Source organism: Streptomyces acidicola (assembly GCF_009377235.1).
GTDB lineage: Bacteria > Actinomycetota > Actinomycetes > Streptomycetales > Streptomycetaceae > Streptomyces > Streptomyces acidicola.
Map to the genome: position 1 here is coordinate 1 of NZ_VMNX01000008.1, position 57,147 is coordinate 57,147.

General features: G+C 71.4%; 48 protein-coding genes and 1 pseudogene (1 of these 49 only partly in view). 19 read left to right on the plus strand and 30 right to left on the minus strand.

The window, feature by feature from the left end:
* Nucleotides 1–65: 65 nt before the first annotated feature.
* The 6 genes and pseudogenes from FPZ41_RS04850 to FPZ41_RS04875 form a co-directional block, all read right to left on the minus strand.
* Nucleotides 66–1,076, minus strand: a complete 1,011-nt coding sequence (locus tag FPZ41_RS04850) for an alpha-ketoacid dehydrogenase subunit beta (RefSeq protein WP_152859468.1) — start codon at nt 1,074–1,076, stop codon at nt 66–68.
* Nucleotides 1,064–1,519, minus strand: a complete 456-nt coding sequence (locus tag FPZ41_RS04855) for a thiamine pyrophosphate-dependent enzyme (protein ID WP_228022466.1) — start codon at nt 1,517–1,519, stop codon at nt 1,064–1,066. The genes FPZ41_RS04850 and FPZ41_RS04855 overlap by 13 nt, the downstream gene beginning before the upstream one ends.
* Nucleotides 1,520–1,594: 75 nt before the next feature.
* Nucleotides 1,595–1,960: a thiamine pyrophosphate-dependent enzyme gene (locus FPZ41_RS04860; RefSeq protein WP_228022467.1), complete on the minus strand. Its 366-nt coding sequence runs from the start codon at nt 1,958–1,960 to the stop codon at nt 1,595–1,597.
* Nucleotides 1,960–2,922: pseudogene (locus FPZ41_RS04865) on the minus strand (M24 family metallopeptidase); the annotation flags it as partial. The pseudogene FPZ41_RS04865 and the gene FPZ41_RS04860, both read right to left, overlap by 1 nt.
* A 93-nt stretch (nt 2,923–3,015) precedes the next feature.
* Entirely contained in the window at nt 3,016–3,678 is a 663-nt protein-coding gene (locus tag FPZ41_RS04870; protein WP_322619831.1) for a response regulator transcription factor, read from the minus strand.
* The gene (locus FPZ41_RS04875) at nt 3,675–4,790 is read right to left on the minus strand and encodes a sensor histidine kinase (RefSeq protein WP_152859470.1); all 1,116 of its coding nucleotides are present in this window, start codon (nt 4,788–4,790) and stop codon (nt 3,675–3,677) included. The genes FPZ41_RS04870 and FPZ41_RS04875 overlap by 4 nt, the downstream gene beginning before the upstream one ends.
* A gap of 282 nt (nt 4,791–5,072) precedes the next feature.
* On the opposite strand from FPZ41_RS04875, the gene FPZ41_RS04880 reads away from it, so the two are divergent.
* The 3 genes from FPZ41_RS04880 (at nt 5,073) to FPZ41_RS04890 (ending at nt 7,109) form a co-directional block, all read left to right on the plus strand.
* Nucleotides 5,073–5,456: a DUF6223 family protein gene (locus tag FPZ41_RS04880; protein WP_152859472.1), complete on the plus strand. Its 384-nt coding sequence runs from the start codon at nt 5,073–5,075 to the stop codon at nt 5,454–5,456.
* A 147-nt stretch (nt 5,457–5,603) separates the two neighbouring features.
* On the plus strand, nt 5,604–6,131 hold the full coding sequence (locus FPZ41_RS04885) for an NUDIX hydrolase family protein (protein ID WP_131558844.1): 528 nt from the start codon (nt 5,604–5,606) through the stop codon (nt 6,129–6,131).
* Nucleotides 6,132–6,344: 213 nt separating this feature from the next.
* Entirely contained in the window at nt 6,345–7,109 is a 765-nt protein-coding gene (locus tag FPZ41_RS04890; RefSeq protein WP_152859474.1) for an SDR family NAD(P)-dependent oxidoreductase, read from the plus strand.
* Nucleotides 7,110–7,178: 69 nt separating this feature from the next.
* On the opposite strand, the gene FPZ41_RS04895 is transcribed toward FPZ41_RS04890, so the two are convergent.
* The gene (locus FPZ41_RS04895; protein WP_152859476.1) at nt 7,179–8,282 is read right to left on the minus strand and encodes an Lrp/AsnC family transcriptional regulator; all 1,104 of its coding nucleotides are present in this window, start codon (nt 8,280–8,282) and stop codon (nt 7,179–7,181) included.
* Between the two features lie 139 nt (nt 8,283–8,421).
* Here FPZ41_RS04895 and FPZ41_RS04900 point away from each other — a divergent pair, with 139 nt between their 5' ends.
* Nucleotides 8,422–9,732 carry a metal-dependent hydrolase family protein gene (locus FPZ41_RS04900; protein ID WP_228022468.1) on the plus strand — a complete coding sequence of 437 codons (1,311 nt, stop codon included), beginning with the start codon at nt 8,422–8,424 and terminating at the stop codon, nt 9,730–9,732.
* Nucleotides 9,732–11,312 carry an AbgT family transporter gene (locus tag FPZ41_RS04905; protein WP_152859478.1) on the plus strand — a complete coding sequence of 527 codons (1,581 nt, stop codon included), beginning with the start codon at nt 9,732–9,734 and terminating at the stop codon, nt 11,310–11,312. Before FPZ41_RS04900 ends, FPZ41_RS04905 begins: the two co-directional genes overlap by 1 nt.
* 38 nt (nt 11,313–11,350) lie before the next feature.
* Here FPZ41_RS04905 and FPZ41_RS04910 read toward each other — a convergent pair whose 3' ends face one another.
* Genes FPZ41_RS04910 through FPZ41_RS04940 form a run of 7 tightly spaced genes read right to left on the minus strand, consistent with a single transcriptional unit; the run spans nt 11,351 to nt 17,361 of the window.
* Nucleotides 11,351–12,151 carry an alpha/beta fold hydrolase gene (locus tag FPZ41_RS04910; RefSeq protein ID WP_152859480.1) on the minus strand — a complete coding sequence of 267 codons (801 nt, stop codon included), beginning with the start codon at nt 12,149–12,151 and terminating at the stop codon, nt 11,351–11,353.
* Nucleotides 12,148–13,224: an LLM class flavin-dependent oxidoreductase gene (locus FPZ41_RS04915; RefSeq protein ID WP_152859483.1), complete on the minus strand. Its 1,077-nt coding sequence runs from the start codon at nt 13,222–13,224 to the stop codon at nt 12,148–12,150. Before FPZ41_RS04915 ends, FPZ41_RS04910 begins: the two co-directional genes overlap by 4 nt.
* Nucleotides 13,221–14,234: a 4-hydroxy-2-oxovalerate aldolase gene (gene dmpG / locus FPZ41_RS04920; protein WP_322619832.1), complete on the minus strand. Its 1,014-nt coding sequence runs from the start codon at nt 14,232–14,234 to the stop codon at nt 13,221–13,223. The genes FPZ41_RS04915 and dmpG overlap by 4 nt, the downstream gene beginning before the upstream one ends.
* Complete coding sequence (locus tag FPZ41_RS04925; protein WP_322619833.1) at nt 14,231–15,181, minus strand: acetaldehyde dehydrogenase (acetylating); 951 nt, start codon at nt 15,179–15,181, stop codon at nt 14,231–14,233. The genes dmpG and FPZ41_RS04925 overlap by 4 nt, the downstream gene beginning before the upstream one ends.
* On the minus strand, nt 15,178–16,011 hold the full coding sequence (gene mhpD / locus FPZ41_RS04930) for a 2-keto-4-pentenoate hydratase (protein WP_152859485.1): 834 nt from the start codon (nt 16,009–16,011) through the stop codon (nt 15,178–15,180). The genes FPZ41_RS04925 and mhpD overlap by 4 nt, the downstream gene beginning before the upstream one ends.
* Nucleotides 16,008–16,334 (minus strand): ferredoxin, encoded by a 327-nt coding sequence (gene fdxA, locus FPZ41_RS04935; RefSeq protein WP_152859486.1) that lies wholly within the window; start codon nt 16,332–16,334, stop codon nt 16,008–16,010. Before fdxA ends, mhpD begins: the two co-directional genes overlap by 4 nt.
* Nucleotide 16,335: 1 nt before the next feature.
* Nucleotides 16,336–17,361, minus strand: a complete 1,026-nt coding sequence (locus FPZ41_RS04940; RefSeq protein ID WP_152859488.1) for an NAD(P)/FAD-dependent oxidoreductase — start codon at nt 17,359–17,361, stop codon at nt 16,336–16,338.
* A 141-nt stretch (nt 17,362–17,502) separates the two neighbouring features.
* On the opposite strand from FPZ41_RS04940, the gene FPZ41_RS04945 reads away from it, so the two are divergent.
* A complete protein-coding gene (locus FPZ41_RS04945; protein ID WP_228022469.1) occupies nt 17,503–18,501 on the plus strand; it encodes an ABC transporter substrate-binding protein in 999 nt (332 codons plus the stop codon).
* Here FPZ41_RS04945 and FPZ41_RS04950 read toward each other — a convergent pair.
* The 7 genes from FPZ41_RS04950 to FPZ41_RS04980 form a co-directional block, all read right to left on the minus strand.
* A complete protein-coding gene (locus tag FPZ41_RS04950) occupies nt 18,437–18,898 on the minus strand; it encodes a hotdog family protein (protein WP_152859492.1) in 462 nt (153 codons plus the stop codon). The two genes, FPZ41_RS04945 and FPZ41_RS04950, sit on opposite strands and share 65 nt — an antisense overlap.
* A complete protein-coding gene (locus FPZ41_RS04955; RefSeq protein WP_322619834.1) occupies nt 18,895–19,443 on the minus strand; it encodes a hypothetical protein in 549 nt (182 codons plus the stop codon). Before FPZ41_RS04955 ends, FPZ41_RS04950 begins: the two co-directional genes overlap by 4 nt.
* Nucleotides 19,440–20,165, minus strand: a complete 726-nt coding sequence (locus FPZ41_RS04960) for an IclR family transcriptional regulator (protein ID WP_152859494.1) — start codon at nt 20,163–20,165, stop codon at nt 19,440–19,442. Before FPZ41_RS04960 ends, FPZ41_RS04955 begins: the two co-directional genes overlap by 4 nt.
* A gap of 406 nt (nt 20,166–20,571) precedes the next feature.
* Nucleotides 20,572–21,429 (minus strand): alpha/beta fold hydrolase, encoded by an 858-nt coding sequence (locus FPZ41_RS04965; protein WP_152859496.1) that lies wholly within the window; start codon nt 21,427–21,429, stop codon nt 20,572–20,574.
* A gap of 38 nt (nt 21,430–21,467) precedes the next feature.
* Entirely contained in the window at nt 21,468–22,412 is a 945-nt protein-coding gene (locus FPZ41_RS04970; RefSeq protein ID WP_152859498.1) for a DODA-type extradiol aromatic ring-opening family dioxygenase, read from the minus strand.
* A complete protein-coding gene (locus FPZ41_RS04975; protein WP_322619835.1) occupies nt 22,409–23,761 on the minus strand; it encodes a M20 family metallopeptidase in 1,353 nt (450 codons plus the stop codon). Before FPZ41_RS04975 ends, FPZ41_RS04970 begins: the two co-directional genes overlap by 4 nt.
* A gap of 115 nt (nt 23,762–23,876) precedes the next feature.
* The gene (locus tag FPZ41_RS04980) at nt 23,877–25,133 is read right to left on the minus strand and encodes an aromatic ring-hydroxylating oxygenase subunit alpha (protein ID WP_152859500.1); all 1,257 of its coding nucleotides are present in this window, start codon (nt 25,131–25,133) and stop codon (nt 23,877–23,879) included.
* Between the two features lie 334 nt (nt 25,134–25,467).
* Between FPZ41_RS04980 and FPZ41_RS04985 the strand changes: the two genes are divergently transcribed.
* Genes FPZ41_RS04985 through FPZ41_RS05000 form a run of 4 tightly spaced genes read left to right on the plus strand, consistent with a single transcriptional unit; the run spans nt 25,468 to nt 29,106 of the window.
* Complete coding sequence (locus FPZ41_RS04985) at nt 25,468–26,475, plus strand: ABC transporter substrate-binding protein (protein WP_152859502.1); 1,008 nt, start codon at nt 25,468–25,470, stop codon at nt 26,473–26,475.
* Nucleotides 26,475–27,326 (plus strand): ABC transporter ATP-binding protein, encoded by an 852-nt coding sequence (locus FPZ41_RS04990; protein ID WP_152859504.1) that lies wholly within the window; start codon nt 26,475–26,477, stop codon nt 27,324–27,326. Before FPZ41_RS04985 ends, FPZ41_RS04990 begins: the two co-directional genes overlap by 1 nt.
* On the plus strand, nt 27,323–28,144 hold the full coding sequence (locus FPZ41_RS04995) for an ABC transporter permease (protein ID WP_152859506.1): 822 nt from the start codon (nt 27,323–27,325) through the stop codon (nt 28,142–28,144). The genes FPZ41_RS04990 and FPZ41_RS04995 overlap by 4 nt, the downstream gene beginning before the upstream one ends.
* Nucleotides 28,141–29,106, plus strand: coding sequence for a quinone oxidoreductase family protein (locus tag FPZ41_RS05000; RefSeq protein ID WP_322619836.1), 966 nt, complete (start codon nt 28,141–28,143; stop codon nt 29,104–29,106). The genes FPZ41_RS04995 and FPZ41_RS05000 overlap by 4 nt, the downstream gene beginning before the upstream one ends.
* A gap of 60 nt (nt 29,107–29,166) precedes the next feature.
* Here FPZ41_RS05000 and FPZ41_RS05005 read toward each other — a convergent pair whose 3' ends face one another.
* Both FPZ41_RS05005 and FPZ41_RS05010 read right to left on the minus strand, forming a co-directional pair.
* A complete protein-coding gene (locus FPZ41_RS05005) occupies nt 29,167–29,583 on the minus strand; it encodes a hotdog family protein (protein WP_152859508.1) in 417 nt (138 codons plus the stop codon).
* A 62-nt stretch (nt 29,584–29,645) separates the two neighbouring features.
* Nucleotides 29,646–30,125 carry an FAS1-like dehydratase domain-containing protein gene (locus tag FPZ41_RS05010; protein WP_152859510.1) on the minus strand — a complete coding sequence of 160 codons (480 nt, stop codon included), beginning with the start codon at nt 30,123–30,125 and terminating at the stop codon, nt 29,646–29,648.
* Nucleotides 30,126–30,250: 125 nt separating this feature from the next.
* On the opposite strand from FPZ41_RS05010, the gene FPZ41_RS05015 reads away from it, so the two are divergent.
* The 4 genes from FPZ41_RS05015 to FPZ41_RS05030 all read left to right on the plus strand — a co-directional run bounded on the left by FPZ41_RS05015 (nt 30,251) and on the right by FPZ41_RS05030 (nt 36,589).
* On the plus strand, nt 30,251–31,117 hold the full coding sequence (locus tag FPZ41_RS05015) for an alpha/beta fold hydrolase (protein ID WP_152859512.1): 867 nt from the start codon (nt 30,251–30,253) through the stop codon (nt 31,115–31,117).
* A 17-nt stretch (nt 31,118–31,134) separates the two neighbouring features.
* The gene (locus FPZ41_RS05020) at nt 31,135–33,465 is read left to right on the plus strand and encodes a CaiB/BaiF CoA-transferase family protein (RefSeq protein ID WP_322619837.1); all 2,331 of its coding nucleotides are present in this window, start codon (nt 31,135–31,137) and stop codon (nt 33,463–33,465) included.
* A complete protein-coding gene (locus FPZ41_RS05025) occupies nt 33,462–35,069 on the plus strand; it encodes an AMP-binding protein (RefSeq protein ID WP_228022470.1) in 1,608 nt (535 codons plus the stop codon). The genes FPZ41_RS05020 and FPZ41_RS05025 overlap by 4 nt, the downstream gene beginning before the upstream one ends.
* Before the next feature lie 311 nt (nt 35,070–35,380).
* A complete protein-coding gene (locus tag FPZ41_RS05030) occupies nt 35,381–36,589 on the plus strand; it encodes an FAD-dependent oxidoreductase (protein WP_322619838.1) in 1,209 nt (402 codons plus the stop codon).
* 47 nt (nt 36,590–36,636) lie between these two features.
* Here the strand turns inward: FPZ41_RS05030 and FPZ41_RS05035 are convergent, their stop codons facing one another.
* From FPZ41_RS05035 to FPZ41_RS05045, 3 genes are all read right to left on the minus strand, one after another.
* Complete coding sequence (locus FPZ41_RS05035) at nt 36,637–39,213, minus strand: SpoIIE family protein phosphatase (protein WP_228022472.1); 2,577 nt, start codon at nt 39,211–39,213, stop codon at nt 36,637–36,639.
* Between the two features lie 123 nt (nt 39,214–39,336).
* The gene (locus tag FPZ41_RS05040) at nt 39,337–42,213 is read right to left on the minus strand and encodes a glycosyl hydrolase family 95 catalytic domain-containing protein (protein ID WP_152859514.1); all 2,877 of its coding nucleotides are present in this window, start codon (nt 42,211–42,213) and stop codon (nt 39,337–39,339) included.
* Between the two features lie 201 nt (nt 42,214–42,414).
* Nucleotides 42,415–43,467, minus strand: a complete 1,053-nt coding sequence (locus FPZ41_RS05045; protein ID WP_194235989.1) for a LacI family DNA-binding transcriptional regulator — start codon at nt 43,465–43,467, stop codon at nt 42,415–42,417.
* 56 nt (nt 43,468–43,523) lie between these two features.
* Between FPZ41_RS05045 and FPZ41_RS05050 the strand changes: the two genes are divergently transcribed.
* Both FPZ41_RS05050 and FPZ41_RS05055 read left to right on the plus strand, forming a co-directional pair.
* A complete protein-coding gene (locus FPZ41_RS05050; protein WP_152859516.1) occupies nt 43,524–43,880 on the plus strand; it encodes a DUF2264 C-terminal domain-containing protein in 357 nt (118 codons plus the stop codon).
* Complete coding sequence (locus tag FPZ41_RS05055) at nt 43,877–46,543, plus strand: discoidin domain-containing protein (protein WP_152859518.1); 2,667 nt, start codon at nt 43,877–43,879, stop codon at nt 46,541–46,543. The genes FPZ41_RS05050 and FPZ41_RS05055 overlap by 4 nt, the downstream gene beginning before the upstream one ends.
* 61 nt (nt 46,544–46,604) lie before the next feature.
* On the opposite strand, the gene FPZ41_RS05060 is transcribed toward FPZ41_RS05055, so the two are convergent.
* Entirely contained in the window at nt 46,605–48,494 is a 1,890-nt protein-coding gene (locus FPZ41_RS05060; RefSeq protein WP_152859520.1) for an ABC transporter ATP-binding protein, read from the minus strand.
* A gap of 340 nt (nt 48,495–48,834) precedes the next feature.
* Between FPZ41_RS05060 and FPZ41_RS05065 the strand changes: the two genes are divergently transcribed.
* Nucleotides 48,835–49,035 carry a hypothetical protein gene (locus FPZ41_RS05065; RefSeq protein ID WP_152859522.1) on the plus strand — a complete coding sequence of 67 codons (201 nt, stop codon included), beginning with the start codon at nt 48,835–48,837 and terminating at the stop codon, nt 49,033–49,035.
* Between the two features lie 100 nt (nt 49,036–49,135).
* On the opposite strand, the gene FPZ41_RS05070 is transcribed toward FPZ41_RS05065, so the two are convergent.
* Nucleotides 49,136–49,630 carry a DUF6069 family protein gene (locus FPZ41_RS05070; protein WP_228022473.1) on the minus strand — a complete coding sequence of 165 codons (495 nt, stop codon included), beginning with the start codon at nt 49,628–49,630 and terminating at the stop codon, nt 49,136–49,138.
* A 179-nt stretch (nt 49,631–49,809) separates the two neighbouring features.
* Complete coding sequence (locus FPZ41_RS05075) at nt 49,810–50,730, minus strand: hypothetical protein (RefSeq protein WP_322619839.1); 921 nt, start codon at nt 50,728–50,730, stop codon at nt 49,810–49,812.
* A 506-nt stretch (nt 50,731–51,236) separates the two neighbouring features.
* On the opposite strand from FPZ41_RS05075, the gene FPZ41_RS05080 reads away from it, so the two are divergent.
* Complete coding sequence (locus FPZ41_RS05080; protein WP_322619840.1) at nt 51,237–52,688, plus strand: LVIVD repeat-containing protein; 1,452 nt, start codon at nt 51,237–51,239, stop codon at nt 52,686–52,688.
* A gap of 77 nt (nt 52,689–52,765) precedes the next feature.
* Here FPZ41_RS05080 and FPZ41_RS05085 read toward each other — a convergent pair whose 3' ends face one another.
* On the minus strand, nt 52,766–54,343 hold the full coding sequence (locus FPZ41_RS05085; protein WP_152859524.1) for a PH domain-containing protein: 1,578 nt from the start codon (nt 54,341–54,343) through the stop codon (nt 52,766–52,768).
* Nucleotides 54,344–54,683: 340 nt separating this feature from the next.
* Here FPZ41_RS05085 and FPZ41_RS05090 point away from each other — a divergent pair, with 340 nt between their 5' ends.
* Nucleotides 54,684–57,147, plus strand: the 5' portion of a protein-coding gene (locus FPZ41_RS05090; protein WP_322619841.1) for an amidohydrolase family protein. It continues 569 nt past the right edge of the window; only the first 2,464 of its 3,033 coding nucleotides appear in the window; its start codon is at nt 54,684–54,686; its stop codon lies off the right edge, out of view.

Genomic DNA, 57,147 nt, shown 5'->3' on the forward strand with positions numbered 1-57,147 from the left:
GGGGGGTACGGCTTGGGGACACGGGTCCTTGGGGACACGGGTGATTGGGGACACGGGGCCGGGGGTCAGTACGCGGCCAGAGCGCGGACGGTCGCCACGACCTTGTCGACGGTGGGGATCACCTGCTGCTCCAGCGCGTCGGCGAACGGCAGCGGGACGCACTCCCCCGCCACCCGCCGCACCGGCGCGTCCAGCAGGCCGAACCCCTCGTCGGCGACGACCGAGACGAGCGTGCCGCCCCAGCCGCCCTGGTACGGGTTCTCCTCGACGGTGACGAGCCGCGAGGTCCGGGCGAGTGAGGCGAGTACGGTGCTCACATCCAGGGGCACCAGACAGCGCAGGTCCACGACCTCCGCCTCGATGCCCTCCCCGGACAGGATTCCGGCGGCCCGCAACGCGACCGGCACCATCGAGGCGAGGGCGACGAGCGTGACGTCGCCGCCTTCACGGACCACGGCGGCGCGGCCCAGCTCGACGACGTGGTCCGGCGGCGGGGGCGCACCCTTGGACGCCAGGAGCCCCTTGTGCTCGAAGAAGACCACGGGGTCGTCGCTGCGCACGGCGGCCGCCATCATGCCGACCACGTCGGCGGGCGTGGACGGTGCGGCGATCTTCAGGCCGGGTATCGTGAACGCCCAGTTCTCCGTGGCCTGCGAGTGCTGGGCGCCGAAGCCGAGTCCGCCGCCGTTCGCGGTGCGCACCACGAGGGGCACGGTGACCTGACCACCCGTCATGTAGCGCACTTTGGGGATCTCGTTGGCGAGATAGTCCCAGCAGCAGGCGAGGAAGTCGGAGAACATGATCTCGGCCACGGGGCGCATCCCGGTCATCGCGGCCCCCATCGCGGCGCCCACGATGGCCTGTTCGGAGATGGGCGTGTCCCACACCCGCTCGGGCCCGAACTCGTCTCGCAGTCCGACCGTCGTCTTGAACACCCCGCCCGCGGCTCCGATGTCCTCGCCGAGGCACACGACCGCCGGATCGCGCCGCATCTCGCGCGCGATGCCCTCGGCGACCGCCTCCCGGTAGGTGATGTGCCGCCGGGCGACCGGCCGAGCGTCGATCACGTCCGCCATGCCGCGCCTCCGTCCGCCCATACATCGGTCAGTGCCTCGCGCGGATCGGGACCGGGCGCTGCCTTCGCGGCGTCGACGGCCCGCTGTACGACGTCACGTGCGCGCTCGTCCGCGTCGGCGAGCGTCTCCGCGGGCACCCTCAGGTCGGTGAGCCGCCCGCGTGCGATGTCCAGCGGGTCGTGCCCCAGCCACTTTTCGACCTCCTCGGGCGGCCGGTACGTCGCGGGGTCGGCCCGGCTGTGCCCGAAGTGGCGGTAGGTCTCGGCTTCCAGCAGAGCGGGTCCGTCTCCTGTCCGGGCCCGCTCCGCCAGCCGGGAGCGTGCCGTTCTGGTAGCTTTTTTCCTGCCTCGTAAGGGGTCGGTTCGGGCTGGACCGCAGCCCTCGGGTTGGAAGCACCCCTCCTTCCGGTGGGGAGCGGAGTCACGTACAGGTTGTTCTCGCATGTGAGAACCCGCAGCTGACGCGCTGCGGCCGGATTGAGTGCCTGTAGATGTGCCGAGATTTCGTCGTGTCGGCGCTCAAGAAGCCACCGTGACGTGGTGGGTGTGGGTAAGCCCACCAACCACGTCACGGTGGCTTCCTCCGTTGATGGGCTGGTGACCGGTGGCCCTGCTCATGAGTTCGGCCAGGCACTCCTCCGGCGTCGCGCCGCGGGCGAGGGCGTGGTGGTGGCCCCGGTAGGTGGCGAACACGTAGTCGTCGGCGCGCAGGGCCGCGCTCGCCCCGACCGCGATCGCCTCGTGCCCGGCGGCCAGGTGCGTGGTGCCCTTCACCAGTCCGGACAGGAACAGGTCGTGGGCAGCCTTCTCCGTACGCCGCACGAGGACCATCTGCTCGTACAGCGCGAGGAGTTCCGCTGTCTGTTCCCGTTCCTGCACTCGCATCAGTTACTCCCGTTCGCACGGGTGTTGAGGTGGGACTGGGCCTCTCGGCGAGTGTTGAGCTCGCCGCCGACCGTCCAGTACTTGCGGCCCGCGACCAGGAGTTCCTCCGCCGGGAACCTGGTGATGACCTCGCAGCCGTCGGCGGTGACGACGACTTCCTCCTCGATGCGCGCGGCCGACCAGCCGTCGGCGGCGGGCCAGTACGTCTCCAGCGCGAACACCATGCCCTCTTCGAGGACTTCGGGGTGGTCCAGGGAGACGAGACGGCTGAAGACGGGCTTCTCCCAGATCGACAGGCCCACCCCGTGGCCGTACTGGAGGGCGAAGGCGGCCGTCTCGTCGGGGAACCCGAACTCCTCGGCGCGCGGCCACACCTGGACGATGTCGGCGGTGGTGGCGCCCGGCCGCACCAGGGCGATGGCCTGGTCCATGTACTCACGGCAGCGGACGTACGCGTCCCGCTGTGCGGTGGAGGCGCTGCCGACGGCGAACGTGCGGTAGTAGCAGGTGCGGTAGCCGAGGTGGCTGTGCAGGATGTCGAAGAAGGCGGGGTCGCCGGGGCGGATCAGGCGGTCGCTGTAGACGTGCGGGTGCGGTGAACAGCGTTCCCCGGAGATCGCGTTGACGCCCTCGACGTACTCGCTGCCCAGGTCGTACAGGACCTTGCTGACGAGCCCGACGCACTCGTTCTCGCGGACGCCGGGCCGCAGGAAGCCGTACAACTCGTCATACGCGGCGTCGACCATCGCGCAGGCCTGGGTGAGCAGGGAGATCTCGTCGCGGGTCTTGGTGCGGCGGGCGGCGAGGAAGACCTGCTGGCCGTCGACGACGTCGATGCCCTCGGCGCGCAGTGCCATGAGGATCGGCATCTCGACGAGGTCGACGCCCAACGGCTCGTCCGCCAGGCCGTGCTCGCGCAGCTCGGCGGCGATCTTGGCGGCGACGTCCTCGGCGATGCCGTACAGCTCCATTGAACAGGAGGGCACAACGGGGGACCCACCATATGGTCTGCGTCGCCGCCCCTGGACTCCCCCCTCCCCCTGGAACCATGGACGTCAGCAGTTGCGCGGGGTCACCAGGCCGGACTCGTAGGCGAAAACCACGAGTTGAGCGCGGTCACGGGCCCGGAGCTTGGTCATGGCCCGGTTGATGTGGGTCTTCGCGGTCATCGGGCTGATGACCATGCGGTCGGCGATCTGGTCGTTGGACAGGCCCTGCCCGACCAGGGCGACGGCCTCGCGTTCGCGGTTGGTGAGTTCGTCCAGTCCTGTGTCGGTGCGGGTGTTGAGCGGCTGGGTGACGTACCTGTCGATCAGCTTGCGGGTGATCGACGGTGCGAGCAGGGCGTCGCCGCGCGCGGCGACACGTACGGCGTGAAGAAGGTCTTCCGGCACGATGTCCTTGACGAGGAATCCGGCGGCTCCGGCCCGCAGCGCGTTGAACACGTACTCGTCGAAGCCGTAGTTGGTCAGGATGACGACGCGCACCCCGGCCAGGGCCGGGTCCGCGGCGATGCACCGGGTGGCCTCGATGCCGTCGACGACCGGCATCTGGATGTCGATGAGCGCGATGTCGGGCAGGTGTTCCCTGGCCAGTGCCAGGCCCTCCCTCCCGTCGGCGGCCTCGGCCACCACCTCGATGTCGTCTTCGAGGTCGAGGAGCGCGCGGAATCCGCTGCGCAGGAGCGGCTGGTCGTCGACCAGCAGGACACGGATCACAGCGTCCGGTCCACGGGGAGTTCGGCCTGGACGGTGAAGCCGCCCTCGCCGCGCGGTTCGGCGCGCAGTCGGCCGCCGAGGGCGGTGACTCGTTCGCGCATGCCGAGCAGTCCGACGCCGGGCGTCGGGGCGGTGTCCGGCGTCGCCCTGCCGTCGTCGTCGACGCGTATCGCGAGGGCGTCCGGGCGGCAGTCGACGCGGACCGACGCCGTGGCGGCGTCCGCGTGACGGGCGATGTTGGTGAGCGACTCCTGAACGATCCGGTAGACCGTGCGGTCCACCGCGGCAGGCACGCGATGTCGTTGTCCCTCGATCGTCAGCGTCGCGTCCAGCCCGATGGCGCGGGCCCGTTCCACCAGTTCCGGAAGGTGGTCGAGCCCGCGCGGCGGGGTCGTGTCGTCGTCGCGCAGCGCCTCCAGGGTCGCGCGCAACTCGCGGGTGGCCTCACGTCCGGCCTCCTGGATCGCCAGCAGGGCCTCCGGCACCGGTTCACCACGCCTGCGGGCGACGTGGACGGCTACTTCGGACTGCACCTTGATGATCGAGATCTGGTGCGTCAGCGAATCGTGCAACTCCCGCGCGATACGCAGCCGCTCCTCGTCGGCGCGGCGCCGCGCGGTCTCCTCCCGGGTGCGCTCGGCTTCGTCCGCCCGCCGCTCGGCCTGCCGCAGCGCCTCGCCCGCGGCACCGGCGGCGATCAGCCAGGCCAGTTCGAGTGCGCCTCGGGCCCGCGCGAACGCCTCGCTCGTGTCGTGCAGGCCCGAGGCCAGGGCCGCGACAGGGAGAACGACCAGCATGGTCACGCTCGCCACCACCGTGGCGGTGCGGTGTCCCGCCCGTACCGCCGCGTACACCGCGAACAGGTAGGCGACGACAGGCACGTCGAAGCCGGCTGCCTGGTAACCCACCGCGCACAGCCCGGTGACGGCCAGGACCGGAACCGGAGCCCGGCGGCGCGCGGCCAGCCCCAGTCCACCGACCGTCAACAGCGCGTAGCCGAGCAGATCGAGGCTCGTGGCGGAGTGCTCCCCGGACAGCCCGGTGACCAGCAGGATCGCCGCCACACCGACGGCGATCGCCCAGTCCACGACATCGATCCGCCCCCTGTCCATGCGCGCACCCTAGCCGGATGCCGGCGTGGGCGGATCCCGCGCGCGGATGAGCGGCCGACTACCGCACGCGCGGTAGCTTCGCGGCTCCTGCGGCGTCCGCAGCAGCCGGATGCGGCAACGGCGGCAGCGCGAATTGACCGCGCCCGCCGGACGACCGGCGGTGGGTCCGGGGGACACCATCAGGCGACGTCCAGTGGGACATCCAGCCGGACATCCAGTTGGACACCCAGTTGGACATCCAGTGGGGCATCCAGTCGTGGGAGAAGGAAGAAGGAGCACCTCATGTCTGTCGCATCCGTGCTTGCCGCACCGGCGGTCGCGTACGTCTCGGCCCAGCCGGCCGCCGCCAGTGTGTACGCCATGAGCTCGGGCCGGGTCGGGGCCGCCGTGGCCGCGCTGGCGGGGTTGGCCGGCCTGGTCGTCGGTGGGCTGGTCCTGGCCCGCTCCGCCGGCCGTATCGGCATCGGCTCCGAGCGGAACGGGGCCATCATGGCCCTGGTGGCGGGGCTGGTCGGCCTGGCCCTCGGTGGGCTGGTCGCGGCCACCGCCGACGGCGGTGTCGGCACCGGCAACGGGCTGGGCGGGGCCATCGTGGCCCTGGTGGTGGGGCTGATCGCCATGGTCCTCGGCGGGCTCGCGCTGGCCCGCTCCCGCCGCACCGGCTGAACGGACCGGACGCGATGCGCACAAAGGGACGACCTCGTCGAACCCGCGTCGAACAGCGGTAGCACAGCCGGTGCGAGTCATGTGTGACGTGGAGCGCTGTGCGCGAAAAGCGGGACCCGGTGAAAGTACGATCATTCAATGTCTGACATGACCGAAACCACGCCGGGTTGGCTCAGCCCCGACGATCTCGAACAGGCACGCGCCCAGATGCCGATCCTGTACGTCGAGGCCGTGCCCGTACGAGTCGACGACAGCGGCGAAGTCACCAGCATCGGACTGCTGCTCCGCATCGGGCCGGACGGGACGGTCAGCCGTACCCTCGTCTCGGGCCGGGTGCTGCACCACGAGCGGGTCCGTGACGCCCTGCTGCGCCATCTGGAGAAGGACCTCGGCCCGGTGGCCCTGCCCCTGGTCCCGGCCTCCCTCCAGCCCTTCACCGTCGCCGAGTACTTCCCGACGCAGGGGATCACCCCTTTCCACGATCCCCGTCAGCACGCCGTGGCCCTCGCCTACATCGTGCCGGTGACCGGCGACTGCCGCCCCCGCCAGGACGCCCTCGACCTGGTCTGGTTCAGCCCTCAGGAGGCCGCGGACCCCTTGGTCCAGAACGAGATGCCGGGCGGCCAGGGAGTCCTCCTCAAGCAGGCCCTCGCCCATGTGGGCTGCCTGTCCTGAACCGGCCCCGACCCCGGCCCCGCACCCGTACTGCGAGGGCGGCGACAGCGGACCCGCACCGCCGCCCTCGACAGTGACCAGGACGCAGCGACGGACACGGTATGGCCGACGCCGCTCTTTACACCCGGAAGCACCGGTTCGCACCCTGAAGCGCAGGCCTTTCGTCCGTCCCCCCGGTACCGGGAGTCGTGTCCCTCGGCAGAAGGAGCGTCCATGAGCAGCGCGGGACTTGAAGGACGCGGTGTCGTCGTCACCGGAGCGGCGTCCGGCATCGGCCGGGCGACTGCCCTGAGGTTCGCCGAGGAGGGGGCGAAGGTCCTCGTCGCGGACCTGAACCGTGAGGGCGCCGAGGCGGCCGTCGAGGACATCGAGAAGTCCGGGGGCGTCGCCCTCGCCGTCGTCGGCGAACTGAGCGACCAGGCGGTGGTGGACACGGTCGTCGGGCGGGCCGTCGGGGCCCTGGGCGGAGTGGACGTCCTGGTGAACAACGCCGGGATCATGGACCGTATGTCCACCCTCGGCGAGACCGACGACGCCGAGTGGGAGCGCGTCCTACGCGTCAACCTGACCGCGCCCTTCCTCCTCACCCGCGCGGTCCTGCCGCACATGCTGGCCGCTGGCGGCGGCTCCATCGTGTTCACCGCCTCGGAGGCCGGTCTGCGCGGCGGTGCCGCCGGAGCCGCGTACACCGCCTCCAAGCACGGCGTCGTCGGCCTGGTGAAGAGTCTCGCCGTCATGTACCGCGAGCAGGGCATACGGGCCAACGCCGTCGCCCCCGGCGGCACCGCGACCAACATCGTCGACGGACTGGACCTGGCGACCCGGGGTGCGGCCACACTCCGCCCCTACCAGGCCCACGCCGGCCGTTTCGCCGATCCCGAGGAGCAGGCCGCCGCCATCGTCTTCCTCGCCTCCCCGGCCGCGAGCAACATCAGCGGCGCAGTCCTGCCCGTCGACAACGGCTGGTCCGCCGTCTGATCTGCCGTCTGGTCTGCTCTCCGACCCGCCTCTGCGGCCCCCACCTCGGCCCGCCCCGGAGGTGACCCCTCAGGTGACGGGCGCGGCAGCGGGCCGCGGTCCCTCCGGATACCGGAGCGGTACGACCCCGACACAGCGGCCGTCGTGGTCGAGCAGGCGCCCCATGTGCTTGACGGTGCGCAGCACCACCGAGCGGTCGGCGACGGTGAGGCGCGGCAGCTTGCGTGACAGATGGGCCTCAAAGGCGTGCACGTCCCGCAGGTCGCGCAGCCAGACGTCGATGACCAGGTTGTGCGGGCCCGCCGTGATCGCGCACGAGCGGACCTCACGGACCCCGGACAGCACCCGGCTCGTCTCCTCCACGTACTGACCCGGTACGGAGGCGAAGTACACGGCGGACAGGGGCCAGCCCGAGAGCGGGCGGGCCAGGTCGCAGCGCAGGACGAGCCGGGACGCGAGCATCGACTGCAGTCGGCGGCGCACCGTGGTCAGGCTCGCTCCGGTCGCCGCCGACAGGTCGCGCAGCGACATGCGCCCGTCCATGCTCAGCAGTGCCAGCAGGTGCGCGTCCAGGGTGTCCCCGCGGGCCTCGGCCGCGGGTGGGGGCTCGTGGGCCGGGGGGACCGCCGCCTCGATCGTCGCGCTCTGGGCGTCGTCCAGGCTGCGCAGCCGCCATCGGCTGCCCTCGGTCGGGACGCCGGTCGACACGTGCGTACGCGTCGCCCGTACCCCCGGGGTCCGCTGGAACAGCAGCGTGGAGAAGCGGGCCAACTCGTCCAGACTGCGGGCCTGCACGGCGGCGACCAGGTCCCGGCCGCCCGCCGTGAGCTTGATGTTCGCCACTGACGGGTTCGCCGCGAGGGCGCCGGCCACGTCCTCGGCGACGCCGGGCTCGGTGTCCACCTCGACCACCCCGGTCACCACGATCCGTGTGTTGGACAGCCGGGGGTAGGCGGTCACCCACGCCAGGCCCGCCTCCTGAAGCCGGTGCCAACGGCGCGCGGCGGTCACCGGGTTGACGCCCAGCACCTCGCCCACGAGCGTCCACGGGGCGCGGGGGTGGATCTGCAGGGCGTGGACGATCCCCCGGTCGAGTTCGTCGAGCTCCATGGCGGCTTCGTCGGCGGCTGAGGCCGTGATCCGGCCGCCGGCGGCACATTCCTGCACTCCCATGGTTGGCGCTTCTCTGCGCACGTGGAGGGAATCCGGCGAGAAAGCTGCACTGTCACACCAGGTTTTCTTCCGCATTCCACACTCCCTTCCTCTGATGCCGACACCGAGTTTTCCGACACGGAGGAGTGACCGCACCCCTATGACCCCCAAAACCCCCATGGCCACGCATGTCACGACGCAGGAGGCCCCCCGGACCGCTCTGCGGGTCCGCAACGCCCGGCTCATCGACGGCACGGGCGCGGGCCCCGTCGACGACGCTGTCGTCACGATCGATGCCCAGGGAACCATCACCTACGCCGGTCCCGCCGCCACGGCGCCCGCGGCGGACGAGGACGCGGCCGGCACCCGCGTCGTCGACGCCGGCGGTCGCACCGTCCTGCCCGGTTTCTTCGACTGCCATGTCCACCTCGCCTACGCGCAGGGTTCGCCGCCGAGCCGCCGTGCGGAGCTCGACCCCGTCCTGGTCACTCTGGACACGGTCGCCCGGCTGCGCCAGACCCTGGACGCGGGCATCACCACCGCCCGTGACCTGGGCGGTCTGTCGGCGGGCTTCCGTACGGCCGTCGAGAGCGGCCGGGTCGTGGGGCCGAGGCTGCACACGGCCGTGCGGATCATCAGTCACACCGGCGGGCACGCGGACGTCCGTCTGCCCGACGGCACCGATCTGAGCGCCGGGATGTCGGAGATCGCCGACAGCACCGACGCGGCCCGGCTGGCCGTGCGCCGGGTGCTGCGCGACGGCGCCGACCTGGTGAAGGTCTGCGCCACCGGTGGCATGGGCAGTCCCTACGACGATCCCGACGACGAGGGCCTGTTGGAGGAGGAGATCCGGGCCGTCGTCGACGAGGCCGGCCGCCACGGCGGCAAGCCGGTCGCCGCCCACGCACAGGGCAACGCCGGCATCCTCACCGCCCTGCGCGCCGGCGTCACCAGCATCGAGCACGGCTACGGGCTCGACGAGCGGGCCCTGGACATGGCGGGTGAGCAGGGCACCTTCGTCGTGCCGACGCTGTCCACCGTGTACGCGGGCATCAACAAGGACACGATGCCGGACTACCACTACCAGAAGAAGACCCGCTGGTCCGGTGTCACGAAGGAGAACATCGGCCGGGCCATCGAGTACGGTGCCCGGATCGCGCTCGGCACCGACGCCGCCGTCGGCCCGCACGGCGTGAACCTGATGGAACTCAGCTATCTCGTCGACCTCGGCATGGACCCCATGGCCGCCATCGTCGCCGGCACCCGCACCTCCGCCGAGCTCCTCGGTGTCGCCGACCGGCTGGGCACCCTCGCCGCCGGCCGCACCGGAGACCTCGTCATCTGCGACGGCGATCCGCTCACGGACATCGGCGTCCTCGGCGATCCCGCCAACATCGTCTGCGTCATCCAGGACGGCGTCGTCCGGAAGGACCTTCTGCTCCCAGCGGCACCGACCGGAAGGCAGCCCTGATGTCCTCAACCACCGACCTCCCAGCACCCGGCAGACAGTCCCCCGGCTCCGAACGGCCGACCGGCATCGACCGCGTGCTCGCTGCGATCGAGCGGTTGGGCAACGCGCTGCCCAACCCGATCATCCTGTTCACCGGCCTGTTCGTGATCCTGGCCGTCATCTCCACCGCGCTCGCGCTGGCCGACGTGACCGTCACCGTCCCCGGCACCGACGAGACGAAGGCCGTCACCGGGCTGTTCACCGGCGAGGGCATGCGCTGGCTGACCGAGAACCTGGTCACCAACTTCGCCACGTTCCCGCCCATCGCCGCCGTACTGCTCATGATCATGGCGGTGGGCGTCGCGGAGAAGGCCGGGCTCCTGGAGACCGTCATGCGGGCCACTCTGGCCCGTGCGCCGCGCGCGGTGCTGCCGTACCTGGTGGCGCTGATCGCCTGCCAGGCGCACATGATCAGCGACGTCGCCGCGATCGTGCTGCCGCCGCTGGCCGCCGTGGTCTTCAAGAGCGCCGGACGGCACCCCGTGGCCGGGCTGATCGGCGGTTTCGCGTGCGTCGGCGCGGGCTATGCGGCAGGGTTCACCATCGGTTCGCTGGACGCCCTGTACATCGGCATCACCCAGCAGGCGGCCGCGGTCCTCCCTGCCGCCCAGGGCCTCGATCTGCACCTGCTCGTCAACTACTACTTCACCGCGGCCAGCAGCCTCGTCCTCGGCCTGCTCGGCGGCTTCCTCATCAGCCGCGTCCTCGAACCGCGCCTCGGCACATACGACCCGTCCACGGCCGCCGAGGACGAGTCCGAGCAGCAGGACCTCACCCTCACCCCGGTCCAGCGCCGCGGGCTGCTGCTCACCGCCCTTGTCGTCGTCCTCTACGCGGGCGCGGTCCTGTCCCTGTGGCTGCCCGAGGGCGCCCCGCTGCGCGGCGAGGGCGGGGCGCTCGTGCCCTCGCCGCTGCTCACCGGCATCGTCCCGGTGCTGTTCGGCGCGTTCCTGCTGGCGGGGCTCACCTACGGCTTCACGGTGAAGGCGCTGTCCGGCTCGGAGGGCGTGGTCACGGCCATGTCCGACTCCGTGCGGAACATGGCCGGCTACATCGTCCTCATGTTCGTCGCCGCCCAGGTCATCGCCCTGTTCAACTGGTCCAACGTCGGCATCCTGCTCGCCGTGAAGGCCGCGGCGGGCCTCGACTCCATCGGTCTGACCGGTTTCTGGGCGCTGGTGGCGTTCGTCCTCCTGGCGGCCTGTCTGAACCTGTTCATCGTGTCCGGGTCCGCGCTGTGGTCGCTGGTCGGGCCCGTGTTCGTCCCGGCGTTCATGCTCCTCGGTATGAGCCCGGCCCTCAGCCAGGCCGCCTTCCGCATCGGCGACTCGGCCACCGGCATCATCACGCCGATGAACCCGTACGTCTTCCTGCTCCTGGCGCTGCTGCGCCGCTACGAGCCGGATGCACGGCTGGGCACGCTCATCGCCCGGCTGTCGATCTTCACGGTGCCGTTCCTGGTGGTGTGGCTGGCGATCCTGGGGATCTTCTACGGGTTCGATCTGCCGCTCGGGCCCGGTGCGCATATCGGCCTGAAGTGACGGAACCTGATGTGACGGGAGGTCCGCCCAGGCCCGGTTCAGGCCTGGGCGGACCATTCCAGCACGACCTCGGCGAACTCCCCGGGCAGCTGCTCGGGGACGGGCACGTGACCGCCGGACAGGACGCGGGTCTCGCAGCCGAGAGCCGCGGCGAACCTCTCCAGGGCGGGCAGGGAGTAGTGGTCGCCGGGGGCGCAGACGGCGAGGGTGCGGGCGGTGATACCGGGCAGCCGCTGGTCCATCGCGTACTGCCGCACTGCCACATGGCCCTCCTCCACCCGGTCCAGGACGGTCAGCGCGTCGACCATGAACCGGGTGAGGGCGGCCTCCTCCCCGCTCGCGTAGAACTCGCGGCGCCGGTTCCACAGCTGAAGCAGGTGCGAGCCGTCCGGCTTGGGGTCGACGTGGTCGATCTGCTTGCGCTCCGCCGCCGTGCGCCGCTTCTCCTCGTCGATGAAGGGTGTGGCGGAGAGCAGGAGGCTCGCCACCCGGTCCCCCAGCCGCGCGGCGAGTTCGACGGCGATCACGCCGCCCGTGTGGTGGCCGACGAGGTGGAAGCGTTCCAGTCCGAGTACGTCGGCCAGGGCCTCGGCGGCGTCGGCGAAGCGCTCGATCGAGTGGGGCCCCTCGGGCTTCGCGGAGGCGCCGAAGCCCAGGGTGTCCATGGCGATGGCGCGGCGTGCGGTGCCGACGCGCGGCAGCACGTGGAGGTACTCGGTCCACGAGCGTGGGGTCTGGTGGAGCATGAGCACGGGCTCCTCGCCCGTACCGCCGCATTCCGCGTAGTGCAACTGCCCGAAGGGGCTGGGGACATAGCCCTTGCGCACGGTGTCCGTCATCGGTAATCCGCTTTCGCTTCAGTGGTCCGGGACAACGCCGGCAGCACGGAGGTGCCGACGGCCTCGATCAGGTCGCTGGGAGGGTCGTAGGAGCCGACGTGCTGGAGGAACACTCCGGTGACACCGGTGGTGTGCAGGGCGCGCAGGCGTTCGGTGATCTGCTCGGCGGTGCCGAACAGGCAGAACTCCTCGGCGAACCGAACGGCCGCCTCGTCGCTGATCCATGCCGAGCAGATGTCGACAGCGGCGTCCCAGTCCTCCGCGTGCACGAGGTCCGGGTAGACCCCGCCGATCGTGGCGGGCACCTGGACGTCGATTCCGGCGAGGGCGAGGAAGGTCGCACCGCCGTTCTGGGCGATCGACGCGCAGATGGGCTTGATCCGGCGGGCCTCGGCCTCGATGTCGTCGGTCACCGCGCAGTACGCGGAGACCGTCAGGGGGATGGTGTCGGCGTTCCGGCCCGCCGCCTCGGCGCCCTCGCGCACCCGCGCGGTCGCTCCTTCCAGGGTCCTCGGTGAGACCCCGCTGAGGAGGATCACACCGTCGGCGACCTCTCCGGCGAGCCGCAGGTTCCTCGGCCCGCTCGCGGCGAGGTGCAGTGGAACCTCGGGGCGTGGGTCACGCAGCCGCGAGCGAACCGTGCTGCTCCCGGAGACCTCGAAGTCCCACTCTCGGCCGTCGAGCAGGGCGCGCAGCATGCCGAGCCCCTCGCGCATCGCCGCCGAGGTGGTCTGGCGCAGGCCGATCGGTCCGACGGAGCTGTTGCCCACGCCGAGGCCGAGAGTGAAACGGCCGGGGGCGAGTTCCGCGACACTGCGGGCGGCCGAGGCGACGACGGCCGGGTGCCGGGTCGCCAGGTTGGTGACCGCGGTGCCGAGACCGATCCGCTCGGTGCCCAGGGCGGCGGCGGTCAGGGTGGTGAACACGTCCCGCCACAGCAGTTGGGAGTCGGGGAACCAGACGTCGTCGAAGCCGAGCCGCTCCGCTCGCCGTACGGTCTCGACCACACGGTCCGCGCGGTCGCAGGGCGGGACCCGGACGCCGACGCGGAGGGGGATGCCCGGCGCCGTCATGCCCGCCCCTCCCCCACCAGGTCGAGGGCGATGTCGGTGATCATGTCCTCCTGGCCGCCGACCATGCCGCGCCGGCCCACCTCGACGAGGATGGTGCGGGTGTCGAGGCCGTAGCGGGCGGCGGCGGTCTCGGCGTGGCGCAGGAAGCTGGAGTACACGCCCGCGTAGCCGAGGGTGAGGGTCTCGCGGTCGACGCGGACGGGGCGGTCCTGGAGGGGGCGTACGAGGTCGTCGGCGGCGTCCATGAGCGGGAACAGGTCGCAGCCGTGCTCCCAGCCCATCAGGTCGGCGACCGCGACGAACGCCTCCAGCGGGCAGTTCCCGGCGCCCGCGCCCTGACCGGCCAGCGAGGCGTCGACACGGGTGACGCCCTCCTCGACGGCGACGACGCTGTTGGCCACGCCGAGGCCGAGGTTGTGGTGGGCGTGGATGCCCAGCTCCGTGTCCGGGGACAGGACGTCGCGGTAGGCGCGGAAGCGGTCGCGTACGCCGTCCATGGTGAGCCGGCCGCCGGAGTCGGTGACGTACACGCAGTGGGCGCCGTAGGACTCCATCAGGTGGGCCTGGCGAGCCAGTTCGGCGGGTTCGGCCAGGTGGGACATCATCAGGAACCCGGCGACGTCCATGCCCAACTCCCGGGCGGCGGCGATGTGCTGGGCGGCGATGTCGGCCTCGGTGCAGTGGGTGGCTATGCGTACCGAGCGGATGCCGAGGGTGTGGGCCTGCTTGAGGTCGTGCAGGGTGCCGATGCCGGGCAGCAGCAGGGTGGTGGGGGTGGCCTGGTGCACGGCGTCGGTGACGGCCTCGATCCACTCCCAGTCGGTGTGGGCGCCGACGCCGTAGGTGATGCTGGAGCCGGACAGGCCGTCGCCATGGGCGATCTCGATGGCACGGACCCCGGCGGTGTCGAGTGCGGCGGCGATGGTGCGGGCCTGCTCGACGGTGTAACGGTGCCGGATGGCGTGCATGCCGTCGCGCAGGGTGACGTCCTGGACGTACAAGCCGGTCACTTGGCGGCCTCCGTGGTGTGGTGGGCGGCCAGGCGTTCCGCGGTGCGCAGCGCGGCCGAGGTCATGATGTCGAGGTTTCCGGCGTAGGCGGGGAGGTAGTGGGCGGCGCCCTCGACCTCCAGGAACACCGACACCCTCAACGCGTCGGTGCCGACGGTGGCGGCGGGGCCCAGTGCGCGCAGCGGGTCGTCGGCGGCGATCCGGTCGAACTGCACCCGCTGCTTGAGCCGGTAGCCGGGCACGTATGCCTGGACCCGGCCGACCATGGTCTCGACGGAGGCGGTCACGGCCTCCTCGTCGCACTCCGAGACCAGGCAGTGCACGGTGTCCCGCATGATCAGCGGGGGCTCGGCCGGGTTGAGGACAATGATCGCCTTGCCCCGGGCGGCACCGCCGACCTGCTCGATGGCGCGGGCGGTGGTCTCGGTGAACTCGTCGATGTTCGCCCGGGTGCCGGGTCCGGCGGAGCGCGAGGCGATGGAGGCGACGATCTCGCCGTAGTGCACCGGGGTCACCGCCGAGACGGCCGCGACGATCGGGATGGTGGCCTGCCCGCCGCAGGTGACCATGTTGACGTTCGGGGCGTCCAGGTGGGCGTCGCCGTTGACCGGGGGGATGACATAGGGGCCGATGGCGGCCGGTGTCAGGTCGACGAGGGTGCGGCCCAGCGGGCGCAGTACCTCCTCGTGGTGACGGTGCGCGCCCGCCGAGGTCGCGTCGAAGACGATGCCGACGTCGGCGAACTCGTCCAGCTCGACGAGCCCTTCGACGCCCTTGTGGGTGGTGGCGACCTTCAGGCGCCGTGCGCGCGCCAGGCCGTCGGAGTGCGGGTCGATCCCGGCCATCGCCGCCATCTCCAGGCTCTCCGACAGCCGCAGCACCTTGATCATGAGGTCGGTGCCGATGTTGCCCGAGCCGATGACGGCCACCTTGGTGCGGGTACTCACAGTCCCTCTCCTTCCGCTGCGAACTCGACCGCGAACTCGACTGCCACCCGGCCGAGTTGACTGATCCGTGCCTCGAACCGGTCGCCGGGGGCGGCAACCGCCATGGGCCCGAGCGCTCCCGTGAGCACCACGTCTCCGGCCCGCAGGGGATCGCCCCTGCCGGCCAGCGTGGAGGCGAGCCAGGCCGCGGCGCCCAGCGGGCTGCCGAGGCAGTCGGCGCCGGTGCCCTCGGACACGACCTCGCCGCCCCGGGTCATCGTCATCCGGACACCGCGCAGGTCCAGGCCCGACAGGGGCACGGGTGTGCCGCCGAGCACGAAGAGTCCGCTGGAGGCGTTGTCGGCGACGGTGTCGACGAGGCGGATGTCCCAGCCCTCGATCCGGCTGTCCACGATCTCCAGCGCGGGCAGCGCGAAGTCGACCGCCCGCAGGATGTCGGCCACTGTGCACTCGGCGTGCGGCAGATCGGCGCCTATGACCAGCGCGACCTCCGCCTCCACCTTGGGCTGGAGCAGCCGTCCGGCGGCCACCACGCCTGACTCCGGGACCGCCATGTCGGCGAAGAGCGCCCCGAAGTCGGGCTGGTCCACGCCGAGTTGCCGCTGCACGGCGGGGGAGGTGAGCCCGATCTTGCGGCCGACGATCCGCCGTCCGGCCGCGAGCCCTCGCTCGACGTTCACCCGCTGCACCGCGTACGCGGTGTCGATGTCGCCCTCGGGGAGCAGGGAGCGTACGGGAGGGCAGGTCCTGCCCGTGCGGGCGGCTTCGGACAGGGTGTCGGCCGCCTTGACCACGTCGGGAGCGGCCTTGAGTACCTCGCGGGCCGTCATGCGCCCACCTTCGCGATCAGCGGGGAGTCGGCGTCGACGCGGCCGACTCCGCTCGCGCCGCCCGGTGTCCCGAGCGGCTCGCTCCGGCCGGGCAGCACCACTTCGAAGAACTGCTTGTTGTCCTCGCGGTGTCCGGGGTCCGCCTTCCGGTCGACCGTGATGGCCTGCTCGGGGCAGGCGATCTCGCAGGCGCCGCAGTCGATGCACTCGGTGGGGTTGATGTAGAGCTTGCGGGCACCTTCGTAGATGCAGTCGACCGGGCACTCCTCGACACAGGACCGGTCCATGATGTCGACGCAGGCCGACCCGATGACGTAGGCCATCTCAGTTCTCCTTCTCGGTGGAGTGCCCGGGGAACAGTTGGGCCTCCGGGTCGATGACGGTGGCGGCGTTGTTGACCGCGGTGGCGACCTCGCCGAAGCCGACGGAGATGAGGCGCACCTTGCCCGGGTAGTCGGTGATGTCGCCCGCGGCGTAGACGCGGGGGATGTTGGTGGCCATCCGGGTGTCGACGGCGATACGGCGTGCCCTCAGCGTCAGGCCCCAGTGCTGGAGCGGGCCGAGGTCGGCCTTGAAGCCGAGGGCCGCGACGACGGTCTGTGCGGCCAGCAGGCGGGTGGTCCGGTCGAGCCGGTGCCGGATCTCCACGTGTTCCACATGCGAGGTGCCGTGCAGGACGCTCACTTCGGAGTCGGTGAGGATCTCGATGCCGAGGTCTCGGGCCTTCTCCACGGTGGCGCGGTGGGCGCGGAAGCGGTCGGTGCGGTGCACGAGCGTGACGGACCGGGCCACGGGGGCGAGGGTCACCGCCCAGTCGAAGGCGCTGTCGCCGCCGCCGACGATCACGACGTCCCGGTCGGTGTGGTCGGCGGGCTGCGCCACGAAGTAGATCTGGCCGCGGCCGAGGAAGGCCTCGCCCGCCGGCAGTGGCCGGGGGGTGAACGTGCCCACTCCCCCGGTGATCACCACGGCCCCGGCGTGGACCTCGGTCCCCTGGTCGCTGCGGACGACGGGCAGGCCGTCGGCGTCGTGGGACAGTTCGGCCGCGCGCTGGCCGAGGAGGTGGACCGGCCCGTACGGTTCGGCCTGCGCGACCAGGTTGTCCACCAGGTCACGGCCGCGCACCGAGGGGAACCCGGCGATGTCGAAGATGGGTTTCTCGGGGTACATCGCGCTGATCTGGCCGCCGCACTGGGGCAGTACGTCCATGACCGCGACCCGAAGCCCGCGGAAGCCCGCGTAGTAGGTGCCGTAGAGGCCCGCGGGCCCGGCGCCGATGATCAGGACGTCGGTCTCGATCCGGTGCGACGACTCGTCCTTGGTCACCGGCATGTCGGAAAGAACGCTCATGCTCCGGAGGCTAGGGAGGGCCTCGGTACCGCCCAATGAGTTCGTTCCGGTGAGCAGGACGCTCTGCTTATGCCCGGCGGGCCGGCACTGGGAGGGTCGGCGGGCCGGCACCCCCCGCTCACCATTCCCCGCCCTGGGAGGATGAAGATGCACACAAACGACAGGTCCCGCCTCGGGACCAGGGGTCTCGCTCTCACCGCCACCTGCACGGCACTGGTCCTCACCACGGCCTGTACGGCCGGCAGCACCGACTCGACGGGGGTGTCGTCCGCCGGGCAGCCGACCGTCCGGCTCGCCCTCGGGGTGGACGCCTCCTACGCGCCCTTCTATCTCGCCGTGGAGCGCGGCATGTTCAAGAAGGCGGGCGTCAACGTCGAACTCGTGAAGACCGAGGGCGGCCCCGCGGCCTCCCAGGCGGTCACCGCGGGCACGGCACAGATAGCGGCCAACGCCGACTCCACCGCGCTGCCGCTGATGGTCGCCAATCCCGGTCTGCGGACCCTGGGCGTCTTCCAGTCCTCCGACCGCTACCTCAAGGTCGTCCTGCGCGACGGCATCGACTCACCGAAGCAGATCAGGACGATGGCGTCGATCGGCGGCCTCGGCCTCTACGCGACGCACCAGTACCTGAAGCACAACGACATCGACCCGAAGTCCGTGAAGATCCTGGAGAGTTCGCCGCCGGAGATCCCGGGCATGCTGGAGCAGGGTTCGATCGACGCCTACGTCCTCTTCGAGCCGTGGGCGGCCCGGGGTGACACGGCGGGCGGCCACATCGCGGGGCGCATCGGTGACTTCGGCGTGAAGTACGTGCAGTGGCTGCTGGCCGACCAGAGCTGGCTGAAGGACAACGAAGACCTCGCCGGCAAGGTCTTCAAGGTGGTCGCCGAGGCGGACAAGCTCGTCACCGACGATCCCGCCGCCGCGGCGAAGGCCTCCGAACAGCAGGTCAAACTGCCCGCGGACCAGACGGCGAAGGTGCTGCCGGAGATCACCTTCGCCGCCCGCGGCATCGACGACACGGATGTCACCGAGTCCGAGAAGATCGCCGGCTTCCTGGTCGAGCAGAAGCTGATCAAGAAGTCGCCGGAGCTGGGGACGACCCTGCTGAAGGGCTGGTACGAGCAGCACGCCAGGTGAGTCCGACGTGCCCGGTGACGCAGGGGGCGCCGTCGTCCTTGTGGACGGCGACGTCCAGCGTCACCCGGGTGCCCTCGTCGCAGGGCTCGACCGTGCGCACCGTCGCGGACCAGGTGAGCCGCTCACCGGCCACGGCGGTGGCCCGGTTGCGCCAGCTCACCGACTCCAGGGCGGCGCCGGGCCCGGCCCACTCCAGCGCGTACCGGCTGAGGGTCTCGCCGTGCAGCGTGGACTGCACCACCGCGTCCGGGAAGCCCTCCAGGGCCGCGTACTCGGCGTCGTAGTGAATGCGGTGGGAGTTCCAGGACACGGCGCTGAACCGGAAGAGCTGCACCCTGCTGTGGGAGTAGGTGCGCGGCGCGCACAGCTGCCCTGCGACGGGGGTGACCGTCGTCATGCGGCGGTCACCCCCGTCGGCTCGTCCGTCGCCGCGTCCGGGACTCCGTCCAGGACGACGATCGTCTCGTCCACCGCCATCAGTTCGGCTCCGTCCTGCGAGGTGAAGCGCGTGGTGACGCCGAGCAGCACGAACTCGCCCGACCGGCCGTGCCGGTGGTCGGCCGAGACGAGCGACCGGGCCGCCGTGACCCGCATCCCCGAGACCGGGGACCGGACCGGCCGGACCGACTGTCCTCCGTGCACCTGCCGCACCGGCAGGCCATCGGTACAGGGCGACTCGCGTGCGGCCAGCCCGTCCGGGCGTAGTTCGTTTTCCGCCGGGCCGTCCTCCCAGCTCAGCGTCCCGGCGAGGAACAGGGCTGGAGCGACGACGGGTTCCCCGGCTGCCTCCTGCGCGCGGGCTGTGCGGATGTAGTCGAGGTCGTTGAGGGCTGCTGCGTAGCGGCAGAATTCCTTCACTGCCAGGACGCCGCAGTCCTCGCTCTCCCACTGCCCGATCAGTTTCCGGGCCCGGGTGAGCACCTCCTGAAGGACCGCGCTCACCGCAGCGACCGGCTGATCCCGAGGGCGGCGGCGCGCAGCGCGCCGGCGTGCCCGGTGGGATCCATGCGGTAGGTGGGTGCCGTGATGGAGAGCGCGCCGACGAGTGTGGACCTGCTGCCGAAGACCGGCACGGCCATGCTCGTGTACCCGAGGCGGATCTCCTCGGCCTCGGTCGCGATTCCCTCCGACCTGATCCGTTCCAGCTGGGCCCGCAGTCGGCCCGGTGAGGTGACCGTGTGCCGGGTGAACGGCCTCAGACCGTTCCTGACCACGTCGACGAAGAGCGTGCTCGGGGAGAAGGCGAGGATCGCCTTGCCGGTGGCCGTGCAGTACAGCGGCAGCCTGCCCGCCACCCGGGACTCCTCGTTCAGCCCGCGGTGGGGGAAGATCTTCTCCAGGTACACCACGTCCAGGCTGTCGTGGATGGCGAAGTGGATGGTCTCCTGGGTGGCGAGCAGGAGGTCCTCCATGTACGGCTGGGCCACCTCGCGCAGGATGCGCTGCCGGTGGACCCGCTGGCCCATCTCGAACAGGCGCAGCCCGAGCCGGTAGTCACAGCCCGACCGCTCCAGCAGCCCCCACACCACCAGTTCCTGCGCAAGCCGGTGCACGGTGGCCTTGGCGACCCCGGTGCGGCGCACCAGCTCGGCGAGGGAGAGAGCGTCGTCCTCGGGAGCGAACGCCTCCAGAATGGGTCTGACCTTGCCGAGAACCGAGTTCATCGGGTCGGGGTACGCGGCGGGAGGGGCCGAGCGCGGAATCGATGCCGGAGCCGGACGCGATACCGGCTCCGGACGCGGTACCGGGGCCGCGGCCGCGCGTGGGCTCTGGGCCGGCGCGGAACCCCGGTCCTGTGCCGGGACGCCGGACACGATGCAGGGGACGGAGTCGTCGGGTGGGTCGGGTACGAGGGGTGGAACGTCGGCGCGGCCAACCGAGGTGACGCTCATGTGCAGAACCTCCCGATCAATCCGTTGCCTTCCTCAGAACGCGGTCTGTGGCTGGATCCGGCCCTCCACGGAACCATGCATGCCCTCGATCAGGCCATGCGTCGTGCTGTTAATTCGGGATGACCGGTGACCGGGCCACTGCCCGGCCCCGGTCCCGGCTGATGTGCCTCGGCCCCGGCTACCGTGCCTCGGCGAGGAACGCCAGGCTCAGCGGGTTGTACAGCTCGGCCTTCTCGTGCTGCGGCCAGTGACCGCACTCGTTGAAGACCTCCAGGCGGGCGCCGGGGATGGCGGCGGCGATGGCCTCGGCCTCCGGGACGTCGCCGAGCGGGTTCTTGTTGCCCCAGACCACCAGCGTCGGCGCCTTGATCCGCGCCATCCGGTCCGGCCGGAGCAGATTGCGCTCACGCGCCTCGGGTTCCTGGAGGGCCAGCAGATTGTGCAGGTTGGCCTGGAAGTCGGGGTGGTGGTAGATGCCGTACCGGACCTGCGTCAGCTCCTCGCCGAGGTCCTCGTCCCACTCGGCCCACAGCAGCTTGAGCCGCTCGCGGGTGAAGGACACGTCGCCCTTCAGCGCGGCGGCCCGCGTCGAGGTCTTCAGCCGTTCCATCACCTTCGGGTTGATCTTGGTGCCGCCCATGCACAGCAGTTGCAGCGAGGCGACCCGGTCCGGGTACTCGCTCGCCGCCCAGGACGAGACCCAGCCGCCCAGCGACTCGCCGACCAGGTGGACGCGTTCGGCGCCGACGGCGTCCAGGTAGGACATCAGGTGCTCGACGTAGGCGGGGATCTCACCGGGGCGGTCCGGCTTGCCGGTGTAGCCGTGGCCCAGCATGTCGACGGCGTGGCAGCGGTAGCGCTCGGCGTGTGCCGGGATGTTCCGTACGAAGGCCTCCAGATGGCCGGTCGTGCCGTGCAGGAACACCACGTGCTCGCCGTCCTCGGGGCCGGCCTGCAGGGCACGGGTCCTGAAGCCGGCGGTCTCGACGTAGGTGTGCCGGTAGTCGACGCCGATCAGTTCGGTCCAGATGCTCATGACTGCCTTTCAGCTTCCGGTGTTCGTCTGTGCGGGGTTCAGGACGGCGGCGCGGGGTCCAGGACGGCGACGGCCATCCCGGTGAGCCACTCGGGCATCGGCTCGTAGGCGAGGCGCCGGCCGGGCACGTGGTCGAGCAGGGCCGCCATGAGCAGCCAGGTGCGTACTTCCTGTGCGCCGTTGCCGGCCGTCTTCTCCAGTTCCTCGGTGGTGAACCGGGTGACGCGGTGGGTCTCGCCCTTCTCGACGAGGGAGAGGAACTCGTCGTCGAAGCCGGGGTTGAGCGCGGCCTCGGCGGCGCGGATGATCTCGCGGCGGCGGGCGTCGTAGTCCTGCCAGTTGTCCCGGCCGTTGAGCCAGGCGCCGACCATGAACTCCTCGTCGTCGCCGTGCGGATCGCGCCAGTCCGGCCAGGGCAGCCGGTGCGAGAGTCCGCCGGAGCCGATCACCGCGACGCGACGGTCTCCGGGGAACGTCAGGACCGCCTCCCGGATCGCGCGGCCCAGTTCCTCGCAGCGTTCGAGGGTGGGCAGCGGTGGGGCGAACACGTTGACGACGAGGGGGACGATCTCCACGTCGAGGCCGTCGAGGAGGTACTGGATGGCGTGCGACTGGCCGTGGTCGATCTGCAGCCGGGCCGAGTACGCGGGGTCGAAACGGCCGCTCTCCACGAGGGCGCCCGCGATGTGCCGGGCGAGCGGTACGTCCACGGGCTGCGGGCCCTTCGGGGTGCCGGACTCCCCGCTGGCGACGCACTCGCCGACGCCGAGGGTGAAGGCGGGGACGAGGTCCAGCCAGAAGCCGCGGAAGTGGTTGGAGCCGACGAGGATCACGGTGTCGGGGCGGGCCGCGGCGAGTTCGTCGCGCGCCTCCTTCAGCGCGTCGCGGAAACGCTCGGCGCGCTCCTTGTGGAGGGTCTCCTCCCAGTGGGTGTTCATCAGCGTGCTGTGCGAGGCACCCACGCCCAGGACGATCTCGGTCATGACGGCTCTCCTTCCACCTCGGCGCGCGTGCGGGTGACGGTGTCGACGGCAGTACGGATCAGATGGCGCGTCAGCTTCTCCATGGCCCGTACGGAGACGGTGTTCATCCCGCGGGCGAAGTCGATCGGGAACGGTGCCTCCGCGTCGGCGACCTTCGGCATCCCGACCCGCACGGTGGGGATGCCACGCCCGCGCAGGATGTTGGCGTCGGTGGCACCGCTGTTGCCGCGGATCACCTCGTGCCCGCGCCCTTCGAAGGCCTCCCAGGCCGCTGTCGCGCTGCGGCAGACCCAGTTGCGCGGGTCGGTGCGCGTACCGGGGATGGCCAGCACCATGCGGGCGGTGACGTCGAGCCCTGCCTCCTTGGCGCGCAGGGCGTCCAGCGCGGCCGAGAACTCCCGCCTGGCCTGCATCGGTGTGGTGTCGGGCGCAATGCGCAGGTCCACCATCAGGGTGCAGACGGCCGGGGTGACGGCCGCCATGCGGGGCCAGCCGCCGCGTACGGAGGAGACGATGCCCTGGGGTGCGACCGTGCCGCCGGTGTGGCGGTCGGCATACTCGACGAACCACTCCTCCAGGTGCCGGGCCACCTCTCCGGCTCGGGCGATGGCGTTGTCGTACGGGAGCCGGTGCCGCGAGCCGACGTAGGTGTGGGTGCCGTGGACGGTGACCTCGAACCAGACGAGGCCGACCTCGTCGTGGGAGACCGTCCAGCCGGGTTTGGCGATCACCGCGTAGTCGGTCCACACGCCCTGCTCCAGCAGGAACGAACAGCCCACGCCCTGGCCGGTGTTGTACCGGGTGCCGCCCGGCCGGGCGTTGGTGGGCATGCCGCCCGCGCCGAACGCTGCGACGAGATCGCCGGTGAGCGGGATGCCCGCGAGGGCGATGGCCTCGGCGGCCATCATCACGCACGCCGCGTGACCCTTGGGGTTGGAGGCGCCGAGCCCGGTGACCAGGTCGTCGTAGACGGTGGCCCGCGGCCTCATGTCGTCCCGCAACTCCGGGCCGATCCACGGGAGGTCCTCGCTCTCCTCGCCCACGGTCAGGGTGTCGATGGGCACGTAGAGCATGAGGTCGGGGCCGGTTCCGTCGCCGTCGAGCCGGGCCCACGCGTTGGCCTGCCGGTCGTCGAGCGGCTGCACCGTGGCGGAGCATCCGGAGTCGGCGAGCGTGCCGGCGATATGGGCCGCGAGGGGGCCCTCGTCGCCGGTCGGGCTCGGGATGTCGACGAGGCCGATGATCAGCTCTCGCAGCCGGTCGCCGGTGACGTGCCGCCAGGCTTCCTCGGCCCAGGCCCTCCGCCGGTCGTCCAGCCCGGCCAGACCGGCCGCCGTGTGGTCGTTCACTGGTTGATCCTGTGGACCTGGGTCATCGTCGTACGCTCGAAGCGCTTCTTGGCCAGGGGGAGCGCCACGGCGATGGCGGCCCCGGCCAGCAGGGTGAGCAGCGTGCGGCCCATGATCAGCCCTTCTTCGCGTTGGCGGAACCGGCGGAACCGGTGGAACCGGTGGAGGGAGCGGGTGGGGCCCCGGCCGCGGCCAGCTTCTTCGCGTACTCCTCCTCGCTGAGGTTCCGCCAGGCGGTCAGCGAGATGTCGGGGCGGTAGAGCTTCTCCGGAGGGGCGTCGGTGACGTCGACCATCCAGGCGTCCTGGCCGGAGAACTGCCCGTGGAACAACCAGCGGATGGCTCCCAGGTACTTTGCGTAGAACCTGAGCGTCTCCCAGCCCTCGGTGAAGTTGACCATCACACCGACGTAGAGGTGGTTGTCGGCGTCGACCGGGACGTAGAACTCGTAGTGGATGAACTTGGGGTAGGCGATGCGCAGCACGCCCGGCATCGCCAGGGAGGCGAAGCCGGGGAACTCCTGGGCCTCGATCGCCGGGTCGACCTTGTCCGCCTTGCCCGTGTTGCCGAGGTTGAAGGTCTCCTTGGGCGGCTGGAGTTTCCACCAGCGCTTGTTGGACCAGCGGCCCACACCGGGGAACTCGGCCTCCCAGTGCACCTCGTCCTGGACCCGGAAGATCCAGCGTCCCCTGGGGACGATCCGGGTGATGTTCCAGGTCGGCATCGGCTTGAACAGCCGCCACAGCGCGGTACGGTGCAGGTACTTGGCGTGCCCCTCGTCGAAGCCGTTCTCGCAGGCGAACCGCCAGTTGCCACCGCGGGGTTCGATCCGGCCGCCCATGACGAAGCCGTGGGAGACGAGTTCCTCGGGGAGTTGTTCGTCGATCGGGTGGGGGTCCTCACCGGCGACGGGGATGTACACCCACACCATGCCGAGGCGCTCCTCGACGGCGTACGTCTTCACCTCGACCTTGCCGGTGAGCCGGCATCCGGGGCCGTCGGTGATGACCGCGCACAGCTTGCCGGTGGGCAGGTCGAACGTCCAGCCGTGGTAGGGGCAGCTGACCGTACCGGGGAACTGCTGGTCGCCCTCGGAGAGCGGCACCCCGCGGTGCGGGCAGCGGTTGTGCAGCGCGTACGCCTTGCCGCCGTCCCGGATCAGGGTGATCTTCTCGCCGCAGATCGTGAACGGGAGGGGTTTGCCGGTGATGTGGCTGGACCAGGTGACCGGGTACCAGTAGCCGCGGAAGCCGGCAGCCGCACCGTCGTAGTGGGGCCACGACGACCAGTCCTGCCGGCCGGGTTGCCCGGCCGGTCTGCGGCCCGTGCGGCCGGTGCTCGTGGAGGCGGGCGAGCCCTCACTCGTCGTCATGGTGCGTGACCTCCTGCTGCCGTCGGAACATGCCCCGAGCATCGGGTGACCGGTCCGATCCGCCTACGGACCCGTTCCGCTGAGCAGACCGCACCGGATCTGCGGTTCGTCCCTGCCTGCCGGGGTCCCGATGCAAGCCCATCCGGGCGGCACGCCCCACTACCCGGCGGGTGAACGGCCCGCCGCGCAGCCGGTCCCGTGTTCCATCCCGTTCAGCGGACCGTGATCCGTGCCAGTCGCCGTCGCCCGGGTCTACGGTTCGCGCCAACCCACGGGCCGCACCCCGTATGACCGGCCGAAACCGGCGGTCTCCCGTCAACCCACCGAGGTATCCATGGAGACACGGGTCAGCAGGAGACACCCCCTCGCGGGTGTCGTCGCCCTCCTCGCTCTCATCGCCGCAACAGCCCTGACCGCGTGCAGCGCGGCCACCACCGACTCCGCCACAGGTTCCGGCAAGACCACGGCGTCCGGCCCCACGGTCCGGATCGCCGTCGGTATCGACCCCTCGTTCGCGCCCTTCTTCCTCGCCGACGCCAGGGGTCTGTGGGCGGAGCACGGGGTGAACGTCCAGCTCGTCCAGTTCGGGCGGGGCGGTGAGGGCGTCGACGCCCTGGCCGCCGGTCAGGTGCAGTTGGCCGGCAACTCCGACACCACCACCATCGGCATGCTCCAGCAGCACACCGGTCTGCGGTCGCTGCTCGTCTACGAGGAGTCCGGCCGCTATCTCAAGGTGGTCCTCGGCCCCAAGGTCAAGGACCCTTCCGAGGTCAGGAAGATGGCCGTCGTACCGGGGCTCTCGGAGCTCGCGGCGACCCGGTTCCTCCAGTCCAAGGGCATCGACGAGACATCGGTCGACTTCGTCACCGCGGATCCGCCGGAGATCCCGGCGCTCTTGCAGAAGGGCGACGTCGACGCCTACGTTCTGTGGGAGCCGTGGCCCGCCAAGGGTGCCGAACTGGGCGGACGGGTCCTGGAGACCACGGGCGACTACGGCCTGTCGTACGCCCACTGGCTCATCACCGACGACAAGTGGCTGAGCAACAACAAGGGCACGGCGGTCAGGGTCGCGCAGGCCCTGCGGGAAGCGGCGAAGGCCACCGAGGCCGACCCGGACGCGGCGGCGGCCGCCACGCAGAAGGCCGCGAAGGTCCCCACCACCCAGACCGTGCAAGCCATCGAGGACATCGACTTCGGCGTCCGCGACATCACCGCGGCCGACCTCAGGGGTTACACCGCGACCGCCCGGTTCTACGTGGACACCGGGAAGGTCAGTTCCCAACCGGACGTGACCGGGGTCGTGCTGCCCGGATGGTTCACCCAGCAGACGAAGGGATCCTGATGACCAAGGCCATCGAGGCCGACCGGCCGCCGTCCGGTCCGGCGCGTGAGAACGACGCCCATGGTGCGGCCGTCGCCGTCGACGGGGTGGACATCCGGTTCGGCTCCTTCCACGCCGTGCGCGACATCTCGCTGGACATCGCCGCCGGTGAGTTCCTCTGTCTGCTCGGCCCGAGCGGCTGCGGCAAGTCCACCCTGCTGTCGGCGCTCGCCGGGTTCGTACACCCGCACTCGGGCAGCCTCACCGTCGACGGAATGCCCGTCACCGGTCCCGACCCCGAACTCGGCATGGTCTTCCAGAGCAGCGAGGCCCTCTTCGACTGGCTCACCGTCCGCCAGAACGTGGCGTTCGGCCCCCGGATGCGCGGCAGGTCCCGTGCCGAGCAGCACAAACTGGCCGACGAGTACCTCTCCCTGGTCGGCCTGCGGCACTGCGCCGACCGGTTCCCGAGCCAGCTCTCCGGCGGAATGCGTCAGCGCGTGCAGATCGCGCGCGTCCTGGCGAACGAACCGCGCGTGGTGCTGATGGACGAGCCGTTCGGCGCGCTCGACGCGCAGACCCGGCAGGTGATGCAGGAGGAGATGGCCCGCATCTGGCAGACCTCGGGCTGCACCGTCGTCTTCGTCACCCATGACATCGACGAGGCGATCCTGCTGGCCGACCGCGTCGCCGTCATGACCGCCGGCCCGGCCGCCTCGGTCAAGTCCGTCTACCCGGTGGACCTGCCCCGGCCGCGCGACGAGTCCGACCCCGCCGCCCGCGAACTGCGGCACGCGCTGCGGGACGACATCGGCGAGGAGGTCCGCAAGGCCCTGCTGGCCCAGGGGCTCGACCAGGAGGAGCAGCGATGACGGTCGTCACGGCGAAGCCCACCGCCGAACCACGGGTCGACCGGCGCCCGGTGCGCGGCGCCGTACGGGGACTGCGCACGGCCGCTCTGTCCGTGGTGTCCGTCCTCGTCGGCGTCGGGATCTGGCAGTTGCTGGCGATGTCGTACGGCGCCTCCCTGGTCGCCTCCCCGCAGGCGACCCTGTCGGCCGCCGTCGATCTCGCCCGCGACGGCACGCTCACCAACTCGATCATCGCCTCCAGCCGCCGCATCCTGATCGGCTGGGGTCTCGGGCTGCTGGTGGGTGTGCCGGTCGGCCTGCTCATCGGGCAGATCCCGCTGGTACGACGGCTTCTCGACCCGTACATCGAGTTCTTCCGCTTCATCCCGCCGGTCGCCTTCGTGACGCTGGCCGTGGTCTGGCTCGGCATCGGCGAGTCGTCCAAGGTCGTGCTGATCTTCTACACGGCGGTCTTCATCGTCACGCTGAACACCAGCGCCGGAGTGATGGCGGTGAACGAGTCGAAGCTGCGGGCCGCCGCCAGCCTGGGCGCGGGCCGCCGGCAGATCCTGCAGCAGGTCGTGCTGCCGTCGACCGTGCCGTACATCGTCACGGGGGCGCGGCTCGCCATGGGCAACAGCTTCCTGACCATCGTCTCCGCCGAGATCGTCGCCGCCCAGGTCGGTCTCGGTTCGCTGATCTGGACCTCCCGCAACTACGGGCGCATCGACTGGGTCTTCGTCGGCATCATCACCCTGGGCATTCTCGGCTTCGTCTTCGACCGCGTGCTGCGCATCGTGGCCTCGCGGGTGCTGCGACGTTATGGAGTGAAACTGTGAGCAGTCATGTGCAGGGGCAGACGTCCCGTGCGCTGGTCCTTGAGCGGTTCGGCACGCTTCCCCGACTGGTGGAGCGTCCCGTGCCGGTGCGGGAGCCCGGCCGGACCCTCGTACGGGTACGGGCGGCGCAGGTGGCGCATCTCGATCTGAACGTCGTGGACGGGAAGTTCGGCATCCTCCCGGATCTGCCCTCCGTGCCGGGCACCTCGGCGTGCGGGGTGGTCCTGGCCTCGGACACCCACGCCGAGGGCAGCCTGGTGAGGATCAACGGCAAGGGGCTGGGGCTGCGCCGGGACGGCGGCTGGGCCGAGCATGCCGTGGTGCCCGACGCCGCCGCGCTGCCCGTGCCCGAGGGCACCGATCCGGCGCTGGCGTGCAGTTACTTCTCCCCCGCGGGTACCGCGTGGCTGGCGGTGCACTCGGTGGCGGGGGTGCGGCCCGGGGAGCGGGTCCTGGTGACCGGTGCGTCGGGCGCGGTCGGCGCGCTGGCCGTGCAGGTCGCCGCGCGCGCCGGGGCCGAGGTGATCGGGGTGGTGGGACGCCCGGCCAAGCTGAGCCATGTCCCGGCGCCGGCGAAGCCGGTCCTGGCGGCGGAGTTGTCGCCGGACGCGGTGGGCGGCACGGTGGACGCGATCGTCGACACCGTCGGCGGACCGGTACTGCGCGACGCCCTCGCGCTGGTCCGTCCGCGCGGGCGTGCGGCGCTGGTCGGCTACACCGCCGGGCGTGAGTTCAGCGTGGACCTCGCCGACTTCCTGCTGGCGGACGTGGCGCTGTTGCCCGTCAATCTGATGTCCCGCGGCAAGGAGGTCGCCGCGGACGCCGAGCGGATGCTCGCCGAACTGGCCTCGGGAGAGCTGACGTTGCCGATCGAGCGGCACGGGATCGAGGGGCTGGGGCAGGCGGTGGACCGGTTGCGGAGCGGGGAGGCGGTCGGGAGGGTGGTGCTGGATCTGGACTGAGACCGCTCAGTGGGCTGACGCCGCTCAGTGGGCCGAGGCCGCTCAGTGGACGAAGGCCGTTCAGACCAGGACGACGACGGCATGGCCCCGGCAGCAGACGCTTCCGGGGCCTCCGCCGTCCGCGGGCCCGCAGCGCTCCACGAGGTCGAGCGTGACCTCGCCGCGCACCGGGTCGACCGCGCGTACGGTGCCGGTGACTTCGAGCCGGTCCCCCACGTGGGCGGGCGCCCGGTTCTGCCAGGCGACCTCCCTCACCCGCCCGGTCCCGCCTGCGAAGCCCGCCGCGGCCCGGTGGAAGAGACAGCCGTGCAGCTGCGCCATGACGACCGGTCCGGCCAGCCCCTCGGAGCGGGCGAAGGCGGTGTCGTAGTGGATGCGGTGGGTGTTGCGGGTGACGGCGCCGAAGCGCAGCAGGGTGACCTCGTCGGGGATGAACGAGACGGGTGGTACCGGCTGACCGACGCTGACGGAATCCATGGGCGTACTCACCTGACTCACTTGACTCACCTGACTCACCTGACTCACCTGACTCACCTGACTCACCTGACGATGAACCTCTCCGTGACCTCGACGAGCACTCCGCGCGCCGCGCTGTACGTCTTCTCCACCGTGAGCAGCAGGAACCCGTCCCCGGATCCCTTGCGCTCGACCGCCATGAGGGCCCGGAGCACGTCGATCGCGTCACCGGCCCGTACCTCGTCCTTCCAGCGCACCTCCTGGCCGCCCGCCATCAGCCGCACGTCGAGCCCGTCCGTGCCGGGGACCTCGTCGCGGTACATGCCGTCCGGGCGGACCTCGTCCGGGCCGGGGCCGGGAGCCGGGCGCAGCAGGCTCACGAGGTACATGGGGTGCACGGTGAACCGGGAGTGTCCCGGCTCGGTCAGGTGCGGCGCGGTCTCTCCCGAGGCCCGCGCGAACTCCGCGGCGTCCTCGGCCCGTACGACCCCCAGGGGGCGCCGTTCCTGCCGGCCGATCGAGGCCCGGGCCCGTTCCTCCGCCAGATCCAGCTCCGCCGCCATGTGCCGCCTCCGTCCTCGGGTCACGCGACGCTAACCGCCGCTGCCCGTCCGTCACCACGGGTCCGGCCCGCTCAGCGGACCGCTCCGCTTGGGTGCGCCCGTGAGCGCCGGACACGATGCGAGGCATGGACCTCATGGACATTCAGCCGCCCCCGCAGGGCGCCTACGCGGACGCGGACGGCGTCGACTACCACTACATCGAGCTGGGCGAGGGAACCCCCACCGTCTTTCTGCACGGCGGCGGCCCGGGATGTACGGGCTGGTCGGACTTCGGGCAGGTGGCGCCGCTGTTCGCGGCGGACCGCCGGTGCCTCCTCGTCGACATCCTGCAGTACGGGAAGTCCGCCAAGCCCGTCATCAAGGGCCCCATGTGGGACTACCACGCCGCGAAGACGGTGGCGTTGCTCGACACCCTGGGCGTGGAGCGCGCCGACTTCGTCTGCAACTCGTGGGGCGGGACGATCGCGCTCAACCTGGCCGCCAAGTACCCGGAGCGTGTCCGGTCGCTTGTGATCACCGGCAGTATGCCGGTCTTCCACGGCCCGCTGGCCCCGCTGCCGGAGAGCGGCCGTCGCGGACGCAACGCCCGCGACGTGTACTACGGCGGTGACGGCCCGTCCCGGGAGAAGATGCGGGCCCTGATGGCGCGTCTGGAGTGGTACGACCCGGACGCCGTCCCCGAGGGCACCGTGACGCTGCGCCACGAGCAGAGCCTCGACCCGGAGGAGACCGCGCTGGCCGGCGCCTCGGACAACCCGCGCGGCGACTGGCAGGACCTCTCCGCCGAACTCGGCCGTATCGAGGCCCCCGCGCTCTTCCTGTGGGGGATGTACGACGCCTTCCTGACCCCGGACTATCCCCTGATGCTTGCCCGCATGGTGCCGCGGGGCAGTCTCCATGTGATGGATCAGGCGTCCCACCACCCCCAGGAAGAGCGTCCGTACGATTACTACAGCGTGGTCAGCGGGTTCCTGAACCAGCACCACGGCTGACGGCGAGCGGAGGACACGTGAGCGCATCGATCCCCCGGGTCGTCGAACTGTCCAGCCCGTTCGCCCGGTTCGCGGGCAGGCTGCTGGTCGGGCTCGGTCACGAGGTCGTCCTCGTCGAACCCCCTCAGGGCGACGGGACGCGGCGCGAACTCGGCGGTGACGCCTTCGCCCACTGGCACGCCGGGAAACGCTCGGTGACGCTTGACCCGTCCGCCCCTGAGGGCGCCGCCGGGCTGCGGCGCCTGCTGGCGGGCGCCGACGTCCTGCTCGACGGAACGGCGGACGGCGCGGGCCCGGCCGCCGAGGGCCTCGACCATCTGGTCCATGTGCGTGTCACCCCGTTCGGTCTGGTCGGTCCCCGCAGCGGTTGGCAGGGGACCGACCTGGTCGTGGCGGCGCTGGGCGGGATGCTCGCGCAGGTGGGCGATCCCGACGGGCCGCCGCTGCGGCTGCCGGAGAACCAGGCGGAGCAGCTCGCGGGCGTCAACGCGGCGATCGCCGTCCTGCTCGGCCTGCGGGCACGGCGCCGGGGGCCGGGTCAGCTCATCGACGTCTCCGCGCAGGCATGTGTGGCGGCGGCCCTGGAGGCGGGAGCCCTCGCCTATCTGCACGAGGACCGGGTACCGCCGCGGCCGGGGCGCGTGCACCCCCTGGTCCCGCACGGGCTGTTCCGGGCCGCCGACGGTTACCTGGGCGGTGGACTCGGGGGCAGCCCCCGCATGTGGGACGCGCTGCTCGCCTGGCTGCGCGAGGAGGGCGCGGACGCCGATCTCGCGGAGCCCCGGTGGCAGGACCCTGTCGAGCGCAAGAAGCACCAGGAGTACGTCTTCAACGTCGTCCAGGACTTCGTCGGCACCTGGCCCAAGGCCGAGTTCGCGGAGCGGGCGCAGGCCAGGAAACTGCCCTGGGCGGCCGTGGACCTGCCGTACGAGCTGCCGGACAACCCCCAGCTGTCCGCACGGAACTTCTTCACCCGGGTCGAGGGCCGGACCGACGTGGGCTTCCCGTTCGCGTTCCCCGAGGGCCGCAGGGTCACCCGGCTCCGCGTGCCCGGCCCCGGTGACGACCAGGCACTCCTCGACGACCAGGCGCTCCCCGACGAGCAACGCCCGGTGCGACGGGCCGAGGGCGCCTCCTCCGCCCGGCCCGCCCTGGACGGCGTCCGCGTCCTCGACCTGACCTGGGTGCTCGCGGGCCCGTACTGCACGAAGGTCCTGGCCGACCACGGTGCTGACGTCATCAAGGTGGAGTCCCTCGGACGCCCCGACCCCACCCGGTTCGCGCCCTTCATGCACCTGTCGCGGGGCGACCACACGGACCCGAACACCAACGGCTACTTCAACGAGGTCAACCGCAACAAGCGCAGCATCGCCCTCGACACACGGACCGAGGAGGGCGTCGCCGTACTCCGGGACCTCATCGCTTCCTGCGACGTCCTCGTGGAGAACTTCAGTGCCACGGTCATGACCCGGCTCGGCCTCGGCTACGACGCGCTGCGCGAGATCAACCCGGGCATCGTGTACGTGAGCATGTCGGGCATGGGCCACACCGGCCCGCGTGCGGGCTGGGTGTCGTACGCCGACACCGTCTCGGCCAGTTCGGGACTGACCGGGCTGACCGGCTGGGGGCCGGACGACGTGGTGGGCGTGATCTACGGCCACGGTGACATCGTGGCGGGTCTGCAGGCGGCGCTGGCGACGGTCGCCGCGCTGGAGCACCGGGCGGAGACCGGGCGTGGCCAGCACATCGACCTGTCCCAACTGGAGGCGATCGCCGCGCACATGGGGACGAGCCTGCTCACGTCGTCCCGGACTCCGATCGGCAACGCGCACCCGGTGTGGAGCCCGCAGGGGGTGTACCGCTGCCTCGGCGCGGACCGCTGGCTGGCCGTGAGTGTCCGCTCGGACGAGGAGTGGGCGGCGCTGTGCGACGTCCTCGGCCGTCCCGAACTCGCCGCCGACGCACGGCTGTCGACGGCGGAGGGCCGGAGGCGTGAGAGCACCCGTGTCGACGGCGTGCTGGGCGACTGGGCGCGCCGTCTGTCCGCCGATCAGGCGGCGGAGCTGCTGCAGGAGCGAGGAATCCCGGCCGGGGCGGTGCAGGACGGCCGTGAACTCGTCGAGCACGACCCGCAGTTGAGGGCACGCGGCTTCTACGTCCGTGCCGAGCACCCGGTCGCGGGCGCCTTTCTGCACGAGGGCGTCCCCATCCGTCTCACCGGCACGCCCGGCGGCATCCGGCGGGCCGCGCCCGTGCTGGGCGCGCACACCGACGAGGTGCTGCGCGACGTGGCGGGCATCTCTCCGGAGCGGCTCCGGCGGCTGCACGAGGAGGATGTGCTGCGATGACCGACTCGACGGCGTACGGCACGGGCACACCCGGCGCGCGGGGGCACGACATGACCGTGCCGGGTCTCGTCGAGTCCGCGGCCGAGAGGTTCGGTGACCGCATCTTCCTGCGCGTGGGGGACGTGACGCGCACGTACGCCGAGACCCGCGAGGCCGCGGCCACCATGGCGGGCGCGCTCGCCGCCCGGGGCTGCCGGCCGGGGGACCGGATCGCGGCGCTGCTGTCCAACCGGATCGAACTCGTCGACCTGGTCCTCGGGTGTGCGTGGCTGGGCGCGGTCGTGGTGCCGTTGAACACCGGGTTGCGCGGCCGGTCGCTGCGCCAGGCGCTGGACGCGGCCCGGCCCCGGTTCCTGTACGCCGAGGCGGAGTCGGCGGCGCACGCCGCGGCGGCCGGGCATCGTGGCGTCGTCTGGCCGGTGGGCGGCGAGGACGTCCCCCGGCCGGGCGTGGCCGAGGCGATCGCGCCCGCTCCGGTGCGTCCGGAGGACACCGCCGCCCTGCTCTTCACCTCGGGCACGACGGGGAGTTCGCGCGGTGTCCGCTGCCCGGGGGCCCAGTTCGTGTGGTGGGGCCGCAATGTCTCGGACGCGCTGCGGCTCACGTCCGACGACGTCCTGTTCACCTGTCTGCCGCTGTTCCACACCAACGCCCTCAACACCCTGGCGCACGCCATGACGGTGGGCGCGAGCTGTGTCGTCGGCGGGCGTTTCTCCGCGTCGCGTTACTGGTCGCAGGTGGCGGACGCCCGTGCCACGGCCGTCTATCTGCTCGGTGCGATGGTGCCCATGCTGCTCGCGCGGCCACCCGGCCCGGACGACCGGGCACACCGGGCGTGGCGCGGTCTCTCCCCGGCCACCCCGGGCCCCCTGTGGGGGCCCTTCCGCGACCGCTTCGGCGTCACCCTCGTCGACGGGTTCGGCTCGACGGAGACGAACCTCGTGATCGGCGCCACGCCCGACGAGTACCGGCCCGGCCGCATGGGCACGGTACGCGAGGGCTTCTCCGCACGAGTGGTCGACGAGACGCTCGGCCCCGTCGCGGACGGAACACCGGGCGAACTCCTCGTCCGCAGCCACCACCCGTACGCCTTCTCCACCGGCTACCTGGGGGATCCGGAGCCGTCGCCCGGTTCCTGGCGCCGTACGGGCGACCGTGTGGTCCGCGAACCCGACGGGTGGTTCCGCTTCGTCGACCGCGTCAAGGACGTCATCCGGCGCCGTGGTGAGAACATCTCGTCGTCCGAGGTGGAGTCGGTGGTCCGCTCCCATCCGGCGGTCGCCGAGGCGGCGGCCTTCCCCGTGGGCTCGGACCTGGCCGAGGACGAGGTCATGGTCGCGGTGGTCGTCCGGCCGGGCAGTGCGCTGGACCCGGAGGACCTGGCCCGGCACTGTGCCCGTGAACTGCCCGCCTTCGCCGTACCCCGCTTCGTGGAGACGGTTCCGGCACTGCCGCTCACCGAGACCGGCAAGGTCCGCAAGGCCGTCCTGCGCGAACGCGGTGTGACCTCCCGGACCTGGGACCGCGCCGCCGTCACCTCCGGTACGGCGTCCCCTCGGAGCACGTGGACGGCATCCGCACCGAGGCCGGGCTCGCCGCCCTGACCACGGCACCGCGTTCCGGCTAGGGCCTGTCGTCACATTCCCGTCGTCGCCCGAAGGGCGGCCCCGCGGCGTCTGGTGCGTGCTCTCGGCGTGCCGGGCGGAAGCCCTCGTACTGGACGTACTTGGGCTTTCGCCCGGTGCGGCGGGAGTGCGTGCCAGGCGTCGCGGGGCAGACGGGAATTTGACGACAGGCCCTAGGCCCGCCCCCCGGTCACCCGGCCGGGTGGAACTCCCGGCCGTCGCCCGGTCGTTCACCTCAGTAGCCGCGCGGCCGACCGGCGTCCGTGGGCAGTACGAGGGGAGTGGCGGGAGTGGCGCGGATCATCGTCATCGGGGGCGGGACGGCCGGTACGGCGGCGGCGCTGGCCCTGCACAGGGCCGGGTTCGACGTCACCGTGCACGAGGCGCACCCCGACTCGGCGGAGGACATCGGCGCGTTCCTCACCCTCGCCACCAACGGCCTGCGGGCCCTCGCCCAGTTCGACGCCGTCTCCGCGGTCACCTCCGTCGGTTTCCCGCTGACCACCCTGCGCGTACTCGACGGCACCGGCACGGAGTTGGCGCGGCGTCCCCTCGCGGGGGTCCAGGACCCGCTCCTGCCGTACCGGTGCCTGCGCCGCGGCGAACTGAACGCCGCCCTCCAGTCGGAGGCCGCTCGAAGGGGCATCGATGTCCGGCACGGCGCCCGGCTGGCCTCCGTCGAGGACGGCCCGGACGACGTCACCGTCCGCTTCACCGACGGCAGCACCGCGACCGGCGACCTGCTCATCGGCGCCGACGGGCTGAACTCCACCGTCCGCCGCACGATCGCCCCGGCCGTAGACCCTCGTTACTCAGGCGAGCACGTCCTCTACGGCTACACCACCGAGGCACCCGTCGCCGGTCCCACGGACCTCTTCACGCTGATCCGTGGCAGCGCGGCCGCCTTCGGCTACGCGGTGAGCCCCGCCGGGGAGACGTACTGGTTCGCCCGCGTCAGCGGTGACCCGCTGTCGGCCGAGGACCTCGCGAACGGCACTCCGGCCCGGTGGCGCGACCTGCTCCTCCCGCTGCTGCGCAAGGACGCCACGCCCGCCGCGGGCATGGTCGCGGCCACCACCGACAGCATCCTGGTCACCAACGCCACCGAGATGCCGCCGGCCACGCCCTGGCGTGCCGGGCGGGCTCTGCTCATCGGTGACGCCGCACACGCCGCCTCACCGGCGACCGGGCAGGGCGCGTCGATGGCGCTGGAGGACGCCGTCGTCCTCGCGAAGGCCCTGCGGGACGCCCCGGACACCGAGAGCGCACTGACCGTCTACGAGACGCTCCGCCGCCCCCGCGTGGAGCACAACATCATCACCAGCGGACGGATCTCCCGGGGCGCCCACTCCCCCGCGACCGTCCGCCCGGGCAGCCTGGGCGGTCCGGGCACGACCGCTGCCCCGGTCGGCGACGACGACCTGGTCCGGCAGCTGGACTGGGACACCAACCTCTGGACCATGGTCACCGACAGCAGCCCGGCCGGTGACCGGGGCTGATTCGAGCCGGGGCACGGGCCGTCCCGTCACACCGGGGAGATGTCCGGTCACACCGGGGAGACGCACTGCTCCGCCCAGACGATCTTTCCGGTGGATGTCTGGCGGGTGCCCCAGCGGTCGGTGAGCTGACCGACGAGCAGCAGGCCGCGGCCGCCCTCGTCGAAGGTGCGTGCCCGGCGCGGGTGCGGAGCGGCGTTGCTGCCGTCGGCGACCTCGCAGATCAGGCACTGGTCCTGGATCAGCCGCAGCCGGATGGGGGCGGCGGCGTGCCGGATGGCGTTGGTCACCAGCTCACTGACGACCAGTTCCGTGGTGAACGTGAGGTCGTCCAGCCCCCAGCGGGCCAGCTGGTCGGACGTCACCTTCCGGGCGTCGGCGACGACGGAGGGCTCCTTGTCCAGGTCCCAGGTGGCGATCCGGTCGACGTCCAGGGCACGGGTACGGGCGATGAGCAGGGCGACGTCGTCCGTGGGCAGGCCGGGGAGCAGCCTCTCCAGGACGGTGTCGCAGGTGTCCTCCAGGTCCCGCCCGGGGTGGTGGGACAGAACGCGGCGCAGCGTGTCGAGGTTGCCGGGCCTGGCGTTGATCAGGCCGTCGGTGAAGAGGGCGAGCAGGCTGCCCTCGGGCAGTTCCAGCTCCGTGACCTCGAAGGGCAGACCTCCGACACCGAGCCGGGGACCGGCAGGGACGTCGAGCAGTCGGACCGTGCCGTCGCGCCGGACGAGCGCGGGAACGGGACCGCCGGCCCGGGCGATGGTGCAGTGCCGGGTGACGGGGTCGTACACCGCGTACAGGCAGGTGGCGGCCATGTCACCGGCGGTCTCCTCGGCCTCCGGGGTCTCAAGCACCTCCGGGATCCCGGTGCCCTCGGCCGTCTCGACCTGGCCATCCTCTTCGTCCCGGCTTTCGTCCCAGCCTCTCTCCCGGCTTTCCTCCCGGCTGTCGCCCGCCGCGCTGTTGCTCTCCGCGGCCAGGCGGATGACCAGGTCGTCCAGCTGGGTGAGCAGCTCGTCGGGGGCGAGGTCGACGTCGGCGAGGGTGCGCACCGCGATCCGCAGCCGTCCCATGGCCGCCGTCGCCTGGAGGCCGTGGCCGACGACGTCCCCGACGACGAGCGCGACCCGGGCGCCGGACAGCGGGATCACGTCGAACCAGTCGCCGCCGAAGCCTGCCTGGGTGCTGCCGGGCAGATAGCGCGTGGCGACCTCCACGGCCGGCTGCTGCGGCAGCTGCCTCGGGAGCAGGCTGCGCTGCAGGCTGAGGGCGGTGGCGCGCTCGCGGGTGTAGCGGCGGGCGTTGTCGACGCAGACGGCCGCCCTGGCCACCATTTCGCCGGCCAGCAGCAGGTCGTCGGGGGCGAAGGGCTCCGGGCGCCGACGCGCGAAGACCGCCACGCCGAGCGTGGTGCCGCGGGCCCGCACCGGTATCGACATCACCGAGTGGAAGCCGTAGTCGCGTACCCGGGCGGCCCTGTCGGGGTGCGACCGGGTCCACCGGTCGAAGTCGTCGTCTCCCTTCCCGCTCAGGACGGGCCGGCCGGAGGCCAGGGAGCGGGCGGGCGGCGAGTAGTCCGGGTAGATGTCCACCGCGCCGAGTTTGACCGCGGCTTCGGGGGTGCCCTCGGTCGCGGACCGGTGGGCGACCCGGCGCAGGGTGATGGTGCCCACCACCGGGCCCGGGAACGGGTCGCCGCCGTGCAGCACGGAGTCGAGGAGATCGACGCTGACGAAGTCGGCGAGCCGCGGGACGGCCATGTCGGCGAGTTCGTCCGCGGTCCGCGACACGTCCAGAGTGGCTCCGATGCGGGCGTTCACCTCGTTGAGCACGGCCAGCCGCTGCCGTGCCTCGTACTGACCGGTGATGTCGCAGCCCGCCGTGAACACTCCGTGGATCCGGCCGTCCGGATCCGTCACGGGCGACATGGTGACCGCCCACCAGGTCACCTTCCCGGTCCCGGCCTCCGCCGCCGGGGCGGCGACCTCGTAGCGAACCTCCTGCCCCGTGCGGGCCACCGAGCGCATCGTCTCGATCAGACGCTGGGCGGACGCGGGGACGGAGGGTGCTCCCTCCTCCCGGGCGTCCCCGTACAGGTCCTCGACGGCGTGCCCGAGCACCTGCTGCTCGTCGAAGCCGAGCAGGCGGCACGTCGCGGCGTTCATCCGCAGGATCCGCCCGTCGACGTCGTAGACCGCCATGGTGAGCGGGGACCGTGCGAAAGCCCACTCCAGGAGCTGCGCGTCGTCGTACGCGCCGACGGCCCGCGACGGCGCCGGGGAGTGGACGAGGAACCACTGGGACTGTCCGTCGGCGGCCGGCGCCGACCAGGCCCGCAGGTCCGCCTCCAGAGGGTGACCGTCGTGGTGCCGCAGCGCGACCCGGCCGCTCCAGCTCTGCGACGCGACGGCGCGCCGCAGGGCCGCAGGGGTCGGATCCGCGGCCAGCAGGAGGGACGCGGGACGGCCGAGCACCTCGGAGGGCGTGTAGCCGAGCAGGTGCCGGGCGCCCGGGTTCCACGCCGTGACCAGGCCGTGTGCGTCCACGGCGGCCACGGCGTCCGGCGGCTGGACGGGATTCCTCTCCCCGTCCCCGCCCATCGGTCGCGGAGTGTCACCGCTCGAACGCATCGTCACTCACCTCGCCGCAGACCACCCGCGAGGAACCCAGATCCCGAACTTCTTTTTATTACCCGCCATATGGATCAATAACCGGACAGACAGACTCCTACCGCTCCCTCCTCCTACTCCCTCCTACTGCTCCAGTGAGAGAGCGAAGAGATGAGCCCTGGCCACCCCGTCGGGCGCGGTCAGTGTGATCGTGGTGAGCTGCCGGCTCGCGTCGAGTTCGATCACCTGGTGGAAGACGGCCGCCTTGGTGGCGAGGGGCCCGGTCCGGGTGTGGATCTGGCTCGTGGTCACCGCCTCGGTCTCGCCGTTCTCGGGGCCGGACGCCAGCCAGTTGGTGAGCGTGAGCTGCGCGGTCCCGCTGGTTCCGTCGGCGTAGCGGACCACCGCCGGGACGGTCACGGCCCCCGTGTCGCCCGCGCCGAGGACGTGCAGCTTCGCGTAGGCGCCCTGCGGGACGGTGATCTCCTGTCCGGCCGCGACGACGTTGTTGTTGGTTCCCTCGCTCCCGTTGGTGAAGAGGAAGGCGATCCCGTTGTCCGTCGTCTCCCCGGTCTGCGGCAGCTGGGCCATGGGGTACGTGCGGCCGGAGCCGTCGAAGTCCCCGTCGCCGTAGTACATCTCGGTGGTGATGCCGTCGTTGTCGAAGACGCCGGTGAGGTCGATCTGGGTGACGGTTCCGCTCTGCGGCGGTTCCGGCAGGCCCCAGGGGTCGGCGGGCACGGTCACCTTCACCGGGGCGATCCGCAGGTCGGGCCGTGAGCCGGCCGGGAGGATCACCGCCTCCCCGTCCCGTGGCAGGTCCAGCTCGACCACGCCGTCGCCCAGGTCGCGCCAGGCGGGGGCCGGGCCGCCGACCCCGGCGACCGTGAGCCGCCCGCGCAGCGAGTGTCGTATGCGGCACGGCTCCCCGGCGAGGCTGCGCACCCGGACCCAGCGGGTGCTGCCGCCCCGGCGGACCGCGCTGACCAGGAACGCGCCCTGAGTCCGGAAGTCGTGCAGCGTGACGTCCTGCCATGCGGTCGGAACGGCCGGGAAGACGCGGATCGTGTCGCCCCAGCTCTGGCACAGCATGTCGTGCAGGCTCTGCGCGGCGGACAACGGTGTCTCGACAACGGGCCCGGCCTCGTAGTACATGGTGTTGGGCTGCACGAACCGGGCGACCAGCTCCCGCAGATACGTCAGCGAGTCGTCGCCTCGGCCCATCTGGGCGGTGATCGAGGCGGCGCCGGTGAAGCTGTAGCCGCGCAGGGCACCCTCGAAGCTGATCCAGTGGTTCAGCGAGCGTTCGATCAGGTCACGGTGCTCGGGCTGCTCCCAGTTGACGAGGTAGAGGGGGTAGACCGACAGCATGTGGGAGTAGTGCCGGTGGGACTTCGCGAAGGGGACGCCTGCTCCGATCATGAAGCCGTTGTCGTCCACCGGGTAGTCGGTCAGCTTCTCCAGCACCTCGCGCCACTTCGGCTCCAGGGTGTCCCGGACGCCGAGCAGCTCGGTGGTCTCCAGCAGGGTGGTACAGCTCCAGCGCAGCAGCGCCAGGTCGTAGTTGCAGTCGGGGGCGTTGCCGTACTCGGGCGAGTGGGTCGTCGGCAGGTGCAGTCGTCCGTCCTCGCCCTCGTACAGGAAGTGCAGGTAGTAGTTGGTGGCGCGGCGCAGCAGCGGGTACAGGACGTCTTCCAGGACTCCCCGGTCCATGGTGTGACGGTAGGTCAGCCACACGTTGTGCAGCGCCCAGGGCAGGTTGCCGACCTCCGGGGTGGTGCTGACGCCCGGGACGGCGACCGTGCCGCTGCTGTCGCAGGTGGCGTCGGTGGCGCGGCGCACGCCCGCCGAGTCGGAGCGGTACTCGGGGCGCAGGGCGCCGATCAGGGTGTCGGTGTTCTCGGCGAGGGTGCGCGGGACGGCGTCCAGTTCCAGGTGGTTGGAGCCGTGCACCGCCCAGTACTCCAGCTGGACGTTGAGGTTCCACCACACGGCCGGCCAGGGGGTGGACTCCAGCCAGGGGCCGGTGGTCGCCATGATCGGCGCGTGCTCGCGGGCGCCGGAGGCGAGCTTGTAGAGCTGGATCCAGTAGAAGCTCTGCAGCATCCCGTCGGGGACGGAGAGGAAGCTCTTGCGGTAGAAGCGGTGCCACCACTCGCGGTGGGTGCGCAGCAGGCTGGAGACGGGCAGCGCGGACGCCTTGCGGACGGCCGTCCTGGCTCGGCCCTCGGCGTCGGTGCCGGGGTGGGAGTGGGCGACGGACAGGACGTACACGCGTTCGCCGCCGAGTGTGCGCTCCCGGTGAGCGGTGACGGTCTGGCCGCCCGCGACCAGTGACTGGACGACGACACCCGTGCCGTCCGGCTCCCGTGTGATCACCGGATCGGGATTGGGCTCCAGGCCCTCCGGAGGGTCCTCTCGGACGATGCGCGGGCTGACGGCGGGCGAGGGGACGAACTCCCAGCGGAAGTCCCGCTCCCCCACGCTCGCCGTCGCGGTGACGAGCAGCAGCGTACGGTCGTTGTGGACCAGGGCACGCAGTTCGATGCTGCCCTTGTCGGTGGTGACCGTGCCGCTGATCTCGGCGTTCCACAGGTTCAGGCGGAGGTCGGCACCGGTGATGGCGCCGACGGGACGCAGGAGGAGATTGCCGACGGGAAGGCGGGCCAGGCCCCAGTTGTGGCCGAACTCCGGCCGATGGTCCTGTACTTCGCTGTGGTGGACGGTGAAGCGGAGGGCGTTCGCCCCGGGTTCCCGGTAGACGATCGAGCCGAGCAGACCGTTGCCGAGGAACGGGCCCTCGTACCAGGCGCGCGGCAGTCGCCTCCATCGCGGGTCCTGTGCGGCGAGGAAGTCCCGCCACTCGCGGTCGGTCCGCATGCCGGTGACGGCCACGGGGCCGACGGCCGGGCCGGGCCGGTCCGCAGCCGCGGCCGGTTCCGCGACGCCCATCCCGGTCGTCGCTCCGGCGGCGGCGCTCGCGGCGACGCGGCCCAGGAACCCCCGTCTGCTGACTCCCATCGCCGATCTCCCGTCCCATCGATCCGTACGTTGACCCGTACCTTGACCCGCGCATGGCCGGCGCATGGACCGGCTCATGGACTCGCCCATGCCCGCAAATTGATCCGATGACTGGCTAGTCGGGAGCGTAAGAAGAGGCCGATGGCGCGTCAATACCCCTGACATGCACGGAGGTTCATCCGATGAATGGCAGGCTAGGGTCTACGCACGATCCGGAGGCGGCCCACTGCTCTCGCGCACCACCAGCTCGGTCGCCACCTCCACCCGGGTTGTCTCCGGCTGTTCCCCGGACAGCAGCCGCAGCACCATCCGGGCCGCGAGCGCGGTCATGTCGGCCAGGGGGGTGCGGATCGTCGTCAGGCGTGGGGTCACCCAGTCGGCGAACGGCAGATCGTCGAAGCCGACCACGCTGACGTCGTCCGGGATCCGCAGTCCCAGCTCCGCGGCGGCCCGGTAGGTGCCCAGCGCCTGGTGGTCGCTGCCCGCGAAGACCGCGGTCGGAGGCTCGCGCAGCGCCAGCAGTTCCAGCGCGTGCCGGTGCGCGGGGGTGTGCGTGAAGTCTCCGTACCGCACCAGCGCCGGGTCGAAGGGGAGCCCCGCCTCCGCCAGTGCCGAGCGGTAGCCGTCGACCCGCGCCCGTGAGGTGAGCCGACGCTCCGGGCCGCTGATGATCGCGATCCGGCGGTGGCCCAGCTCGATGAGATGGCGGGTGGCGGCGAGCCCGCCGGGCCAGTTGGTCGCGCCCACCCACGGCGTCCCGGGCGCGGGCTCGTCGATCGGCGCGACCAGCGCGTACGGGATGCCGAGCCGGCCCAGCTCCTCGTGCTGTTCCGGCGTCAGCTCCGGCACCACGAGGATCGCCCCTCGGGTGGGCCGGGTGGCCAGCGAGTCCAGCCACTGCCGGGCGCGCCTGGTCCTGCCGTGCGTGGCGGAGACGACCAGCCCCATGTTCGCGTCGTGCAGGACGTCCTCCGCACCGCGGATCAGCTCCACGGCCCAGGGGCTGTCCAGTTCGTTGATGACGAAGTCGATCAGCCCGCCGGGCTGTGCCGCGGTGGCCGTGGGACGGTGTTTCGCCAGATAGCCGTGCAGCTCCAGCAGGCGCTGCACCTTCGCTCGAGTCTCCGCCGATACATCGGACCTGTCATGCAGCACCTTGGAGACAGTGGAGACCGAAACTCCGGCATGTTCGGCGATCTCGGCCAGAGTTCGCCGCCTTCCGGGGTCAGATCCCGTCCGAACCGTTGACGTCATCGGATGAATCTCCTACGTTTCCGGGGCGGTCGCGAGTTGCGAAAACTATCGCAACCATGCTCACGGGAGTAAAGGTGATCCGCGATGACGACTCGATGCCGGCGCTGAGCTACGACGGCGGGGCGCACGACCGGGTGCGCGAAGAGCCGACCGGGGCCAGGTTCCGGGGCGACACGGTCCGCTGCGCCCGGCGGCCCTGGCCGGATGTCGAGATCACCGCCTGGCCGACGGCGGCACCGCCCCGGCCCACCGCCGCCCTGGACCTGCGCACGCACCGCGTCCGGACCGGGCGTGTGCTGCACACGGCCGCGGGTGCCTTCGCCGTGGGTCGCGGCGCGGGCGTGGAGCGGTCGGCCGGAACGGGGCTCGCCGCTTGGCGGCAGCCCCCGACAACGACTGAAGGCAGGACATGAGACTGAGGCACCTATCCGTACTGGCCGCTGTGACGGCGCTGCTGGCCCTCCCGGTGCAGGGCCAGGCGCAGGCGGCGGGCCCCGGCCGCGCCTACCACGTGGCGCCCTGGGGCAGCGAGAACGCCTACGGTTCCGAGGCGAGACCCCTGCGCACGATCGGCGACTGCCTCTCCCGGGTCCGCCCCGGCGACAGCTGTCTGATCCACCGCGGCACCTACCGCGAGCAGGTGAACCCGCCCTCCGGTACGAAGGACGCCCCGATCACCGTCGCCGCGTACGGTGACGGCCCGGTGACCGTGGACGGGACCGAGCCGGTGACCGGCTGGAAGGACGCCGGCGACGGCCTGGTCGCCGCCGACACCGACCTCCCCCTCGACCCCGACTTCAACGCGGTGTTCCTGGACGACGACCGTGCGGCGGAGGGCCGTTGGCCCAACTCCGGCCCCGATCCGCTGAACACCACCTGGGCCGAGGCCGACGCCACCTCCACCGACCAGCGCGTCGACGACACCGACCTGCCCGACGCCGACTGGACCGGCGCCACGGTGCACCTGTGGTCGGGCTCCAACCCCTGGGCCCAGCAGACCGGCACGGTCACCGCCACCTCACCCGGCAAGCTGGACTTCAAGGGCGGCAATTACCGCTGCCCGCCGCTGTGCATGGGAGACCAGAACTACCGCAACTACTACCTCGTCGGCTCCAAGGCGGCCCTCGACCAGCCGGGCGAGTGGTACTACGACGAGACCGCGCGCCGTCTGTACATGGTCCCGCCGAAGGACGGCATCGCCGGACACACCGTGACCGCCAAGCACCGGCTCTGGGGCGTCGACCTGAGCGAGAGCTCGTACGTCACCGTGCGCGGACTGAACCTCTGGGGCACGTCCCTCAGAACGGGCGCCGACAGCACGGGAGTCACGGTCGACCGGCTGCGCGCCACCTACATCTCGGAGTTCTCGACGCTCCCCATGCCGCCGGACAGCGACCTGGCGATACCGCCGTCCGAGGGCCATATCGTCGCCTCCCGGATCCTCGACTCGGGCGTGCAGATCCTCGGCACCGGCAACACCCTGAAGAACAGCGAGATCTCCCGGTCGGCCGGGGACGGTGTCCTGCTGCGGGGCACCGGCAACACCGTCATTAACAACTACATCCACGACGTCGGCTGGATGGGCAGCTACACACCCGGCATCGAGATCAACGGCAACGGCCACACGGTCACCCACAACACGGTCCGACGCACCGGACGCGCCTCCATCGACACCGCCTGGCAGCTCAACGGCCCGGAGTTCCGCGACAACCGCATCGCCTACAACGACATGTCCGAAGCCATGCGCACCTCGCGCGACGGCTCCCCCTTCTACGTGTGCTGCAGCCTGAACGGCACCGGCACCTCCATCGACCACAACACCTCGCACGACGCCGACGGCCAGGTCGGCTTCTACGTCGACAACTACTCCGGCCACTTCCGGCTGCACCACAACGTCGCCTGGAACACCGGCGCCCGGGGCACCTTCTTCAACGGCCACACCGGACCGAGCATCGCCAACGAGGACCACAACTCCAGCTACGGCGTGGGCATCAGCGAGAACTCGGTCCGGCTGAGCGGCGCGACGGACGCCTCCGGCTCGTACATCAGCAACATCATCGGCCCGAAACCGATCAGCGTCAGCCAGACCGGCGACCCTCTGCCGGTGGTCCGCTCCAACCTGATCAACGACAAACCCGGCTACACGGACGCCGTGAACGGCGAACTGTGGCTGACGGCCGGCTCCCCCGCCATCGACGCCGGCGAGGTGATCGACGGCATCACGACCGACGTCAGGGGCGCGGCTCCCGACCAGGGCGCGTACGAGTACGGTGAACCGATCTGGTCGACGGGCTGCAATCTGGCGGGCTGTCAGCAGAGGGTCCGCCACGGCACCTGGACGGCGACAGCGAGCGACGGTACGGACGCCGCCGCCGTCACCGACGGGGACATCAACACCCGCTGGACCGCGGCGAGTCCACAGTCCCCGGGCCAGTTCCTGACCGTCGACCTCGGCGAGGCCAAGACCTTCGACCGGCTCTCGCTGGACGCCGGCCGCGACACCAGCGGCCAGCCGTACAGGTTCTCCGTCGCGGTCAGCCGCGACGGGACGCACTGGAGCGAGCCGCTCGCCCGGGTCTCCGGCCGCTCCTTCACCCAGGACGCGGTGTTCCCCCGGCAGACCACCGCCCGCCACCTCAGGATCACGCTCACCGCGAGCGGCCCCGTCCCCTGGGTAGTCAACGACCTGCGCCTGTACGGCGACGGACCCGACTCCGCCGCCACGCTCCAGGCCGAGCAGGCCACGGTCGTACGAGGCGTGCAGCGCGGCACGGCCGCCACCGGCGTGCTCGGCTCCGGCGACTGGCTGGGCTTCCGCGAGGTGAACCTCGCCGGGGACCGGCTGACCGTGCGCAGGGCGTCCTCGTGCGCGCGGACCTGTTCGCTCCAACTGCGCCTGGACGCACCGGACGGCCCGTTGCTCGGGGTGGTGCCCGTCCGGGGCTACAGCGACGGGAAGTGGCAGGAGCAGTCGGTGCGCCTGAAGCGCGAGGTCACCGGTAGCCACGATCTCTACCTCGTGGCGGAGGGCGGACGACAGGTCGCCGCGCTGGACTGGCTGACGGTCCGGTCCTGATCAGCGCCGCCGATGCGGGCGCGCCGGGCGGCAGCGCACGGGGCTGCCGCCCGGTTCGCGTTCAGTGCAGGTCGGCCCGCGCGGGGGTGCCGTCCACGGAGATGCCGTCGACGGGGATGCCTTCGACAGAGCCGTCACTGACGGGACTGTCGCCGACGGGACTGTCATCCAGGAAGCCACCCGACTGGTGCTGCCACAGCTTCGCGTAGGCGCCGTCCGACGCGAGCAGTTCGTGGTGCGTGCCCTGCTCGACGATCCGTCCGCGGTCGAGGACGACGAGGTGGTCCATGGTGGCGACCGTGCTCAGCCGGTGTGCCACCACCAGGGCCGTCCGCCCCTCCATGAGCCGCCACAGCGCCTCCTGGACGAGGAGTTCGCTCTCGGAATCCAGGGCGCTGGTGGCCTCGTCGAGCAGCAGGATCGGCGCGTCGCGAAGGATCGCCCTGGCGAGGGCGACCCGCTGACGCTGTCCGCCGGACAGCTTGACGCCCCGCTCGCCCACCATGGTCTCGAAACCGTCCGGCAGCACGTCGGCGAACTCGGTGACGTGCGCCGCCTCGGCGGCGCGGCGGATCTCGGCGTCGGTGGCCTCCGGCCGGGCGAACGCGATGTTGTCGCGCAGTGTGCGGTGGAACATCGCGGGTTCCTGGGGCACGTATGCGATCTGGCTGCGCAGGTCGGCCTGGCGTAGCTTGCTGATGTCCTGGCCGCCGATCAGGATCCGTCCGGCGTCGATGTCCGTCATCCGCAGCAGCAGCCGGGAGAGTGTGGTCTTGCCTCCGCCGGACCGGCCGACGAGACCGATCTTCGCCCCGCTGGGCACCGCCAGGTCGAGACCCTTGAAGAGCGGCTCCGCGCCCGCGTGGGCGAAGGTCACCTTCTCGAAGCGGACGTCGGCGGCCCGGGGCCGCAGCGGCTCCGGCGACTCGGGGTCGAGCACGGTCGGCGGCACGAGCAGCAGTTCGGTGAACTGCGCGGCCTCGGTCATCGCGCTCTCCATGCGGCGGTAGATCTGGTTGAACTCGAACATGATCCGCGTCGCGTTGGTGTAGTACGTGAAGGCGACCACGACCGCCTCCACGCCGTGCGCGCCCCCGCCGAGCGTGACCGCCAGCAGCAGGCCCAGTACGTTGGTCAGCACGGACATCGGCGCGACCAGGGTGTCGATGCGCAGGTTGCCGTAGTCCCACGACCGCAGCGAGAGCCGCCGCGACTCCGCCACGCGGGAGCGGTGCTCCGCGGCCTCGCGGTCCTCGGCGGCGAACGCCCGGACCGTGTCCATGTTCATCAGGCTGTCGGCGACATGGCCCGACACCCGGGCGACCGCCCGCTCGCGCTGGGCGACAAGCGCCTGGCGACGGCGGATGAGGGGTACCACGCACAGCCCCGTCACCGCGATCATCACCAGGAGACCGACGACGAGCAGCGGTTCGTAGCGCCACAGCACCACCGCCCCGAACAGCAGCGGCACGAAGTTGCCCATGACCGAGAACGTCAGCGTGTCGACGAACTGCTCGAAGCGGGCGGCGAAGCTCAGGACCCGCTTGGTCAGCGAGCCGGCGAAGTTGTCGTGGAAGAACGCGGCGTCCTTGGCGAACAGCTCGTCCATGCCGATCACGTACAGGTGCTCGATGCCGCGGGCTTCGAGCCGGTTCAGACAGTGCAGGCCGACGCGCCACACCGCCTCCGCGAACAGCAGGATGCCGGCGAAGCCGAGGACGTACGGCAGTGCCGAGCCGACGGTGGCACCGGTGTCGCCGGCGATACCGCCGACGAGCTTCGCGACGACCAGCGGCGCGATGTAGTAGAGGCCGATGTTGCCCAGCGCCGGCAGCAGCATCCCGGGAACCGCCAGCCGCCGGAGCCGGACCAGTTCCCGTCGGTAGTAACGAAGTGCGAGGAGCACCGAGCCCTTGCCCGGCAATGCGTCGTGCGATTCAGGAGATCCCATCCCCCTGCCTTCCGGTACTCGCACGTCGAAAGCGCCGCGAGAACGGCAGTTTCCCGTGACGGCACCCACGACGTCCAAGCGTTTTTTTCGGTCGCGGAGATGCACGCGACTTCGCATTGGCGAGATTCAATCCCTCTGGGTTCACCTCAAAACGCTGGATCCAGTGCGCTACGGATATGAAGACCGTGTCCTGCAAAGTATTGGGAAATGATCCTCACTTTTTTGGGGCGCATGAATTCCGCCGCCGGGACGATCCCCAGCCAGGGCAGCGCGGCACCGACGGTGGCGTACAAGCCACGGAGCACACTCGCCTCGCGGCGTCCCCGGGAGGAGCATGGAGATGAGCGACCAAGGGAGGCCCGCCATGAAGACCGGAGCCTCGTATTACGACCGCTGGCTGTACTCGCACACGCCCTCCCAGGCCGAGGGCGAGCGCGACGAACCGGCCGAGAGCGCGGCCGTGGAACAGCATCCGGACGTCCCCAGGACCGAGCCGTCCCAGGCGGAGGGCGAGCGAGTGGACGACATCCGGACCGCATGACCCCTACAGATGATCAGTGAACGGTGCCCGCAACAGAGCCCCGGTACCGCGCGAGGCGCACCGGGGCTCGGCAGCGTACGGCGCCGTCCCGGGCGTCGCCTCACCGGTGCTGGTGGGACAGCCTCTGTGCCAGCGTGGGGATGATCACAGCGGCGGCCACCACATGGGACATGGCCAGGACGATCTGGGTGGAAGTCGCCGTGTGCGGGGCGACGGCCGGGCCGGCGAGGGACAGCGCGGTGAGCGCGACGGTGGTCACCGTGAAGGTGCGAGCGGGCCTCCTGGCCCAGCGGGCGAGGGCCACCGCGAGGATGATCCCGGCGACCGACCAGAACACCACGCCGCCGGCGAAGCCGCCCACCGGAATCTCCGCGGCCTCCTCGGCCCCGGGACTGGCCGCGTCCATCGGGACACCGGCAGCCCGGGCGACGAGTGCGAAGGCTTCGGTCACGACAGCGCCGGCGAGAGTCGCCAGAACACCGACCAGCCAGACGGGGCGCGCGGCCAGGAAGCGGGTGAACCGAGGTGTGGACGGGAACTGAGCGGTGGTCTGTGTCTGGGGCGCGGTCTCGCTCATGGCGCGGTCTCCTGTCATGGCAAGGTCTCCTGTTCGGCGTTCGGGCTCGGTATGCCTTTCGTGGGGGTAGACCGAGTGACGCCCCAGAACTCAGCGGTTCCCAGCGGACTTTCCGGAGAGTCGGCCGCCGGAGGCAACTCCAGGACAGCGATCACCGATCACCGATCACCGATCACCGATCACCACCGCACGAGAACTCAGTCACGGTCCCCGATGTTCTCGCTCGACACGAGCGCCCGGCGTGCCCAGAAGCCCAGCAGTACCGTCCCCCCGACCAACAGCGGTACCGGGTCGCCCGCAAGAGGAGCCAAGGCGTATCCCAGTGCCATGACCGTGAAGACGGTCAGGGGTACGAACGCCGCGGTGCCCTCCATCCCCAGCCACAGCTTCGATCCGCCGGTGCCCAGGACGCTCGCCCCGCCGGGCACCCAGGGGCCCGCGGCGACCACCAGCAGACCCGCGGTGCTGAAGGCGTCGGCCAGCTGAAACGGCATTTCCTCAGGGGTGTCCGGGTCGGACCTCCACAGCCGCAGGGTGTCCCCGATCAGCATGAGGGACAGCCCGGCGGCCGCCACCCACACAGTGGTCCTGTGGTCGCCCCGTACGAGACCGCGCAGGGCGAACAGAAAACCGAGGAACGCGATTTCGGCGCCCCACAGAACGCCCACCATTCCCGTCTCCAGCTGCCAGCCCCCACCGGGTCCCCGTAGCAGTACCCATCCGGTCAAGAACACGGACCCGGCTGTGACGATCCCGTCCAGCACGCGCAGCAGCCACAGGCGCCGGCCGGTTCCGGCACCGGTCGCGACCGTCAGACCCGCCACTCCCAGGCCGACCACCACCGTCACTCCGGTGACCACCACCGAACCGAGCACCGGCCGCACATCCAGCCCCCAGGCCCAGGGGTGAGCCGACATCACGTCGATCGCGGCCCGGTACAGCCCTCCGGCCGCCGCGGAACCCGCCAACAACAGCAGCCGCGTCCGCACCCGGCCGCTCGCGCCTGACGCGCGGAGCGCCAGGGAAGCCGTCAACGTCCAGCAGGCGACGGCCGGCCCGAGTCCCTGCATGGGTGTCGCCCAACTCTCGACCGCCCACCACCCGGTGGCAGTGAGCACTGAGCCAACGAGACACGCCAAGCCGACCGCGGCCCAGGTCCGCTCCCTGGTCCAACGGAACCGGCCCGCTCGGATAGCGAGCGCGTCCGGCGACTTCCACAACCCCAACATCAGGTGCGCCCCTCAACGGCCACCCGCCCGCAGGACACCCCTGCGGCCGCCCGATCACTCGGAGACCGTAAGGGACTCACCACCAGCACCGAACGGAAAAGTCGGTTGATTCACTCGTACTGTGTAAAAGGAGTGGTCATCCCTCCTCGCCCTTCGGCTCCGCTCAGCCGCATCAGCGTCCCCGATTCACCCTCCCGATCAGGACGTTCGACACGGCGTCGCGTGAGGTAGGGAGCCACTCACGACGCGGCCTTCCGGAGCGAGCGCCGTGGTCGGCACCGATATCGACGCGTCCGGCGGCTACCTCACCGGCTGACAGGACTCTTACCCCGTATCCGCACTAATGGAGTGGGACAGCGGGCGCATCGTGCGTCACCGAGGCGGAGGGAGACCGTGTGAGTAGCGGGCGTTGGACAAGGCGGCAGGCCATGCGGGCCGGGGTGACGTCCGCGGCAGTCGCGGCGTTACCGGGGACTCAGGCCGCTGCCGCCGAGGGACACGGCGTGCCCGGGGGCGGGTACGCGTGGAACGTGGAGGCCGTCGGCTACTGCGACATGGACGACCGGCCGGCGTTCAAGATGGCGATCCGTGAGGTGGCGGGACGGTGGTATCTCCACACCGGCCACTTCTGGGACTCCGGCTGGAGCGTCGTCGATGTCACCGATCCGGCGCGACCCGAGGTGGCGGCCTTCGTCCCGGGGCCCGCGGACACCTGGACCCTGCAGGTCGACCTGTCCGGGACGACCATGGTCACGGCGCTGGAGCAGATCTTTCCCAACTTCGGCGGGGAGCCGGACGCCGAGTTCGAGGACGGCGTGCTGATCTGGGACATCGAGGAGCCGCTGAGACCGAAGCGCCTGGGCCGCTTCCACACCGGCGGAACAGGCACGCACCGCAACCACTACCCCGGCGGACGATATGTGCACCTGGCCGCCGGGCTGCCCGGCCACACCGGCAACATCTACATGGTTCTCGACATCGCCGACCGGCGCCACCCGCGTGAGGCGGGCCGCTGGTGGGTGCCCGGCCAGCGTGACGGCGAGGCGTCCGAGCAAAGCAGGGACTCCGAGCAGGGCGGGGGGTCCGAGCAGGGCGGGGCGACGACCGCGGCACCACCCGGGCACGGCTTCTGCTGCCCCACCGGCGCGGACGTGTCGCTGCACGGGCCGGCCTATGTGACGGGCCATCACGCGTACCTGCCCTACGGCGCGGCAGGCATGGTCGTCCTCGACATCTCCGAGGTGTCCCGGCCGACGCTGGTGAGCACGCTCCGGTTCAGCCCGCCCTTCCACTCGCGCTTCGGCGTGCACAGCGTGCTGCCGCTGCCCGAGCGCGGCATCGCCTTCGCCAACTCCGAGAACGTCACGTACGCCGAGGGCGCCGCCCACCACAACTCGATCGTCGACATCACGAACCCGGCCGAGCCGTACCTGCTGTCCCTGTTCCCGGAGCCGGTACCGCCGAAGAACGCCCCGTACGACGACTTCACGACCCGGGGTGGCTGGCGCGGCCCGCACAACATCAACCACCATCAGCACCACCCGGACGTCGAGCGCCAGGGCGATCTGTTCTATGTCGCGCACTTCAACGCCGGGCTGCGGATCTACGACGTCTCCAACGTGCGGCTGCCGCGCGAGGTCGGCTACTTCCTGCCGCCGGATCCCAGTCGCCGTTACGGCCCCATGCCCGAGGACCGCCTCGTCACCCAGACCGAGGACGTGGTGGTGGACCGCCGTGGCTACATCTACATTTCGGACAAGAACCAAGGCGTGTGGATCCTCCGGTACACCGGCCCTCGCAGCGCAGAGCGTCGGACGACGAGTCACAGGCCCTCACGGACACCTTGAGCCGGGCCGACGGCGTCCCCGATGCACGAGAGGCAAAGACGTTCCTGCCGTGCACGCCACGCATCCGCGGGAGGCTGTCAGGACTCCTGCTTCGCCGTGTGCGCGGCGGTTTCGCCAAGGCTCAACTCACGGATGATGCGGGTCAGGTCGGCCGGGGAGGCCGCGAGGCGGACCGGCTTGCCCGCGTCGTCGAGTTCGGCGATGTGCCAGCTTCTGGGGACGGTGTCGCCGTCGCTGCCCCGAACGCGCCGCACGCCGCCCACGGTGAGCCGGTCCATCGGGATCGGCTTCGCCGCGAACCTGCCCGGGCCGGGGTGGGGTGTCACCGCGGGCGGGCCGCCTCCGAGGACGATGTGCGTGCCGAAGCGGTACGGGTTGTAGTCGGTGTGCTCCAGGAAGCGGGCAGCCAGGAACACCTCTCCTCGCTGCTCTTCCTGTCCTTCCAACTCGGCGGACCCTTCGACCGTGGCGGCCGCTTCGGGCGTACGAATGCGGGTGGCGCGCCAGGCCCAGGTGAGCAGGCCCAGCGTGGCCAGGGAACCCGCGGCCGCCCACGCGATCGCCACGCGAGAGGTGAGCAGGGTCGTTGGGTTGAGGTAACTGAGCGGCAGCAGCCACAGGGCCGTGCCGACGAGCGCCGCCGTGAACGGAAGCACCGAGGGGAGGACCTCGTCGTCGGGCAGCCGCCGCCCGCGCAGGCGCAGCAGCACGCGGGCGCCGGGGTGCCCCGCGGCGAGAGCGAGGGCGGCCGCGACGGCGGCCGCGTCCCCGGCGACAGGGACGTGCTGACGCCACACATGGCGTTCCCCGGCGACCTCCATCACCTCGCGGCGCCAGATGGTCAGTTCGACCCTGTCACCGGGCCGGAACTCCTCGGCGTCCTCGCGCGAGACCGCGAGTCGTTCCAGTGGCCGGCGGTCGGCGAAGTACAGCCAACTGGGCTTCTTCGCGGGCCAGTTGGCATCGGTCCGTGCGATCACGGCCGACAGGGTGGTCAGGCACCCTCCCTCCTCACGTTCCGCGACGGGTGTCCCGGATGTGCACGGGGCGGCCGACTTCCACGCCAGCTCATCCGACCCGATGCTCGGCACCCACCACGCGGCCAGGCCCGCGCACGCGAGCAGCAGCGCGCACAGTGCCAGCGAACCGGCCCAGCCACTCCCGGCGGTGCGGTACGAGACGACGGGGAGGTGGCTCGACTCCGGGTCCCCGTAACGACGGTGCAGCGCACGGAGCGCGCCCACCTCCGCGTCGAAGTCCGGGTCGTCCGGGGACCAGCTGTGCGGCAGGGGCAGGAGCCGCTTGCGTCCGTCGCCCAGCACCAGGATGACGCGACGGGTCTCCTGGACCCGGGGGGTGTTCGCGTACTTCAGGCGTACACGTAGGTCGGCGACGTCGCGCCACGGCACGCTCCGGCGGCGCAGCAGTGTCCGGGAGTGCAGGCCGTACGCGTCGGCGCTCACCCGGACGGTGACCGCGCGAAGCGATGCGATGCCCACCAGCGACAGCAGCAGCCCGAGACCCAGCCAGGCGTCCGGGCCCTCGTACGCCATGCGCACCACGAGCAGGCTCACCCCGGCCGCCGCAAGCCCGACGAAGAACCACAGGGCCCGCGTCTGGAGGGGACGACAGGTCACTTCCCGGACATCGGTCATACCCGGAAGCATCCCACCGTGCGCGCTGCGCCCACCTGTGCATGATGCGGCAACGTTCCGGCCGACCACGCTGCCGACCGGATGCAACGCGGCAGTTACACGGAGGACGGATGCGATGCGTCAATTCCACTGTGTAAATGGAAGTTTGCAGGTCGAGAAGAGAGCGGAATGGACTGTTCCAGTGGCTGCCGTCATGTGTAGGGTGCACTCAAATCTGCGGAGAGGTGGGATGGGATCAGTGGGACTGACACGTCGTGCGCTCATCAAGCGTGGAGCCGGAATCGCTGCGGGCGCAGGGGTATTGAGCGGTCAGGGGACTTCGGCATGGGCCTCCCCGGCCGTGGACGGCCGGACGGGCGCGCGTGCCGTCGAAGTGACCGTCACGGAGGCGACCAACGCCTCCGCCGCACTCGCCCCGGACGGCCGGACCGTCGTCCTGGACCTGATGAACCTGCTGTGGACGCTGCCCGCCAAGGGCGGCGACGCCGTGCAGCTCACCGGTGTCGAGGAGGAGGCGAGCGAGCCGGACTTCTCGCCGGACAGCCGCCGGATCGTCTACCAGGCCTACACCGACAACGCCTTCCACCTCTGGCTGATGAACGCCGACGGCACCGGACGGAAGCAGCTCACCTCCGGTGACGCCGACCACCGCGAGCCGCGCTTCTCACCCGACGGCACCCGGATCGCCTGCACCGCCGAAAGCGACGGCCGGTACGCGATCCACGTCATCGACGTCGACAGTGGCGATGCCACCGCCTGGACCACGGGCACCGGCCAGGAGGCCCAGCCCTGCTGGACGCCGGACGGCACGGCGATCGCGTTCGCCACCGGGACCGGCGACGCCCCACGGGCCATCGACAAGGTCACCGCCGACGGCACGCGCACCACCCTCGCCAAGGTCACCGAGGGCCGCCTCGCCGGGCCTTCTTTCTCACCCGACGGCAGCCGCCTCGCCTACGTCCACCTCACCACCGCCGGCACCGCGCTCGTCGTCGACGGCGAGACCGTGTCCGGCGACGGCGAGGACGTGTTCCCCTTCGCCGCCCGCTGGGCCGGTCCGGACGAGCTCTTCTACACCGCCGACGGAGGCCTTCGCCGCCGTACGCTCCAGGGCACGGTCAAGGACATCCCGTTCAGCGCCCGCGTCACCGTGCCCAAGGTGGCCGAACGGCCCGCCGCCGCCCGGGACTTCGACGGCGCCGGTGACCGCCAGGTCAAGGGCATCGTCGGTCCCGCGCTCTCCCCGGACGGCCGGAGCGTTGCCTTCGGCGCCCTCGGGGACCTGTGGATCATGCGCCGCGGCGGGGCACCCGAGGCGGTCGTCGCCGACGGTCACCGCAACACCGACCCGGCCTGGTCCCTGGACGGCCGCGGCCTCGTGTACACCAGCGACCGCGACGGCGGCGTCGCCCTATGGCAGTACGAGCTCGCCACCCGCGCCAGACGCCGCCTCACCGACACCGGCATCTCCGCGTCCGCGCCCACCGTCAGCCCGGACGGCACCACCGTCGCCTTCGTCTCCGAGGGCGCCACCCTCTCCGTCCTGCAGCTCGACACCGGAGCCGTACGCAAGGTCGCCGGCCCGCTCAACGCCCCCGGCCGCCCCACCTTCACCGCCGACGGCAAACGCCTGTCCGCCGCCGTCCTCGTCCCCGTAACTCCCCGCTACCGCGAGGGCCACAACCAGATCCTCACCGTCGAGCTCGCCACAGGCGAGGCCCACTACAGCGAGCCCCTTCCAGGCGGCTCCCTCGCCAACCGCATCGACGCGGGGCCCGTGCACTCGCCCGACGGCACCAGAACGGCATACATCGCGAACGGCACCCTGCACATCAGCGACCTCGACGCCGAAGGCCGCACCACCGGCACCGCCCGGCAGGTGGGCGACGAGACCGCCGACGCGCCCAGTTGGAGCGGCGACTCCGCCACCCTGCTCTACCTCTCCGACGGCCGCCTGCGCCTGACCACCCCCACCGGAAGGACCTCAGCGGTCCCGCTCCGGCTCTCCTGGCGCCCGGCGCGGCCCACCGGCCGTACGGTCGTCCGGGCCGGAGCCCTCTGGGACGGCACCGGCCCCGCCCTGCGGCGCGACGTCGACATCCACCTCGACGGGCACCGGATCGCCGCCGTCACCCCGCGCGGAGAGCGTCCCGTCCGGCCCGGGGACAAGGTGGTCGACGCCCGCGGCCTGACGGTGCTGCCCGGCTTCGTCGCCGTCCACGAGCACGGCCCCTGGGAGCGCAACGAACTCATGCGCCTGTGGCTCTCCTTCGGTGTCACCGCCCTGCGCTCACCCGGCACCTCCCACTACGCGGCAGTCGAGGCCAAGGAGGCCCTCACCTCCGGCCGCCGCACCGGCCCGCGCGTCTTCACCGCCGGCGACCTCGTCGACGGCTCCCGCATCTACTACTCCTCGGGCCGCCCCGTCACGGACGAGGAGCAGCTGAGCCGCGAGATCAACAAGGCCCGCGCCCTCGGCCACGACATGGTCAAGACGTACGTCCGGCTGCCCTACGCACTCCAGCGCTCGGCCGTCCGGGAGGCCCACCGGATCGGCCTGCGGAGCGCATCCCACTACCTGTACGGGCCGCTCTGTCTGGGCGCCGACGGCGTCGAGCACGTCGGCGGCACCAGCCGCTACGGCCGACGCCAGAAGGAGACCCACCTCGGCCACAGCTACCAGGACGTCACCGGCCCGCTGGCCGCGAGCGGCATGGCGTTCACGCCCACCTTCGGACTGTCCGGTCTCGGCCTGTCCGCGGTCCGGGCCGCCCTCTACCGGCACGCGGACTGGGCTCTGGACG

Bases quoted from the DNA above. Each gene is read 5' to 3' on its own strand.
- FPZ41_RS04850 (WP_152859468.1), bottom strand. From the start codon at position 1,076: ATGGCGGACGTGATCGACGCTCGGCCGGTCGCCCGGCGGCACATCACC.
- FPZ41_RS04855 (WP_228022466.1), bottom strand. From the start codon at position 1,519: ATGCGAGAACAACCTGTACGTGACTCCGCTCCCCACCGGAAGGAGGGG.
- FPZ41_RS04860 (WP_228022467.1), bottom strand. From the start codon at position 1,960: ATGCGAGTGCAGGAACGGGAACAGACAGCGGAACTCCTCGCGCTGTAC.
- FPZ41_RS04875 (WP_152859470.1), bottom strand. From the start codon at position 4,790: ATGGACAGGGGGCGGATCGATGTCGTGGACTGGGCGATCGCCGTCGGT.
- FPZ41_RS04880 (WP_152859472.1), top strand. From the start codon at position 5,073: ATGTCTGTCGCATCCGTGCTTGCCGCACCGGCGGTCGCGTACGTCTCG.
- FPZ41_RS04885 (WP_131558844.1), top strand. From the start codon at position 5,604: ATGACCGAAACCACGCCGGGTTGGCTCAGCCCCGACGATCTCGAACAG.
- FPZ41_RS04890 (WP_152859474.1), top strand. From the start codon at position 6,345: ATGAGCAGCGCGGGACTTGAAGGACGCGGTGTCGTCGTCACCGGAGCG.
- FPZ41_RS04895 (WP_152859476.1), bottom strand. From the start codon at position 8,282: ATGGGAGTGCAGGAATGTGCCGCCGGCGGCCGGATCACGGCCTCAGCC.
- FPZ41_RS04900 (WP_228022468.1), top strand. From the start codon at position 8,422: ATGACCCCCAAAACCCCCATGGCCACGCATGTCACGACGCAGGAGGCC.
- FPZ41_RS04905 (WP_152859478.1), top strand. From the start codon at position 9,732: ATGTCCTCAACCACCGACCTCCCAGCACCCGGCAGACAGTCCCCCGGC.
- FPZ41_RS04910 (WP_152859480.1), bottom strand. From the start codon at position 12,151: ATGACGGACACCGTGCGCAAGGGCTATGTCCCCAGCCCCTTCGGGCAG.
- FPZ41_RS04915 (WP_152859483.1), bottom strand. From the start codon at position 13,224: ATGACGGCGCCGGGCATCCCCCTCCGCGTCGGCGTCCGGGTCCCGCCC.
- mhpD (WP_152859485.1), bottom strand. From the start codon at position 16,011: ATGACGGCCCGCGAGGTACTCAAGGCCGCTCCCGACGTGGTCAAGGCG.
- fdxA (WP_152859486.1), bottom strand. From the start codon at position 16,334: ATGGCCTACGTCATCGGGTCGGCCTGCGTCGACATCATGGACCGGTCC.
- FPZ41_RS04940 (WP_152859488.1), bottom strand. From the start codon at position 17,361: ATGAGCGTTCTTTCCGACATGCCGGTGACCAAGGACGAGTCGTCGCAC.
- FPZ41_RS04945 (WP_228022469.1), top strand. From the start codon at position 17,503: ATGAAGATGCACACAAACGACAGGTCCCGCCTCGGGACCAGGGGTCTC.
- FPZ41_RS04950 (WP_152859492.1), bottom strand. From the start codon at position 18,898: ATGACGACGGTCACCCCCGTCGCAGGGCAGCTGTGCGCGCCGCGCACC.
- FPZ41_RS04960 (WP_152859494.1), bottom strand. From the start codon at position 20,165: ATGAACTCGGTTCTCGGCAAGGTCAGACCCATTCTGGAGGCGTTCGCT.
- FPZ41_RS04965 (WP_152859496.1), bottom strand. From the start codon at position 21,429: ATGAGCATCTGGACCGAACTGATCGGCGTCGACTACCGGCACACCTAC.
- FPZ41_RS04970 (WP_152859498.1), bottom strand. From the start codon at position 22,412: ATGACCGAGATCGTCCTGGGCGTGGGTGCCTCGCACAGCACGCTGATG.
- FPZ41_RS04980 (WP_152859500.1), bottom strand. From the start codon at position 25,133: ATGACGACGAGTGAGGGCTCGCCCGCCTCCACGAGCACCGGCCGCACG.
- FPZ41_RS04985 (WP_152859502.1), top strand. From the start codon at position 25,468: ATGGAGACACGGGTCAGCAGGAGACACCCCCTCGCGGGTGTCGTCGCC.
- FPZ41_RS04990 (WP_152859504.1), top strand. From the start codon at position 26,475: ATGACCAAGGCCATCGAGGCCGACCGGCCGCCGTCCGGTCCGGCGCGT.
- FPZ41_RS04995 (WP_152859506.1), top strand. From the start codon at position 27,323: ATGACGGTCGTCACGGCGAAGCCCACCGCCGAACCACGGGTCGACCGG.
- FPZ41_RS05005 (WP_152859508.1), bottom strand. From the start codon at position 29,583: ATGGATTCCGTCAGCGTCGGTCAGCCGGTACCACCCGTCTCGTTCATC.
- FPZ41_RS05010 (WP_152859510.1), bottom strand. From the start codon at position 30,125: ATGGCGGCGGAGCTGGATCTGGCGGAGGAACGGGCCCGGGCCTCGATC.
- FPZ41_RS05015 (WP_152859512.1), top strand. From the start codon at position 30,251: ATGGACCTCATGGACATTCAGCCGCCCCCGCAGGGCGCCTACGCGGAC.
- FPZ41_RS05025 (WP_228022470.1), top strand. From the start codon at position 33,462: ATGACCGACTCGACGGCGTACGGCACGGGCACACCCGGCGCGCGGGGG.
- FPZ41_RS05035 (WP_228022472.1), bottom strand. From the start codon at position 39,213: ATGCGTTCGAGCGGTGACACTCCGCGACCGATGGGCGGGGACGGGGAG.
- FPZ41_RS05040 (WP_152859514.1), bottom strand. From the start codon at position 42,213: ATGGGAGTCAGCAGACGGGGGTTCCTGGGCCGCGTCGCCGCGAGCGCC.
- FPZ41_RS05045 (WP_194235989.1), bottom strand. From the start codon at position 43,467: ATGACGTCAACGGTTCGGACGGGATCTGACCCCGGAAGGCGGCGAACT.
- FPZ41_RS05050 (WP_152859516.1), top strand. From the start codon at position 43,524: ATGCTCACGGGAGTAAAGGTGATCCGCGATGACGACTCGATGCCGGCG.
- FPZ41_RS05055 (WP_152859518.1), top strand. From the start codon at position 43,877: ATGAGACTGAGGCACCTATCCGTACTGGCCGCTGTGACGGCGCTGCTG.
- FPZ41_RS05060 (WP_152859520.1), bottom strand. From the start codon at position 48,494: ATGGGATCTCCTGAATCGCACGACGCATTGCCGGGCAAGGGCTCGGTG.
- FPZ41_RS05065 (WP_152859522.1), top strand. From the start codon at position 48,835: ATGAGCGACCAAGGGAGGCCCGCCATGAAGACCGGAGCCTCGTATTAC.
- FPZ41_RS05070 (WP_228022473.1), bottom strand. From the start codon at position 49,630: ATGACAGGAGACCGCGCCATGAGCGAGACCGCGCCCCAGACACAGACC.
- FPZ41_RS05085 (WP_152859524.1), bottom strand. From the start codon at position 54,343: ATGACCGATGTCCGGGAAGTGACCTGTCGTCCCCTCCAGACGCGGGCC.